52 protein-coding genes, 4 tRNA genes and 1 rRNA gene (1 of these 57 running past the window's edge) are annotated in these 57,671 nt (G+C 38.1%); 15 read left to right on the top strand and 42 right to left on the bottom strand.

Going from position 1 to position 57,671, the window contains the following annotated elements; genetic code table 11:
* Together AC1DUW_RS02410 and AC1DUW_RS02405 are read right to left on the bottom strand one after the other, a co-directional pair.
* Nucleotides 1-53 carry the start of a pyridoxal phosphate-dependent decarboxylase family protein gene (locus AC1DUW_RS02410; RefSeq protein ID WP_053348345.1) on the bottom strand. It extends 1,456 nt beyond the left edge of the window, so the window shows 53 of its 1,509 coding nt (coding positions 1-53); its start codon is at nucleotides 51-53; its stop codon lies off the left edge, out of view.
* A gap of 7 nt (nucleotides 54-60) precedes the next feature.
* Nucleotides 61-1,413 carry an aspartate aminotransferase family protein gene (locus AC1DUW_RS02405; RefSeq protein WP_053348344.1) on the bottom strand — a complete coding sequence of 451 codons (1,353 nt, stop codon included), beginning with the start codon at nucleotides 1,411-1,413 and terminating at the stop codon, nucleotides 61-63.
* Nucleotides 1,414-1,692: 279 nt separating this feature from the next.
* Here AC1DUW_RS02405 and AC1DUW_RS02400 point away from each other — a divergent pair, with 279 nt between their 5' ends.
* From AC1DUW_RS02400 to pepT, 3 genes are all read left to right on the top strand, one after another.
* Complete coding sequence (locus AC1DUW_RS02400) at nucleotides 1,693-2,109, top strand: VTC domain-containing protein (RefSeq protein ID WP_477641933.1); 417 nt, start codon at nucleotides 1,693-1,695, stop codon at nucleotides 2,107-2,109.
* A gap of 451 nt (nucleotides 2,110-2,560) precedes the next feature.
* Nucleotides 2,561-4,018, top strand: a complete 1,458-nt coding sequence (locus AC1DUW_RS02395; protein WP_053348342.1) for an alpha-amylase — start codon at nucleotides 2,561-2,563, stop codon at nucleotides 4,016-4,018.
* A 238-nt stretch (nucleotides 4,019-4,256) separates the two neighbouring features.
* Nucleotides 4,257-5,492 carry a peptidase T gene (gene pepT / locus AC1DUW_RS02390; RefSeq protein WP_053348845.1) on the top strand — a complete coding sequence of 412 codons (1,236 nt, stop codon included), beginning with the start codon at nucleotides 4,257-4,259 and terminating at the stop codon, nucleotides 5,490-5,492.
* Nucleotides 5,493-5,687: 195 nt separating this feature from the next.
* Here the strand turns inward: pepT and AC1DUW_RS02385 are convergent, their stop codons facing one another.
* The 4 genes from AC1DUW_RS02385 to AC1DUW_RS02370 all read right to left on the bottom strand — a co-directional run bounded on the left by AC1DUW_RS02385 (nucleotide 5,688) and on the right by AC1DUW_RS02370 (nucleotide 9,936).
* Nucleotides 5,688-6,296 (bottom strand): hypothetical protein, encoded by a 609-nt coding sequence (locus AC1DUW_RS02385; RefSeq protein ID WP_053348341.1) that lies wholly within the window; start codon nucleotides 6,294-6,296, stop codon nucleotides 5,688-5,690.
* Complete coding sequence (locus tag AC1DUW_RS02380; RefSeq protein ID WP_053348340.1) at nucleotides 6,293-6,934, bottom strand: hypothetical protein; 642 nt, start codon at nucleotides 6,932-6,934, stop codon at nucleotides 6,293-6,295. Before AC1DUW_RS02380 ends, AC1DUW_RS02385 begins: the two co-directional genes overlap by 4 nt.
* 283 nt (nucleotides 6,935-7,217) lie before the next feature.
* A complete protein-coding gene (locus AC1DUW_RS02375) occupies nucleotides 7,218-8,117 on the bottom strand; it encodes a LysR family transcriptional regulator (RefSeq protein WP_477641932.1) in 900 nt (299 codons plus the stop codon).
* A gap of 370 nt (nucleotides 8,118-8,487) precedes the next feature.
* The gene (locus tag AC1DUW_RS02370) at nucleotides 8,488-9,936 is read right to left on the bottom strand and encodes a DEAD/DEAH box helicase (RefSeq protein ID WP_053348338.1); all 1,449 of its coding nucleotides are present in this window, start codon (nucleotides 9,934-9,936) and stop codon (nucleotides 8,488-8,490) included.
* A 374-nt stretch (nucleotides 9,937-10,310) separates the two neighbouring features.
* Between AC1DUW_RS02370 and AC1DUW_RS02365 the strand changes: the two genes are divergently transcribed.
* Entirely contained in the window at nucleotides 10,311-10,643 is a 333-nt protein-coding gene (locus tag AC1DUW_RS02365; protein ID WP_053348337.1) for a heme oxygenase, read from the top strand.
* Between the two features lie 309 nt (nucleotides 10,644-10,952).
* Here the strand turns inward: AC1DUW_RS02365 and rlmN are convergent, their stop codons facing one another.
* The 25 genes from rlmN to AC1DUW_RS02240 all read right to left on the bottom strand — a co-directional run bounded on the left by rlmN (nucleotide 10,953) and on the right by AC1DUW_RS02240 (nucleotide 34,197).
* A complete protein-coding gene (gene rlmN, locus AC1DUW_RS02360) occupies nucleotides 10,953-12,020 on the bottom strand; it encodes a dual-specificity RNA methyltransferase RlmN (RefSeq protein ID WP_056522010.1) in 1,068 nt (355 codons plus the stop codon).
* A gap of 81 nt (nucleotides 12,021-12,101) precedes the next feature.
* Nucleotides 12,102-12,581: a 23S rRNA (pseudouridine(1915)-N(3))-methyltransferase RlmH gene (gene rlmH, locus AC1DUW_RS02355; RefSeq protein ID WP_252429944.1), complete on the bottom strand. Its 480-nt coding sequence runs from the start codon at nucleotides 12,579-12,581 to the stop codon at nucleotides 12,102-12,104.
* A gap of 744 nt (nucleotides 12,582-13,325) precedes the next feature.
* Nucleotides 13,326-13,490 (bottom strand): CxxH/CxxC protein, encoded by a 165-nt coding sequence (locus AC1DUW_RS02350; RefSeq protein ID WP_376182820.1) that lies wholly within the window; start codon nucleotides 13,488-13,490, stop codon nucleotides 13,326-13,328.
* Between the two features lie 171 nt (nucleotides 13,491-13,661).
* Nucleotides 13,662-14,885, bottom strand: coding sequence for a S1C family serine protease (locus AC1DUW_RS02345; RefSeq protein ID WP_477641931.1), 1,224 nt, complete (start codon nucleotides 14,883-14,885; stop codon nucleotides 13,662-13,664).
* Between the two features lie 267 nt (nucleotides 14,886-15,152).
* A complete protein-coding gene (locus AC1DUW_RS02340) occupies nucleotides 15,153-15,947 on the bottom strand; it encodes an MBL fold metallo-hydrolase (RefSeq protein WP_477641930.1) in 795 nt (264 codons plus the stop codon).
* Between the two features lie 6 nt (nucleotides 15,948-15,953).
* Nucleotides 15,954-16,751 carry a two-component system regulatory protein YycI gene (locus AC1DUW_RS02335; RefSeq protein WP_053348332.1) on the bottom strand — a complete coding sequence of 266 codons (798 nt, stop codon included), beginning with the start codon at nucleotides 16,749-16,751 and terminating at the stop codon, nucleotides 15,954-15,956.
* Complete coding sequence (locus AC1DUW_RS02330) at nucleotides 16,738-18,075, bottom strand: YycH family regulatory protein (protein WP_053348331.1); 1,338 nt, start codon at nucleotides 18,073-18,075, stop codon at nucleotides 16,738-16,740. The genes AC1DUW_RS02335 and AC1DUW_RS02330 overlap by 14 nt, the downstream gene beginning before the upstream one ends.
* Nucleotides 18,072-19,904 (bottom strand): cell wall metabolism sensor histidine kinase WalK, encoded by a 1,833-nt coding sequence (walK, locus tag AC1DUW_RS02325; RefSeq protein ID WP_053348330.1) that lies wholly within the window; start codon nucleotides 19,902-19,904, stop codon nucleotides 18,072-18,074. Before walK ends, AC1DUW_RS02330 begins: the two co-directional genes overlap by 4 nt.
* Before the next feature lie 5 nt (nucleotides 19,905-19,909).
* Nucleotides 19,910-20,617 (bottom strand): response regulator YycF, encoded by a 708-nt coding sequence (yycF, locus tag AC1DUW_RS02320; RefSeq protein ID WP_034316131.1) that lies wholly within the window; start codon nucleotides 20,615-20,617, stop codon nucleotides 19,910-19,912.
* Between the two features lie 284 nt (nucleotides 20,618-20,901).
* Nucleotides 20,902-22,323: a peptidoglycan DD-metalloendopeptidase family protein gene (locus tag AC1DUW_RS02315; RefSeq protein ID WP_477641929.1), complete on the bottom strand. Its 1,422-nt coding sequence runs from the start codon at nucleotides 22,321-22,323 to the stop codon at nucleotides 20,902-20,904.
* Nucleotides 22,324-22,735: 412 nt separating this feature from the next.
* Nucleotides 22,736-22,808 (bottom strand) — tRNA-Phe (locus AC1DUW_RS02310).
* A 42-nt stretch (nucleotides 22,809-22,850) separates the two neighbouring features.
* Nucleotides 22,851-22,926 (bottom strand) — tRNA-Asp (locus AC1DUW_RS02305).
* Between the two features lie 23 nt (nucleotides 22,927-22,949).
* Nucleotides 22,950-23,021 (bottom strand) — tRNA-Glu (locus AC1DUW_RS02300).
* A 7-nt stretch (nucleotides 23,022-23,028) separates the two neighbouring features.
* Nucleotides 23,029-23,104: transfer RNA gene (locus AC1DUW_RS02295), tRNA-Lys, on the bottom strand.
* Between the two features lie 403 nt (nucleotides 23,105-23,507).
* Nucleotides 23,508-24,800: an adenylosuccinate synthase gene (locus AC1DUW_RS02290; protein WP_053348328.1), complete on the bottom strand. Its 1,293-nt coding sequence runs from the start codon at nucleotides 24,798-24,800 to the stop codon at nucleotides 23,508-23,510.
* A gap of 507 nt (nucleotides 24,801-25,307) precedes the next feature.
* The gene (gene dnaB / locus AC1DUW_RS02285; RefSeq protein ID WP_053348327.1) at nucleotides 25,308-26,672 is read right to left on the bottom strand and encodes a replicative DNA helicase; all 1,365 of its coding nucleotides are present in this window, start codon (nucleotides 26,670-26,672) and stop codon (nucleotides 25,308-25,310) included.
* A gap of 150 nt (nucleotides 26,673-26,822) precedes the next feature.
* Complete coding sequence (gene rplI, locus AC1DUW_RS02280; RefSeq protein WP_053348326.1) at nucleotides 26,823-27,272, bottom strand: 50S ribosomal protein L9; 450 nt, start codon at nucleotides 27,270-27,272, stop codon at nucleotides 26,823-26,825.
* Complete coding sequence (locus AC1DUW_RS02275; protein WP_477641928.1) at nucleotides 27,269-29,239, bottom strand: DHH family phosphoesterase; 1,971 nt, start codon at nucleotides 29,237-29,239, stop codon at nucleotides 27,269-27,271. Before AC1DUW_RS02275 ends, rplI begins: the two co-directional genes overlap by 4 nt.
* Before the next feature lie 35 nt (nucleotides 29,240-29,274).
* Nucleotides 29,275-30,216, bottom strand: a complete 942-nt coding sequence (locus tag AC1DUW_RS02270; protein WP_053348324.1) for a YybS family protein — start codon at nucleotides 30,214-30,216, stop codon at nucleotides 29,275-29,277.
* A gap of 277 nt (nucleotides 30,217-30,493) precedes the next feature.
* Complete coding sequence (gene rpsR, locus AC1DUW_RS02265) at nucleotides 30,494-30,733, bottom strand: 30S ribosomal protein S18 (protein ID WP_053348323.1); 240 nt, start codon at nucleotides 30,731-30,733, stop codon at nucleotides 30,494-30,496.
* A 47-nt stretch (nucleotides 30,734-30,780) separates the two neighbouring features.
* Nucleotides 30,781-31,311: a single-stranded DNA-binding protein gene (ssb, locus tag AC1DUW_RS02260; RefSeq protein WP_053348322.1), complete on the bottom strand. Its 531-nt coding sequence runs from the start codon at nucleotides 31,309-31,311 to the stop codon at nucleotides 30,781-30,783.
* A 69-nt stretch (nucleotides 31,312-31,380) separates the two neighbouring features.
* Complete coding sequence (gene rpsF, locus AC1DUW_RS02255; protein ID WP_053348321.1) at nucleotides 31,381-31,665, bottom strand: 30S ribosomal protein S6; 285 nt, start codon at nucleotides 31,663-31,665, stop codon at nucleotides 31,381-31,383.
* 208 nt (nucleotides 31,666-31,873) lie between these two features.
* On the bottom strand, nucleotides 31,874-32,974 hold the full coding sequence (gene ychF / locus AC1DUW_RS02250; RefSeq protein WP_053348320.1) for a redox-regulated ATPase YchF: 1,101 nt from the start codon (nucleotides 32,972-32,974) through the stop codon (nucleotides 31,874-31,876).
* Between the two features lie 168 nt (nucleotides 32,975-33,142).
* Nucleotides 33,143-33,340: a DUF951 domain-containing protein gene (locus tag AC1DUW_RS02245; protein WP_053348319.1), complete on the bottom strand. Its 198-nt coding sequence runs from the start codon at nucleotides 33,338-33,340 to the stop codon at nucleotides 33,143-33,145.
* A 20-nt stretch (nucleotides 33,341-33,360) separates the two neighbouring features.
* Nucleotides 33,361-34,197, bottom strand: a complete 837-nt coding sequence (locus tag AC1DUW_RS02240; RefSeq protein ID WP_053348318.1) for a mechanosensitive ion channel family protein — start codon at nucleotides 34,195-34,197, stop codon at nucleotides 33,361-33,363.
* A gap of 394 nt (nucleotides 34,198-34,591) precedes the next feature.
* Here AC1DUW_RS02240 and yyaC point away from each other — a divergent pair, with 394 nt between their 5' ends.
* Nucleotides 34,592-35,227, top strand: a complete 636-nt coding sequence (gene yyaC, locus AC1DUW_RS02235; protein ID WP_053348317.1) for a spore protease YyaC — start codon at nucleotides 34,592-34,594, stop codon at nucleotides 35,225-35,227.
* A gap of 67 nt (nucleotides 35,228-35,294) precedes the next feature.
* Here yyaC and AC1DUW_RS02230 read toward each other — a convergent pair whose 3' ends face one another.
* The 11 genes from AC1DUW_RS02230 to rpmH form a co-directional block, all read right to left on the bottom strand.
* A complete protein-coding gene (locus tag AC1DUW_RS02230) occupies nucleotides 35,295-35,996 on the bottom strand; it encodes a DUF554 domain-containing protein (RefSeq protein ID WP_053348316.1) in 702 nt (233 codons plus the stop codon).
* A gap of 76 nt (nucleotides 35,997-36,072) precedes the next feature.
* Nucleotides 36,073-36,933 carry a ParB/RepB/Spo0J family partition protein gene (locus tag AC1DUW_RS02225; RefSeq protein WP_053348315.1) on the bottom strand — a complete coding sequence of 287 codons (861 nt, stop codon included), beginning with the start codon at nucleotides 36,931-36,933 and terminating at the stop codon, nucleotides 36,073-36,075.
* Complete coding sequence (locus AC1DUW_RS02220; protein WP_053348844.1) at nucleotides 36,926-37,687, bottom strand: ParA family protein; 762 nt, start codon at nucleotides 37,685-37,687, stop codon at nucleotides 36,926-36,928. The genes AC1DUW_RS02225 and AC1DUW_RS02220 overlap by 8 nt, the downstream gene beginning before the upstream one ends.
* Nucleotides 37,688-37,912: 225 nt before the next feature.
* The gene (gene noc, locus AC1DUW_RS02215) at nucleotides 37,913-38,773 is read right to left on the bottom strand and encodes a nucleoid occlusion protein (RefSeq protein WP_477641927.1); all 861 of its coding nucleotides are present in this window, start codon (nucleotides 38,771-38,773) and stop codon (nucleotides 37,913-37,915) included.
* Nucleotides 38,774-39,183: 410 nt separating this feature from the next.
* Entirely contained in the window at nucleotides 39,184-39,900 is a 717-nt protein-coding gene (gene rsmG / locus AC1DUW_RS02210; RefSeq protein WP_053348313.1) for a 16S rRNA (guanine(527)-N(7))-methyltransferase RsmG, read from the bottom strand.
* Nucleotides 39,901-39,930: 30 nt separating this feature from the next.
* Entirely contained in the window at nucleotides 39,931-41,817 is a 1,887-nt protein-coding gene (gene mnmG, locus AC1DUW_RS02205; RefSeq protein WP_053348312.1) for a tRNA uridine-5-carboxymethylaminomethyl(34) synthesis enzyme MnmG, read from the bottom strand.
* A gap of 20 nt (nucleotides 41,818-41,837) precedes the next feature.
* Nucleotides 41,838-43,223, bottom strand: a complete 1,386-nt coding sequence (gene mnmE / locus AC1DUW_RS02200) for a tRNA uridine-5-carboxymethylaminomethyl(34) synthesis GTPase MnmE (RefSeq protein WP_053348311.1) — start codon at nucleotides 43,221-43,223, stop codon at nucleotides 41,838-41,840.
* 345 nt (nucleotides 43,224-43,568) lie between these two features.
* Nucleotides 43,569-44,189 (bottom strand): RNA-binding cell elongation regulator Jag/EloR, encoded by a 621-nt coding sequence (gene jag, locus AC1DUW_RS02195; protein ID WP_053348310.1) that lies wholly within the window; start codon nucleotides 44,187-44,189, stop codon nucleotides 43,569-43,571.
* The gene (gene spoIIIJ, locus AC1DUW_RS02190; RefSeq protein ID WP_053348309.1) at nucleotides 44,186-44,974 is read right to left on the bottom strand and encodes a YidC family membrane integrase SpoIIIJ; all 789 of its coding nucleotides are present in this window, start codon (nucleotides 44,972-44,974) and stop codon (nucleotides 44,186-44,188) included. The genes jag and spoIIIJ overlap by 4 nt, the downstream gene beginning before the upstream one ends.
* 181 nt (nucleotides 44,975-45,155) lie before the next feature.
* The gene (rnpA, locus tag AC1DUW_RS02185; RefSeq protein ID WP_053348308.1) at nucleotides 45,156-45,512 is read right to left on the bottom strand and encodes a ribonuclease P protein component; all 357 of its coding nucleotides are present in this window, start codon (nucleotides 45,510-45,512) and stop codon (nucleotides 45,156-45,158) included.
* 80 nt (nucleotides 45,513-45,592) lie between these two features.
* Nucleotides 45,593-45,727, bottom strand: coding sequence for a 50S ribosomal protein L34 (gene rpmH / locus AC1DUW_RS02180; RefSeq protein WP_034316183.1), 135 nt, complete (start codon nucleotides 45,725-45,727; stop codon nucleotides 45,593-45,595).
* 984 nt (nucleotides 45,728-46,711) lie between these two features.
* Here rpmH and dnaA point away from each other — a divergent pair.
* The 10 genes from dnaA to AC1DUW_RS02130 form a co-directional block, all read left to right on the top strand.
* Nucleotides 46,712-48,061 (top strand): chromosomal replication initiator protein DnaA, encoded by a 1,350-nt coding sequence (gene dnaA / locus AC1DUW_RS02175; protein ID WP_053348307.1) that lies wholly within the window; start codon nucleotides 46,712-46,714, stop codon nucleotides 48,059-48,061.
* Between the two features lie 193 nt (nucleotides 48,062-48,254).
* Nucleotides 48,255-49,391: a DNA polymerase III subunit beta gene (gene dnaN / locus AC1DUW_RS02170; RefSeq protein ID WP_053348306.1), complete on the top strand. Its 1,137-nt coding sequence runs from the start codon at nucleotides 48,255-48,257 to the stop codon at nucleotides 49,389-49,391.
* A gap of 220 nt (nucleotides 49,392-49,611) precedes the next feature.
* Nucleotides 49,612-49,824 (top strand): S4 domain-containing protein YaaA, encoded by a 213-nt coding sequence (gene yaaA / locus AC1DUW_RS02165; protein WP_053348305.1) that lies wholly within the window; start codon nucleotides 49,612-49,614, stop codon nucleotides 49,822-49,824.
* A gap of 21 nt (nucleotides 49,825-49,845) precedes the next feature.
* Nucleotides 49,846-50,964 (top strand): DNA replication/repair protein RecF, encoded by a 1,119-nt coding sequence (recF, locus tag AC1DUW_RS02160; protein ID WP_053348304.1) that lies wholly within the window; start codon nucleotides 49,846-49,848, stop codon nucleotides 50,962-50,964.
* 12 nt (nucleotides 50,965-50,976) lie between these two features.
* A complete protein-coding gene (gene remB / locus AC1DUW_RS02155; protein WP_053348303.1) occupies nucleotides 50,977-51,240 on the top strand; it encodes an extracellular matrix regulator RemB in 264 nt (87 codons plus the stop codon).
* Between the two features lie 77 nt (nucleotides 51,241-51,317).
* The gene (gene gyrB, locus AC1DUW_RS02150; protein WP_053348843.1) at nucleotides 51,318-53,243 is read left to right on the top strand and encodes a DNA topoisomerase (ATP-hydrolyzing) subunit B; all 1,926 of its coding nucleotides are present in this window, start codon (nucleotides 51,318-51,320) and stop codon (nucleotides 53,241-53,243) included.
* A gap of 95 nt (nucleotides 53,244-53,338) precedes the next feature.
* Nucleotides 53,339-55,903 carry a DNA gyrase subunit A gene (gene gyrA, locus AC1DUW_RS02145; RefSeq protein ID WP_053348302.1) on the top strand — a complete coding sequence of 855 codons (2,565 nt, stop codon included), beginning with the start codon at nucleotides 53,339-53,341 and terminating at the stop codon, nucleotides 55,901-55,903.
* Nucleotides 55,904-56,151: 248 nt separating this feature from the next.
* Nucleotides 56,152-56,406 carry a hypothetical protein gene (locus AC1DUW_RS02140; protein ID WP_477641926.1) on the top strand — a complete coding sequence of 85 codons (255 nt, stop codon included), beginning with the start codon at nucleotides 56,152-56,154 and terminating at the stop codon, nucleotides 56,404-56,406.
* Nucleotides 56,407-56,471: 65 nt separating this feature from the next.
* The gene (locus AC1DUW_RS02135; RefSeq protein WP_477641925.1) at nucleotides 56,472-57,224 is read left to right on the top strand and encodes an HD-GYP domain-containing protein; all 753 of its coding nucleotides are present in this window, start codon (nucleotides 56,472-56,474) and stop codon (nucleotides 57,222-57,224) included.
* A gap of 318 nt (nucleotides 57,225-57,542) precedes the next feature.
* Nucleotides 57,543-57,671 (top strand): 16S ribosomal RNA (locus AC1DUW_RS02130); the annotation flags it as partial.

The raw sequence follows: 57,671 nt of genomic DNA, 5'->3' as shown, positions 1-57,671 counted from the left end.
TTCAAGAAAAATGGAGAATAAGCAAAATTAGTTTTATTAATCGTTTCAATCATTTATTCTTCACCCTCTTGCAACAGCTGCACGAACAGCTTCTTCAAAAATTGCAGTAGCTTCTCGAAGCTGGGATTCCGTTACGATTAATGGAGGCAAAAACCTCACGACGCTACCATGTCTGCCACCGACTTCTAAGATTAATCCTCTTTGGAAACATTCCTGTTGAATGGTGCTGGCAAGTTCAGAATTAGCCGGATAGCTTCCATTCGAGTTTTGCGGTTCTAAATGGTTAACCAGTTCAACACCGACCATCAATCCCCGGCCTCTAACATCCCCAATTTGTTGGATATCTTTTTGCAAATCTTTAAGAATATTCTTTAAGATTTCTCCCATTTTAGCTGCATGCTCCACAAGATTTGTTTCTTTCATGAACTTTAAAGTTGCTGTTCCTGCTGCCATTGCCAATTGATTTCCGCGGAACGTACCAATATGAGCACCCGGAGACCATAAATCCAGATCTTTGTTATAAATCACGACGGATAATGGAAGGCTGCCACCTATTGCTTTTGATAGTACAAGAACATCTGGAATGATTCCTGCATGTTCGAAGGCAAACATTTTACCTGTTCGGCCGATACCTGATTGAACTTCGTCGATAATTAATGGAATGCCTCTCTCTTTTGTAATTCTCCTGATCTCCTTAAGCCACGGAATTGGTGCTGGAATGGAACCTCCCTCACCCTGTACTGCCTCTAAAATCATTCCTGCAGGTGCTAATAATCCAGACTCAGGATCGTTCAACAAGTTTTCGATATACTGGCTACTAATTTTGTGACTTTCCTCTCCGCCAATTCCAAATGGGCAGCGATACTGGTATGGATATGGTAGGAAATGCACGTCTGGCATTAACCCTTGAACTTTTTCCTTTGGTTTTGTATTACCGCTAATTGACATGGTCGCATGTGTTGCTCCGTGATAAGCACCTTGGAAAGATAAAATGCTTCGGTTGCCTGTAGCTGTTTTAACTAATTTAAGTGCCGCCTCAATAGCATCTCCGCCAGTAGGACCACAGAATTGAATCTTTGCATTTTTTCTGAATTCTTCAGGCAGACATTCAAAAATTTCATCAACAAACTGCTCTTTGATTGGCGTAGTAAAGTCCAATGTATGTAAAGGTCGTTTAGCTTTTAGAACATTTTCCATTTCTTCTAGCACAGCCGGGTGATTGTGTCCGAGCGCTAATGTTCCAGCACCGGCAAGAAAATCAATATATTTTTTTCCGTCCATGTCTGTTAGGTATATTCCCTCCGCCTGATCGATGGCCATAGGTAATCTTCTAGGATAAGATCGAGCATTTGATTCCCTTGTGTTTTGTTGTTCCAGTAATTGATCATTTTTGGTAAGTGTGGTTGTTCCCATAATGAGCCTCCCTGTATATTAATTAATTGAGAATAATTATCATTATCATTATCACACAATTCATTCTAATGATAATGATAATTATTCTCAATGAGTAAATCCGCTCATTTTTCTTCTAATAAATTCCAATAATATTAAACAGAGGTTAAAAATGGTATTTAAATGGTTGTAACTAGGATATTCTGTTCATTTTATGACCTGGAAATTTTTCTTAAGGTTTAATTAAGATTATATAAATAAGCTTGACCTAGATAAAAACACAGAAAAGGAGGAACAAAAATGAATGGTTTGAAAGGCAGGCGTGAACTCAAACATGCAATTACCAAAGCGGATTGTTATCTATTAAGAAATAACCTACAGACCTTTATGAAGCTTGATCCCCATGGACATGATGGAAAGTATTTAATTCGCAGTGTCTATTTCGATAACTTTGACAATAAAATACTAAGGCAAAAACCAGAGGGCTTCTATCATAGAGATAAATTTAGAGCTAGACTTTATGATTATGATTCCGGCTTTATTAACCTAGAAAAAAAGAGTAAGCGGGATAATTTAACCTATAAACAGAAATGCAGGCTCTCTGCTGAGGAATATGAACGAATTCGTTTAGGGGATATAGAATGGATGTCTGGGGATTCAAGGGATTTACTTCGAGATTTATATATTCAAATGACCCTTTTTTATTTCATTAGTTAATACCCTCTATTTATTTCCCAACCAAATGACTCTACGTACAAAAATAATTTCTTTCCCTTTTTTTCTTTATTTCTATAAAAGTTCACGAAAAAAACCAAAAATCAACTTGGACAGACGCAAAAAAAAAAATCTAAAAAAATAAATACCTTGATTTCCTACTAATATGATTAACCACGTTCCAAGCGCCTTTTCATAACTTTTCATAACACTTTCTTGAGCTTATTCCTCCCTCTTCTTGACTTAACAAACTGCTCTCATCGATTATTTTTAAACTTATAATTACCCTTATTTGGTATAAAATAGTAAAATAGAGAGAGGATTTGAACCTCTATTCAGAGAGACTGGTTACTTGTTTATTATTTTTATATACGGGGTAAAGATTTCCATCATTAATTTTCCGATTGTCCATTACCAATCTTGTCAAAACGTGTCGGTGTCAGGGGGGGAACGAATGAAAAGAAATCATACAATGATGCAATTTTTCGAGTGGCATCTTGAAGCAGATGGCTCTCATTGGGACAGATTGAAGTATGAGGCTTCCAAGTTGAAAGATATAGGAATTGACTGTGTTTGGCTTCCGCCAGTTACAAAAGGGCAATCCGTAGGGGATAACGGCTATGGAATTTATGACGGATACGATTTGGGTGAATTCGACCAAAAAGGATCCGTTCGAACCAAATACGGAACAAAAGAGGAATTGCTTCAAGCAATAGCTACATGTCATAACTACGGTCTTTGCGTGTATATCGACCTAGTTATGAACCATAAGGCTGGAGCTGATGGAACTGAAAAATTTGAAGTCATTGAAGTCAACCCGGACAACCGGATGGAAGACATTTCAGAACCATTTGAAATTGAAGGTTGGACAACATTCGATTTTCCAGGCCGTAATAATCAATACTCTGATTTTAAATGGAACCATACTCATTTTAATGGAACGGACTATGATGCCGGAAACGACAAAATGGGTGTGTACCGGATAACAGGGGAAAATAAACATTGGAATAAGCATGTTATTGATGAATTTGGTAATTACGATTACTTAATGTTTGCGAATATCGATTACAGTCAGCCAAAAGTTCGCCAGGAGATGATTAGCTGGGGAAAATGGATGGTCGACACGTTAAAATGCGATGGTTTTCGATTGGACGCTGTAAAACATATTGATTATGATTTTATTAATGATTTTTTACAGGAACTCCTCCCTTATACAAAGGAACATTTCTTCATGGTCGGAGAATTTTGGAAGGCCGATGTGAAGGCTTGCCAAACTTACTTAGAACAAACAAATCATGACCTCAGCTTGTTCGATGTTTCTCTGCATTATAAATTTCATGAAGCCTCAAAAGCAGGCTCTAAGTTCGACCTCTCAACCATCTTTGATCATACCCTCGTTAAAACCAATCCGGCACAGGCCGTTACTTTTGTCGACAACCATGACTCCCAGCCACATGAATCACTAGAATCCTGGGTAAAAGACTGGTTTAAACCATCAGCATATGCCCTTATCTTGCTGAGACTTTGCGGTTACCCCTGTGTCTTTTACGGAGACTATTACGGAATCGGCGGACCTTCTCCAGTTCCTGGAAAAAAGGATATTTTAGACCGCCTCTTATTTGCTCGATATGAAAAAGCCTATGGAAAACAAGAAGACTATTTCGATGATCCAAACACGATAGGCTGGGTCCGACTTGGAGTCGAAGAACTAGAAGGGTCTGGATGTGCTGTTATTGTTTCCAATGGAGACCACAACAGTGAAAAAAGGATGTTCGTCGGTGAACATCGTGCTGGTGAAATCTGGATTGACCTGACCTTTCATAGAGATGATCATATCACCATTGAAGAAGATGGTTTCGCAACCTTTCCTGTTCATGGTAAAAGTGTATCTGTTTGGGCATTGAATATGTAAAAGTACATGCTCTTAGACCCATACTTTCAAAAAACAACAGCAAAGAACAGCATGTGGGTACTAACATGCTGTTCTTTGCATTTTTGTACAAAATCTATTTTAAAGTTCATATCTAAAAAAGATAGAAGGACGAATCATTCATCCACTAGAACAAAATATACATACAGGGAAAATGAAAGATGATTTTTTCATCCTAATCAAACATGGTAAGATAAGGGAAAAAGGAGCTGAGGGAAAAATGAAAAATGAAATTATTAAAAGATTTACTTCCTATGTAAAGGTGGATACGCAATCCAATGAGGAAAATCCCACATGTCCTTCTACAACCGGACAGCTAACTCTGGCAAATACATTGGTAGCGGAATTACAAGCAATCGGGATGACAGAAGTGACAATTGATAAAAATGGCTATGTTATGGCGACTTTGCCTGCCAATTCAGAAAAGAAAGTACCGACTATCGGATTTTTGGCTCATATTGATACAGCGACGGATTTTACTGGGAAAGATGTAAAACCGCAAATTGTTGAAAATTATGATGGTAGTGATCTTACTTTACATGAAAAATTGAATGTCATCCTATCACCTAATGATTTTCCTTCGCTTAACGACTATAAAGGGCATACCTTAATCACAACAGACGGAACAACCCTACTCGGCGCAGATAATAAGGCTGGCATTGCCGAAATTATGACAGCTATGGACTATTTAATTCATCATCCAGAAATCAAACATGGAAAAGTCCGCGTGGCCTTTACCCCCGATGAAGAAATCGGTAGAGGACCACATAAGTTTGATGTAGCTGCTTTCGATGCTCAATTTGCCTATACAGTAGATGGCGGTCCACTTGGTGAACTTGAATATGAAAGCTTTAATGCGGCATCAGCCAAGATCACTATCAAAGGGACGAATATACACCCTGGTACTGCCAAAGGGAAGATGATCAACTCGGCTAAGATTGCCATGGAGCTCCACAGCAAGCTCCCTCGAGAAGAAGCACCGGAATATACAGAAGGTTACGAAGGATTTTATCATCTCCTTTCATTTCACGGAGATGTTGAGGAAACCAAGCTTTCCTACATTATTCGAGATTTTGACCGCCAACAATTTAACAACCGTAAGAACTATATAGCGAAAGTCATAGAAGAATTAAGAGAAAAATATGGTCAAAATCAAATCCTTCTTGAATTGAATGATCAATACTACAACATGAAGGAAAAAATCGAGCCGGTCAAAGAAATCGTCGACATTGCCTATGAAGCAATGGAGAAACTCGGAATCAAACCAAAAATCTCACCAATCCGCGGTGGTACGGACGGTTCTCAACTATCGTATATGGGCCTACCAACACCAAATATTTTTACAGGCGGCGAGAATTTTCATGGCAAATACGAATTCATTTCCGTCGATAATATGATGAAGGCCACCAATGTGATTGTTGGAATTGTCTCTCTCTTTGAGGAAAAAGCAAATTAAAGATGTGGAGAGTTATTACAATAATAATTTCTAAATCACACTAAAAACCCAGACTCCTTAAAGTCTGGGTTTTTACATTCAAGAATTAAGAACGTGCCCAATGACGGTGCTGAGCAATCGCATCGATAAAGGCAGCAGTAGATTCACTATTTGTATCCGAAACGCTACCTTTTGGAAGATTTTCAAATTACATCATTATACATCGCCTTCAGCAAGCCAAGGGAAGAATCCATTCAGAAACCTTTCCGTTGCTGGCATAAAATAAGAGCCATAATGGTAATCAGGGTCAAGAGTCATAACTACCCAAGTACCTTTTGTACTGACCTTATCAATATAAAGAACGGCTCCACCATCCTCAGTAGAAACAAGGATATCTGAACCTTTAGGCGGCCAATATACGCCATGCTGATGCCAAGTCGAATCAGCAAGTGTTAGATAGCGGCTGAATAAATCATGGTCAGGCTTTTGGAGGACTAAACCGCTTTTGGGATCCTTTTCAAGCCACCACCAAAAATTCGTTTCCCTGAACTCCCAATTATGGCCTGGAATCCATTCATTCAGCTGTGGACCAAAGGACACAATGATCCCACCCCTATTAGCGAATTCATATATTTTATCCATGGACTTCATGAGAAGGCCCATATGTAGTTGGGAAGGAAGGAGCAGGACATCAAATTCATCAATTGACGTTTCAACTAGATCAGGAAGATAAATTAGTGTATCAATATTTTTACGATATTTCGGCTCGGTATATGTCCGATGGTGCTGTGAACTACCACCGTCAATTACTGCAATTTTCCTCATTTCACTTCACTCTTCTCTTGAAGTATTTGGTATTCATTCCGTACCCACTGCATGAGTTGGAAGCTAATACGGACTGTTGTTTTTTTCACATTCATCGAACCAAATAAATCGTTTCCTGAATGAACAAGAATTGTTCCTTTTGTGCTGTGCCTATCAATATATGTGATTGGTTCTCCACCAGGCAACGTCAACAAAACCTCAGATCTATCAGGAATTGGATGATGACCTCTTGCAAAAAAGCCTGAAACCCCTTTATTATAGGTCATATCATCCTCTTCCACCCCTTCAAAAATCGGGTGGGGTTGGTGGACTGATACAACATAGTCTTGAAAACTGTGTATCGTTTTAGGGATAAAGTTCGAGCCCCCTGGTAGCCAATCCATAAATATGTTGCCACAAAAAACGATGACTTTTTTATCATTTAAAAATTCATGAATTAACTCTTTATGTTTATATAAAAATTTCTGATCTATCAAACCCTGGATAACCAGGCATTTAAAAGGTTTTAAATCAATATCTGGTAGTTCGTAAGTATCAATAAATGTAAAATCCTCCTGATACTTAGGGTCGTTCACCCTTGCTTTTCCAAAATAGCTTCCTGTATCAAGCATCAGAAAGTCGTTTTTTTTCTCATTCATTTTTTTCCTCCTCAACAATGCATCTATCAAACTTTGCTTAAAACAGATGTTGGCGATATCTTCATAGCTTCCTTTTACATCCTTAATTATCAGAATCACCTTTGTGTAATCTCAAACTACCAAAGTTGATAATGATTATCAATATCGATTATTCTGCTTTTTTATGATAATCCTTAGTTTCATTGCCGCCATATTCCTTTTGTAATATTTATGAATGGCACTATTCATTTTCTTAATACAAAGGTTAGATATACAAATAAAAAAAATCCTCTCGATGAGGATCTTAAACGAATTGAAGGAAATGTTGCTTTAACTTATTACAAAAATCCTGTTCATAATCTGTAAGCTGAGTATTCTTACGGATTACTAATCCGTTTTTCCGCTTAATTGATAGCCCTGATACCGGCCTTGAAACTAACTCTCCTTTACTTAATTCCTCCGCAAAAGCAAAGCTGGGTAGAAAGGCAATCCCATGTCCAGCTTTTACAGCCTTTTTGATTAATTCAAAGTTGCTCATTTGTAAATACCTCACCTTAACTTGTCGACTACGTAAATGACTCTTGATATATTGCTGTAAGTAATGACTCTTTGGCAAGAGGACGGTTTGGTTATGTAAATCACGGCAGTAAAGTGTTTTTCTTGTATCCCATAAATAATCGTTTGGGAAAATCAGGGATAGTTCATCCTCGAATAAAACTGACGTGTCATAGTGGTCCATTAAATAGTAGTCTTCAGGATAGATTGGCATGATTGCAAAATTGGTCAAGTTATCTTGAAGGCTTCTTTTTAAATCATCGTAACAAAAACTATTGATTTCAATGCACTTCTTTCGTGAAATCTCCTTGTATTGATGGAGAAGATCCGCAAAGAAGTAATCCGCAATATAATTGCTGACGAATACCGAGAGTGTCTGTTCAAAGTAGTCTACTTTTTTTATCGTTACTGAAGCCTCATCCACAAGACTCAGAATCTGTTTTGCATAAGTCAAGAGAACTTCCCCTTGCTTCGTTAACTCTACTTTCCTACCAGTACGATGAAAAAGCCTTGAATCAAAGTCTTGTTCTAAGTGATTGATATGATGACTAATAGTAGGTTGTGAGCAATAAAGTCGGCGGGCAGCCTCTGTGAAAGAGCGACACTCGGCAAGTACGATAAACGTCTCCATTTTCTCCAGTGTATTCATGTGTTTTTTCCCCCTCAAGACCGTCCTTTTATGAAAATGATAATCATTATCATTTATATATTATCAGGACATGCTTATCCTGTCCATGTCAAAAATGCATCTATGCTTTCTCTTTCATATGCTGTTCCTTAAAATTCAGCTTAAAGGAATATTTCTATGTAGTTTCCTTTATACTCCTGCCGCTATGAGCCTTTGTATAATGAAAAGATGTTAAACATCCCTTAATTGAAGTTACTTTTCTAGCATGTGATTGCCCTATCTACCGCTATATAACGTAGTAAAAATTTCTCATAAATAATCAATAACAAAAATAAAGAAGCGGCAAAGACCAATCATTCATCTTTACCGCTTCTTTATTTATCATTCTCTTTTAGTTCTTAAAGGCCTCTGAAACCTTTAAAAGCTTACCTTTGACTTTCGTATTTTTCATCACTTTCAAAACTAGAGGTCCCTTTTCATTCAATATTTCCACATAGGAAACATTGTCCTGAATGGTGATAATTCCAATATCTTCGGCTTTAACACCATCAATCTTCGCAATTGTACCCACGAAATCAACGGCCCTGATTTTCTTTTTCTTACCGCCATTAAAATATAGCTTCATGATTTGCTTATTCAATTGTTCACTTTTATCTTTTTTTATTTTGGGACGAGCCTCTAGTTTCGCTTCAAAATCATTCATCTTATTCGAGACATCTTCTTCTGATGGAGGCGAGATTTTAGGGATGTCAAATCCGATATAGCTTTGAATCTCTTTAAGGAACTTATCTTCGTACGGTGTCACGAAAGTAATAGCTTTCCCTTTTTTACCGGCTCGACCTGTTCTTCCAGTTCGATGTACATAGCTTTCTTTTTCTAGTGGAAGATCATAATTAATAACATGAGTAATATTATCAATGTCAATTCCCCTTGCAGCTACATCTGTAGCAACTAAATAGCGGAATTCACCTCTTCTGTACTCGTTCATCACAGCAAGACGATCTTCTTGAAGCATACCTCCATGAATCATATCGCAAGGATAATCTAAATCCATTAACTTTTCACATACTTCGTCAACCCGATCTTTCGTCCGACAAAAAATGATGCAGCTATCAGGATTCTCAGTGATTGTAACGTCTTTAAGCAAGGAAAACTTATCATCTTCCTTCACTTCGATTAGGGCATGTTCAATCTTTTCAGTCGTTATACCCGTTGCCTTAATCTCAATATCTAAAGGATCGTTCATATATTTTTGACAAAGTTTCTTTATACTCTCTGGTAAAGTAGCAGAAAACAACATGGTAACTCGGTTTTTTGGAAGCTCTTTAATAATGGCTTCCACTTGTTCGATGAACCCCATATTTAACATTTCATCCGCTTCATCAATAACCAAATGTGTTAATCGCTCCAAAACAAACGTACCTTTTTCAATATGATCGAGTACTCGTCCTGGCGTTCCTACAACTACATGACTTTTTTGTTTAAGTTCTGCTTTTTGTAGAGCAAATGGAGATTTTCCATAAACCGCTGTTGCTTTAATTCGTTTAAATCTACCTATATTCGTAATATCCTCTTTCACCTGTACAGCAAGCTCTCGCGTAGGTGTTAAAATAAGTGCCTGCGGCTTATTCTCCTGCCAATCAACCATATCGCAGATCGGTATGCCAAATGCAGCTGTCTTACCACTCCCTGTTTGCGACTTCACGACAAGATCCTTTCTTTTCAATGCAACAGGAATCACTTCACGTTGAACTTCCGTTGGTTGCTGATAACCCAGACTCTCCAATGCCCTTACAATTTCATCACTTAATGTATAATCAGTAAAACTTAATTCAGTCATATAATAGCCTCTTTTGTTGTTTAGTATCTTACTTTATTGTTTCCACAATCGTTATTTCCTTATACTGATTTCTATTATACGCGATATGAAGTGATAAACCTCGTAATAACCAAACTACTAGATGCTTTTTTCATGTAATCTATTCTTCGATTTTTAAAAGACATGTCTTTAAAAAATAATAAAATGAAGCTCCTTTACCTATTTTTTAGTGAAAGGTTGCCTTCCGAAAAATTTATTTCTTTCAACCTTCTTAACCTTTGCTTTGATTAATCAAAATAGATTATATTCCTGCTAATATGCTAAAATATGTATGATACAAGAGAGTTAAAAAAAGGGAAAAACCATTAAATTCTATCTAAAAGGAGCGTTGATTTATGATAATCGTAACGAATAGAATTAGAGTTAAAAAAGGGATGGGTGCAGTTATGGCCCCAGGATTTACCGCACCAGGTCCACTTGATACAACAGAAGGCTTCGTAAAAGTAGAAGTATTATTAACACAAAACTTAACAGATCATGATGAACTAAACGTAAATATGTACTGGGAAAACCTTGATAACTTTACTGCTTGGAGAAATAGTGATGCGTTTAAAGCTGCACATAAACGACCTGAACCTAGTTCCGATGAAGCAAAAAAAGAATCACCTATTCTAGGCAGTGAACTTACTACTTATGAAGTTGCCTCAGTAAAAGAAATAGCTAAATAAGGAACTTCAATAAGAGTTTTGAACGAAGTTCGACCTTCACGAAGTATATTTCGACCTTCTGAGTGATTTTTCGACCGTCGCGAAGTATATTTCGACCTTCTTGGAGATTTTTCGACCTTCACGAAGTATATTTCGACCTTCTGGAAGATTTTTCGACCGTCGCGAGGTATATTTCGACCTTCTGAGTGATTTTTCGACCGTCGTTACAATTAAATCGACCTTCCAGTATTTAATAAATCAGAAAAAACAGTATGTGTTCAATAACATACTGTTTTTTCTGTTGGATTTTGGCTTTTATTCATCAAATTCTTATTGAACTTCAGCCTTTTTAATTTGTTTACTTCTTAACTGTCCGCAGGCCGCATCAATATCCGTTCCATGTTCTTGGCGGATTTTACAATTTACGCCTCTCTTTTTCAACGTATCATAAAACGAGAGAACTGACTCTTTCTCACTTCTTTGATATTGACTATGTTCATCTACAGGATTATATGGAATTAAGTTAACATAAAGCCGATGTTTTTTGTCATCAAGAAGATTGGCAAGTTGCTCGGCTTCTTCTTTATGATCATTTACATCTTTCAATAGGATATACTCAATAGTAATTCTTCTGTTTGTTTTTTCTAAATAATAATCAAGCGATTTCATTAATTTTTCTATTGGAATACCTCGGTTTATTTTCATTATCCGGGTTCTAAGTTCATTATTCGGTGCATGCAATGATATTGCCAGGTTTACCTGTAATTGAGTATCTGTGAATTCATAAATCTTGTTGGCAAGTCCACTCGTCGATACAGTGATACGCCTTGCAGCGATAGCAAGCCCTTTATGGTCCATAATTACCTTTAAAAAGTCTATCATATTTTCAAAGTTGTCAAACGGCTCGCCAATTCCCATTACAACTACATGACTAACAATGTCTTCTTGTTCCAATTTATCAAGATGCAGTTGAACGTTCATAATCTGTTCTACAATTTCCCCACTAGATAAATCACGACTTTTGGCTAATAGACCACTTGCACAGAAACTGCAACCAATATTACATCCTACCTGTGTGGTGACACAAACCGAAATCCCGTATTTATGCCTCATCATAACCGTTTCGATGAGGTTTCCATCCTGTAATTTAAACAAGAACTTAATCGTTCCATCCGCTGACTCTTGCTTAACATGCTCAGTTAACGTTTGGATGAAAAAGTTATCTTTCAGTAATTGAATGCACTCTTTATTTACATCTGTCATTTCAGAGAAATCTGTTACACGCTTCCTATAAAGCCACTCCCAGACTTGTGAAGCTCTAAACTTTTTATGACCATGTTCCAAAAGCCACGCTGTCAATTGATCGAATGTTAAACCATAAATGGACTCTTTATTCATACGTTACCCTCTTTTCATAACATTAAAATTTAATTCTACAACTCAAAAAACCTTATAAGCAATTCCTCTGAATTGGCAAATTTATTTATGATACGGTTCATTTCTATTTATTCTAAACGCTCGATATATTTGCTCCAACAGAACCAACTTCATTAGCTGATGCGGAAAGGTCATTTTAGAAAAGGAAAGTGCATAATCACTTCTTGAAATCACCTCTGAGCTAAGCCCCAGAGAACCACCAATAATAAAAGCAATTTTGCTTTTTCCATAAGTAGCTAGCTGGTCAATATGAGATGCTAGCTGCTCAGAGGTGAGCTGTTTGCCATTGATTTCAAGTGTAATAACGTAGGTGTCTTGGCTGATTTTAGCTAAGATTCGCTCACCTTCCTTTTGTTTTACAATGTCCATATCTGCTTCACTAAGGTTCTCCGGGGCTTTTTCATCTGGTACTTCAATAAGTTCTATATTAGCATAGGCACTTAAACGTTTTGTATATTCAGCAATTCCTTGCTTTAAGTATTTTTCTTTTAGCTTGCCAACAGTAATAATCGTTATTTTCATATATATCCTCTGACTTTCATTATGTTTTAGTATCATTTGTTGGATTTGCCTACCTATTATCATACCTTAGAGGGACCTATAAGCAAAACAAGCATATCCTTTCCAGTTTTGGATAAGTCCATTACATTTATAACCACTATAAATAATGATTCAACTATCATCTTTATATTAAAAAGCCGCTTCCTCCTTAAAAAAGTGGCAACGGCTTCCTTCATTCATAAGTGAATAATGTACATTTGTTTCTTTTCTAGAATAACTCAAGAGTAATGTAACCAAAAGTAGAACCAACAAAAAATGAAAATAAAAAATCACACCTATTGAACTAGAACGCCTTAATATAACAGTAATCTAGTCATCATTATTCCAATATGACTATTATTGACGCTTTATATAATTTTGTCMCTGATAAACTATGAAATTCMTTCATAATATAATCCCATTAAATTTTGATATGAATTTTATCGACAAATTTTGTATGAAACTAAGGGTACCTAGATAGGCAGAGCTGATTATTTTAATAAGAATTCGCTTCCCTAACTTTATTTTGCAGCCTTACTACTCTTTTTTTGTTCTAATGACCTTTTATCTCATATAATGCACCAACGGCTTAAATGTACGGCAATTCCATGCTCTAGTTTCTACTTTATAAAATGTTAAGAACATGTTAAGAACAGGTTACAAACATGTTATCCACAAAAGTTATCCACATATCCACATTTTCTATCCACATCTTGTATGAGAATATTAGTTCCCTACTAGATATATTGCCACGTTTCGACAATATTCACAGGTTGTTGATAACTGTTTTTCTTCAGAAATGAATGTTAAAACAGGGTAGGTTTCACACTCATATACTACTTCATCCAACGCCATATCCACGTGTTCCTGACAGCAATATAATTCCATCATACATCCTCCTCTTCTTTATTCATTTTTACTAATAATGCTGTACCTATTTATCCACACTTTGATTGGTATCTTTATCTTTTAGCAAATATCCACAAGTAATCGTATCAAAAAACAAGAAAATCGCAAGCAAAATAAAAGACAGGAAGTAGTCGCTCCCTGTCCTTTTTTTCTTTAGATTTCGCTGCTTGAAAGCGTGACTTCCGTGGTTTCTTTCTTTCCATCACGGTAATAGGTAATTTTAACCTTGTCACCGATTTTCTTATCATTGTAAAGATACTTTCTTAATTCTACTACGTCATGGATTTCTTCATTATCCATTCCAACGATGACGTCAAATTCTGCTAGACCTGCTTTATCAGCTGGAGAGTTACTTTGAACACCTGTTATTGCAACGCCCGCAGTAACTTTCTTTGGCAACTTTAATGTATTCTGCTGATGGTATTGAGAAATTTCTTCTACAGATGCTAAATTCACACCTAAGAAAGCACGTTTAACTTCACCATATTCCTCGATATCATTAATAATTGGAATAACTGAATCAATCGGAATAGAAAGCCCGATTCCTTCCACTGCATTCTCTGCAATCTTCATGGAATTGATTCCGATGACCTGCCCGGACATATTAACAAGTGCCCCTCCACTGTTCCCTGGATTAATCGCCGCATCGGTTTGAATAACCTCTGCATTCCAATCCACCTGTCCGTCTTCATTGATATCCACTTCAATTGTACGTTCCAAACCGGAAATGATCCCTTGTGTAATGGATCCAGAGAATTGAAGACCTAGCGGGTTACCAATGGCAATGACAGGCTCTCCAGGTTTCAATTTTCCAGATTTCCCGAACTCGGCAATGGTCTTAATTTTATCTCCATCTACTACAATGACGGCAAGGTCTGTCCATGGGTCGCTACCTTGTAGTTCAGCTGGTAATTTAGTTCCATCACTTAACGTGACTTCCAATTCATTTGCGCCTTCAATGACGTGATTGTTTGTAACAATATAGGCTTTACCGCCATCTTTCTTATAAACGACACCAGAACCAGTACCCGCTTCAGCAGAACTGCTCTCGTTTCTTCCCTGCTGGCCCCAGAAGGTCGTTTCCTGAATATTTGTGATGCCGACTACCGCATCGCTAGCCTTATCAACAGCATTAGTAACGGCACTTGTTACATCTACAGACAGTCTTTGCTGCGTCTGCTTCATCGATTCATTACCTGTTGAATTCTCCGTTGTATTTTCGCTGCTTTCGTTAATCAACAGTCCACTTCCCGGAAAAGCTAATAAAATAAGTAATGCCCCAATGATGGCGCCTCCTAAGCCTGAAAGAAAATAGCTCGTATGGCTCCTCTTTCTCTTTTTGTTTTGGTTCTCATCATTCTGATCATTATAACTCAAGACAGCTCCACCCTCTCATTTTAGGAATGAATTATAGCAATTACTATTGTTTGGTATCCTCCCTTAATTATACTCATTTAACCGAATTTTTCTAAAAAAATGTACGCCCTTATTTAAGGGTAAACTTAAAATTGAATAATATGTAGCAACTTTTCTATTTTCCTATACAGTTCTAACCAAACGATACCCCTTTTAATCCGGTTTGTAACTTATATATTTTATAAATAAAAAGGAATGAACAAGGTTTCCCTCATCCATTCCTTTTATTTATAAAGTAACAAGCTCTGTCGGTTTTTTCGGATCCGTATCATACAGAGAAAAATGTTCACCGACGATGATTCCTTTTGTCTTTAAAGTTTGTTCTACTGACATTCTTGCTAGGTCCTTCATATTGTTATCAAGACTCAAGTGGGCCAGGTAAATCCGCTTTGTCTTATCTCCGGCCACTTCACTCATTGCAAGAGCAGCGTCTTCATTACAAACATGTCCAACATCACTTAAAATTCTGCGTTTAATACTCCACGGATATTTTCCCATCCTCAACATAGATACATCATGATTACTTTCAAATACATAGGCATCAGCATTCGAGATAATACCTTTCATCCGATCACTTACGTATCCTGTATCAGTAATAACCACAAGCTTCTTATCTTCATGATGAAACACGTAAAACATCGGTTCTGCAGCATCATGCGATACACCAAAGGATTCTATATTAAGACTGCCGAACGTTTTGACTTGTTCCATTTCAAATGTGAATTTTTGTTCGACAGAAATTTCACCGATTGAACGCTCCATGGCACTCCATGTCTTTGCATTCGCGTATATCGGGAGTTTATGTTTTCTAGCAACCACGCCAAGACCTTTAATATGGTCGCTGTGTTCATGGGTAACAAGGATTCCGGATAGCTTCGACATATCACGGCCTATATCCTGAAACAACGCTTCTAAGGCTTTACCGCTTAAACCGGCATCGACAAGAAAAGATTGATCCTCCGTTTCCACGAAAAAGGCATTTCCTGTACTCCCGCTTGCGAGAACACTAAAATGCATAGTCATCTATACTCACTCCAGTATTTTTTCTTCTGTATTTAATTCAATGACCTCTCCATCAAAAGCATTCACAAATAGATCCGTTTCGTTATCCAAGACCACCCACCATGTTGGCACAAGTAAATGTGACACAGATGTCGTCTGCAGGGAATTATAAAAACCTAGTTGTACATTAGTCACTTTGCTTTTGGGATCAATATCACCATTATCATACAATGCTCCAATAGCATTTAAAGCAGATACCAATTCTTTAGGTTTATTGAATTTTTCAATCCCCTCTAAATACATCTGTTCATAGGAAACGATTTCACCCTTCTTGTTCAGATATAAAGTGACCTTTCCCTTACTATTATTATAAAACATCTTTTTATCTGCCACTTGATAGCAGATGATGGTCTGGTTGATTCGATCATAGCTCCAAAAGCGATACTCATTTCCATTTAATATATACTCCTTCAGGAATATCTCAACGTCTGAAGCATGAATTTCCGCTTTCATACCAACCGGTGTTTTAAATGTACCGACAAGGTTCTTATCGTCTATAATTTTCGCTTTTTGATTTTTCAGGTACTGTAAATCTTTCTTCTCGAAATTTTTACTTTTAGCAATCAAGAATTGATCCTTCACTTTTTGTTTCGGAAGTGAGACTTCTATTGAAATATCATCTTCCTCCAAGAGTTCTTCCGTTGAGGACTCCGTGAAATTTTCAATTTGGGAGTCATTAATCTTTTCCAGGAATTGATAAAGAAGAAAAATATTCAAAACGAAGAAAACCATGATGAAAATTGACTTTGTATTATTCCAATCCACTTTGATCGCCTCCCGAGTCTTCATCAAAAGGCACAATAAACCATTTATCGCCGATACGATAATACCAAGTGGGGTCAAGTGTAACAAGAGTGACAAGCTTGGAATCTAACGACTTATTCAGCTTATAACCAACCGAGATGTCCTCCACACTCTTGAAATCAATATTTTCCTTAGATTTCAACTGATTCAGTACTTCCCTGCCATTTGGCAAAGTTTTTACCGATCCTTCTGAAGGAAGGACAGAAGCAAGTGAAAAGTAGGGACGCTCATAGCTATAAATTTCTTCTTTTCCCCAAATTTGCTCGATTTCTGTCATTCCGGATTCATTGAAGGCCGGATAACCATTTACGAATAAGCGGAATACCACTCGCTGCTCATTCTCCGACATATAGGCAAAGCGGTAATTGTTATCTTCCCAGCCGGCATGATCATTGATGAAATCAATGCTTTTTTGGAGAAGGTCACTGGAACTGTCAAATAACTTGCTCTTTTGTGCCGGATTGATATAAGAAATTAGGTAATTTTCTTTATTGACCGTCATCAGTCTTGTTCCATCCGTGTATTCCTCACCGACCGAAACGGAATCCTGGCGTACATACTTCGGATAATTAAATAATGCATTTTTCAGGTTTCCAATATCCAAATTGTCGATATAATATTGAAATTTGTTGATCTTCACTGATTTTTCAGGAACGAACAACGTCCTTTTGCTGTTTATGGTTTCGGCCGTGTATACGGGGTGCTTACTGTAAGAACCCGTATAAAAATCATCCATGAAATCTCTTACTCTTTTAGATTCGACCATACCTTGATAGATTTTCTCTTGATCATAAGAAACAAAATAAACGGCAGATTCATTACCACTGATATCCTTTTGTTTAATGATAATGCGATCAAAAGAAAATCCTGGCGCGTCCTTATCCGTAATATTCAATACCGTTTTATAAAGAGCGATGGGAACATCATCGGAAAATTTGATTTCAATCGACCCATCTTCGTGGACAAAATCATCAAATTTCCTTTGCAGCCTTTTTACGGATATCTCTTTTACGCCGCTAAAACGCCATTGCGAAAATTCTTTTTCCATTTTACCTATTTCATCTGGATTGAAAGTCTGGAAATGTTGCCCATTGCCATGGAAAAGGATACTGACAGGTTTAATGACATCACTGACAATCTGGACATCGCTTTTAATCTTTATTAAATCCGACGATTGGTCAAATTGATCATATTCAGGCTCGTACGTCCAAATGCTCCATGTCAAAAAAATGCTTGTCCCAACCAAAATAATCAGTATGATACTTTTTGCACGTTCAAAATTCATGACCAATCATCCTCTTCTTCCTGTTCGTAAGGAAGTGTAAAGAACACCGTAGTTCCTTTTCCATCCACACTTTCCGCCCAAATTTTCCCACCATGCGCCACGACCATCTCTTTTGCAATCGCTAAACCAAGCCCTGTCCCACCTAAGTTCCGGGCCCTTGCTTTATCCACACGGTAGAAGCGGTCGAATATTTTATCAATGACGTTTTTCGGGATGCCCACTCCTTGATCTGTAATGCTGACAACGATAAAGCCATCCGATGCCCTGACGCGGAAGGTCACTTGACCCCCTTCAGGTGAGTACTTTAATGAGTTGGAGATTACATTATAAAGAACCTGGGTGATTTTATCTTCATCAATATCCACAAAATAAGCTTCCTTTGGCAGATCACGCTTAAACGTGATGTCATCATTTTTCGTCATTTCAAAACGATCGATGATATGGTCATAGAATTTATTGAAATTCACCCAGCCCGTTTTAAGCCTGTAATCTTTACTGTCCATTTTCGAAAGCTGTAACAGATCATTAACAAGCCTGATCATTCGCTCCGTTTCATTTTGCGTGACACTTAAAAAGGATGGAGCGATTTCCTCGTCCTTCCATGCACCTTCAGCCAATGCTTCCAGGTAGCTCCTCATCGTTGTAAGCGGTGTTCTTAGCTCATGCGACACGTTGGCAACAAACTCCCTACGCTCACCCTCAATTTTCTCCTGCTCTGTAATATCATGCAAAACAGTGATCAATCCATTAACGAATCCCGTTTCCTTTTGAATGACCGAAAAGTTCCCCCTCAAAATGAACGGCCGATCCTTTTTGCTGTAATCAAGGATTACGGACTCACGTTCTTCCAGTAAATCCTCAAATTTATATTCTTCTTCAAGGCCCAAAACCTCAATGATAGGTTGGTTCATGACGGTTTCATGTGAGACATTAAGTAATTGTGCAGCTGGTTCATTAATCAAGTTCACTCTACCGCGTCTATCAGTTGAAATAACACCGTCTGTCATATTAGCGAGGACAGATGAAAGTTTACGTCGTTCTCCCTCTGTGCTAGATTGCGACTCTTGAAGCTTTTTAGTCAAATTATTGAAAGTGACAGCAAGCTGACCAATTTCATCATCGCCATATACCCTAACCTTTCTAGAGAAATTCCCTTTCGCCATCACCAGTGCCTGTTTTCTCATATCCGACATGGGGCGGGTGATCGTTCGTGCGAGCAGAATTCCCAAGATGGCAGTAATGACCAGGGCGATGGCCGTACCCGTCATGAAGATACTATTGATTTCTTCCATCTGTTCAAAGACATTCTCCATCTCAGCTATTACATAGACGGCGCCAATGACCTCTCCATTTGCTTCAATGGGTGTCGAAAGAACCCAAAGCCGCCTGCCAGTTTTCTGATCTCGAAATACATCACTATCTTCTTTTCCATAAATCAGCGTATTTTTAATAAGGACCTCTGTTGTCTTCTTCCCTACGATTTCCTGGTTACCCGGGGCGGAGGTTCCAATTACGCGTCTGCTGCGTGTGTCAATAACACGTACTTCCGAAATATCGTTCGATGAATTATCGCGATCCTTCAGTACCGTATTAATCGCTTCTTCGAGGGTTGGGTCTTCCTCTCCCCTCTCTTTTTCCATTTCTTCACCAATACTGTAGGTAAGCAGGTTAACGTGGCCTTTGATCGATTTCGTGAAGTTCCCGACAAGATTTTCTTCCAATTCCCCAACAAAATAAACCCCGATTATTTGCATCGCTACGAAAATAAGCAACACATAAATCAGAACAAATTTAAAATGAATTGAGCGAAAAAAACCAACCTTTTTCATAAGAACTACTCCTGTTCAGGGTTACGCAGGTAATAACCGACCCCTCTTCTAGTTACAATCCAACCCGGATGGCTCGGATTATCTTCAATCTTCTCACGAAGACGTCTTACCGTTACATCGACTGTCCGTACATCTCCAAAGTAATCATATCCCCAAACGGTTTGTAATAAGTGCTCCCTTGTCATAACCTGGCCGATATGCTTTGCTAAATAATGGAGCAATTCGAATTCGCGATGAGTTAATTCAATCGTATCGCCACGCTTAGAAACCACATAGGCATCAGGATGGATAGTAAGAGTGCCTATTGTAATTTCCTTCGGTTCATTCTCTTGATCCGGAACCGGGACAGCTTGCTGGCGTCTTAAGTTCGCCTTAACACGGGCGATTATTTCCCGGGTACTAAATGGCTTTGTCACATAGTCATCTGCACCAAGTTCTAACCCTAATACTTTATCTATCTCAGAATCCTTAGCCGTTAACATGATGATTGGCGTTTCATATTTCTTTCTTACTTCTCTACAAACTTCCATCCCATCACGCTGTGGTAGCATGATATCAAGCAAGATCAAATCAGGCTGCCGTTCTTCTACCATTTTAAGAGCTTCGTTGCCATCATAAGCACAAAAAACCTCATAACCCTCTTTTTTCAAATTGAATTGTAAAATATCCGCGATTGGCTTTTCATCATCCACTACCAAAATTTTCTTATCCATGTACTTATCTCCTTTTTAATGACTAAACTAAATCTATTAAAAACCTTGTCCTTATCCGGGACCTTTTTTCATATTTTCCTACTGATTACACCGACCTATCGTCTTAGTCCAACAACGTTCACTATATATACCCTATTAAAAGGTCTAAACACCTAAATGTAAGCAAATTGTATCTATTATACTTTATCATTTTACAGGCATTAAATCACCTTTTTCCTATTATTCTCATCTATGTATGTAGCAGAAGAAGAAGTCTTCGAATATTTTTCGAAGACTTCTCTCAATTACTGACTTATATAATTTAGCGGATTTGCAAGAGACCCGTTTTTATATACTTCAAAGTGAAGGTGGACACCGGTGGAATGGCCTGTTGAGCCCATCATCCCAATTTTCATTCCTTTTCCAACCTTTTGTCCTGCTTTTACATCTATTGAATCTAAATGGGCATACAACGTTTTAAATCCATTATTATGATTGATTATTACTTTATTACCATAACCTCCGGAATCTCCCGCGAATTCGACTATTCCATGATCGGCTGCCGTGATGGTCCTTGTTGTTGGTCGGGCAATATCTATTCCTTTATGTAGTTTCCCCCAGCGCTGGCCCTGCTTACTGGAAATATAGCCCCCGTCTGCAGGCCACGAATAGGTGCCGCTTCCGTTTGAAGGAATGACCTTTGTTCCTTTTCTAGTGATCTCTGTGATCGCTTTTTCCGTAACTTCTTTTTTTACGATAGTTTCACTGATTTTTTTACCATTTGTTTCTTCAACTGTATAGTTGAATGCCTGAACGCCATCGTTACCCTCTTGTTCAATAACGAGCTCATCCTTCAGAAGATCATCATCCTTTTTTACTTTCTTTTCAAAAGGAATCCTCTCTTCTTTCAAAACTTCTCTTTCTACCATTACGTTCACATAGGGTGTAGCTTGGGTCACATAGACGCTCTCACCTGCTTTAAGCCCCTTATCCTTATTAAGGTCCGGGTTTAGCTCCAACAGCTGAGTTAGGTCCATATTATGCTTATTAGCGACCTCTTCAAGTTCCTCATCTTCCTTTACCTCATAGATAGCCTTTTCTTCTTTTCCTTCTTCTATCATGGAAAGGGTCTTGTTAACCGTCATAATCTTTTTAGGATCAACAGCGGTTTCATTAAACGTAATTGGATGCGAAAATTCGATATTTAGAATTCTGCTTCCTGGTTCTTTTAACGTTTCAACCGTATCCGATTCACTTTCTCTCTTGCTGGATTCATATTCAGCGTATTCTTCCTCATCTACATATAATAAGGTGATTTTTCTTACAACTTCCTCAGCATCTTCCTTAGAAGGAACATAAGCGACCACCTGATTATCAATGTTAATCTCATACGCGTCTGCCTTCACATCCAACTGATCGTCAATTTCCTTTAAGACTTGGTCCTCTTTTACTTCTTCACTAAATACTTCCTCGCCCACAAATGCTAACTGCGTCTCACTATCAAATGTATAGTCAGGATAATCAGCCTCTGCTTCTGCAACTTTATCCGCTACAATCTTTTCTATTTCCGCTTCATCCGTTACACTTCCCACGAATTCATTGTTGAGATAAACATGCTGAATGGTTTTAATTTCCGATACACCTGCTGCTGTAGCTCGATTTCCTGCAATCAATAACATTACGGATATCATAAACAGAAAGATTCCTTTATTTTTTGAGATAAACATATATTGTCCTCCTTAAACGGCCCAGTCACCAATTAAGAAACTAATCAAATTTATATGAGATATATTAGTTCAATTTCAATATTTCAATATTCACGCGTACATGACTAATTTCTATAACCATTTTTCCACTCATAACTCTATCATAATAATAAAAAAATCAAGAAATAGACTTCATAATGTAATAGAACTGTATAAATGGTGACAACAAGTACCAATAAATATGTTTTTAGAAAAGGTATCTTTCGAAATAAAAAGGGAGGTAGACGTAAGCCTGATAAGGAATAGCGAACCATTTATATAAATGGTTAAAATTGGATTGTTACAAATCGATAACAATCTATTAACAGGATTTAACCCGTTTGTAAATTAATATATAACAAAAAAAGCGCCCAAAAGGCGCTTTTCAAAAGGATGGCTCAGGACGGAATCGAACCGCCGACACAAGGATTTTCAGTCCTTTGCTCTACCGACTGAGCTACTGAGCCAAATATTCTATTTTAAATGAAAAAATCATGTAAAAAATAAAATGGCGGTCCCGACGGGAATCGAACCCGCGATCTCCTGCGTGACAGGCAGGCATGTTAACCGCTACACCACGGGACCAGCATATAAATTATATAAAGAAGTGACCCATACGGGATTCGAACCCGTGTTACCGCCGTGAAAGGGCGGTGTCTTAACCGCTTGACCAATGGGCCGGAAAAATGGTGAGCCATGAAGGATTCGAACCTTCGACCCTCTGATTAAAAGTCAGATGCTCTACCAACTGAGCTAATGGCTCGTTCTAATAAATTTTCGCCACATAATTTCCGGATTTTCTGTTTACCTTCTGCAAGATGTAAACTCCGCTACTCGCGCTACTCGTGGAAGCTTTGCTTGTTGCTCTACCGTGTTATTAGCTTGTTCTATTGTGACGACGCTTTTGATAATATCATAGTTTTTATTGTTTATGCAATAGTTTTTTAAAATAAAATTTATTTTATTTTATATTTTTTCCTTTTCACTACTGTTTTAAATAAAATTCACCCTTTAAAAACATCATTTCGTTGTTAGTATCTCAGTACATATTGTTTAATCATAATTGTACAAACTGACATACTAGCCAATTGCAAACCTCACATCACCAAGGAGTTAGTTTTAAATAAAAAAGGAGCTGGCAAAAAACCAGCTCCTTTTTTCATGAATTACGCTAGACGCCAAGGGCTTCTTACGATGTTTGTTTGGTTACGGTCAGGACCGACAGAGAAAGTAGTCAAAGGAATGCCCACTAATTGAGATACGCGCTCTACATAATGACGAGCGTTCTCTGGTAGTTCATCCAATGATTTGCATCCCGTGATGTCTTCTGGCCAGCCTGGCAGCTCTTCATAGACTGGTGTACATTCGCCAATCGCTTTCAAAGTCGCTGGAACCTCATGAATGATTTCGCCTTTGTATTCATAAGCCACACAAATTTTGACCGTATCAAGACCTGATAACACGTCAATGGAGTTTAAAGATAAATCGGTAATCCCGCTAACACGGCGTGCATGGCGAACAACAACAGCGTCAAACCAGCCGACACGGCGCGGTCTGCCTGTAGTAGTACCATATTCACGGCCTACTTCACGGATTTGATGACCGATTTCATCATGTAATTCTGTAGGGAAAGGACCATCACCCACACGGCTTGTATATGCTTTACATACTCCAACCACATGGTTAATTTTCGTAGGTCCAACACCTGAACCAATCGTTACGCCGCCTGCAACTGGGTTAGATGAAGTAACAAATGGGTATGTTCCTTGATCGATATCAAGCATAACCCCTTGAGCCCCTTCAAATAATACGCGTTTTCCTTCATCAAGTGCGTCATTCAATACAACGGATGTATCGCAAACATATTTCTGCACTTGTTGTCCGTACTCATAGTATTCTTCTAAGATATCTTCGATTTTAAAACCTTCTGTTTCATAAAAACGTTCAAACATGCGGTTTTTTTCGACAAGATTTTGGGACAATTTTTCTTCAAAAATTTCACGGTCCAAAAGATCTGCCATACGGATGCCGTTACGAGCAGCTTTGTCCATATAAGCAGGGCCGATTCCTTTTTTCGTCGTACCAATTTTATTAGCACCTTTACGATCTTCTTCAACTTCATCCAATTTAATATGGTAAGGAAGAATGACATGTGCACGGTTAGAGATACGAAGATTATCCGTGCTCACTCCGTGACTATGTAAATATGCAAGCTCTTCTACAAGCGCTTTTGGATCAACTACCATTCCATTTCCAATAACACAAATTTTATCACTATAAAAAATCCCTGACGGAATTAAATGCAGTTTATAAGTAACACCGTTAAATTTAATCGTATGTCCTGCATTATTCCCACCTTGATAACGAGCAATGGCTTCCGCATTCTGGGATAGAAAATCTGTTATTTTACCTTTACCTTCGTCTCCCCATTGTGTACCGACTACTACAACTGATGACATCTGAATAAAGCACCTCCAAAGGATCACGTAATACCGGTTATTAACCGGTTCTTATCAAACAAACCTATTTTATCAATAATTCAAAGAGGAAGTCAATACAAAATCCGAACATTATATAAATTAATAAATAATTCGTTCGTAAATATGCATTTTACCTACTTTCTTACAGTGTAAATATAAGGTATTAGCCTTCTGTAGTGTTTTTTCATACTGATAATTCTGAAAAATAAAAAGATTATCACTTGGTAATAATTAGGTTGCATTCTTATCTTTTTACTGATGGGGAATGAAGCAACTAAGATGAAAATAGTGTTTTTAAGGTATTTATAGCGGCTTTTTTTCTCATTTCGATTTAGATTATTCTCTTCAATATTTCAATATCATTTATTTTACCCATGGAAATCCTGTATTATTTACGGTGGCTTTTCTTTTTTATCATTTTCTCTATAAAAACAGCCCGCACTTCAAAAGTGGCGGGCCGTTTTCTATGAATAACATTAAATCTATTTAAGCCCCGGGAGACATCGAGTCATCATCGAAGCGCCGTTCCAGGTTAACGAATTTATTGTATTCTTTAACGAATGCAAGCGAAACCGTCCCAACAGGGCCATTACGCTGTTTGGCAATAATGATTTCGATTATATTTTTATTCTCAGATTCTTTATCATAATAATCATCACGATATAAGAATGCCACGATATCAGCATCTTGCTCAATACTCCCTGATTCCCGGATATCTGACATCATGGGGCGCTTGTCTTGGCGCTGCTCCACTCCACGGGAGAGCTGGGAAAGGGCGATAACAGGTACTTGTAGTTCACGAGCAAGCGCTTTGAGTGAACGAGAAATTTCCGATACTTCTTGCTGACGATTGTCGCCTGAACGGCCATCTCCTTGAATCAATTGAAGGTAATCAATCAATATCATGCCAAGTCCATGTTCCTGCTTCAAACGACGGCATTTTGAACGAATTTCACCAATTCGGACTCCTGGCGTATCATCAATATAAATACCGGCATTCGACAAGCTTCCCATCGCCATTGTTAGCTTGCGCCAGTCCTCATCTGTTAAGGAGCCTGTCCGCAAATTTTGAGCGTTAATGTTTCCTTCCGCACAAAGCATACGCATAACAAGCTGCTCGGCACCCATCTCAAGACTAAAAATCGCAACGTTCTCTTCTGTTTTCGTTGCAACATTTTGAGCGATGTTCAAAGCAAAAGCGGTCTTACCGACAGAGGGACGAGCACCCACGATAATAAGGTCATTACGTTGAAAACCTGCTGTCATTCGGTCCAGTTCAGCAAATCCGGTTGGAATTCCTGTGACATCACCTTTACGGGTGGTCAATACCTCGATATTATCGTAAGTCCGTACTAATACATCCTTAATATTTTGAAAGGACCCGGAATTTTTCCGCTGGGCTACTTCCATGATCGTTTTTTCTGCTTCCCCGAGCAGCTCCTCGACCTCATCCTCGCGGCTATATCCTTCCTGAGCAATATTCGTTGCTGTCCTGATCAATCGGCGTAGTAACGACTTCTCTTCTACGATGCGGGCATAATATTCAATATTGGCTGCGGTAGGTACCGACCCGGCCAATTCACTTAAATATGAAACCCCACCCACTTCTTCAAGGTTCTTTGCAGCGGCTAGTTCTTCAGTCACCGTAATCAAATCGACAGCTTTTCCTTCGTCATTCAACTTAATCATCACATTAAAGATTTTTTGATGCGAGCTTCTGTAGAAATCCTCTGGAATCAAAACTTCCGATGTAACAGTTAGTGAAGAAGGCTCTAGAAAAATGGCCCCTAGCACAGCTTGTTCTGCTTCTATATTTTGAGGGGGAACTCTATCTTGAAATTGTTCTATCAAATCTTAAAACCTCCCATTCTAAGAGGATACTTTTTGCTTATTTATATGTTTCTAGTTAAAAAGAAAAAAGTGAAAGGACAACATGCCCAATCACATTTTTTTCGTCTATCTCTATTTTATCAATTTTTCACAGATATGAAACCACTAAAATTAGTTAATTTCTTTCACTTGCACAGTGAGTGTTGCTGTAACCTCAGGATGCAGCTTTACAGGAAGCTTCGTATGTCCTAAAGAACGAATTCCGTCAGCAAGCTCCATTTTACGTTTATCAATCTTGATGCCATGTTTTTTCTGAAGCTCTGAGGCAATTTGTTTCGTCGTGATAGAACCGAATAAACGCCCGCCTTCTCCAGCTTTAGCAGATAATTCAACAGTTAGCTTCTCCAATTGTACTTTCAATTCTTCTGCATGTTGTAGTTCTTCGGCAGCAAGAGACTCTTCTTTATTCTTCTGCGCTTCCAAAGTTTTTACATTTGTATTATTTGCTTCTACAGCTAATCCTTGTTTAAGCAGGAAATTATGTGCATAACCATCTGCAACATTTTTGACTTCCCCTTTTTTTCCTTTACCTTTAACATCTTTTAGAAATATAACTCTCATTCTTTTTGTCCCCCTTCTAAATAATCATCAATTGCTGCTTTTAATCGACTTTCGGCTTCTTCAATGGAACACGCCTGTTGAGTAGCGGCATTTGTTAAATGTCCGCCTCCATTCAACATTTCCATTATCACCTGGACATTGATATCACCGAGAGAACGTGCACTTATGCCAACTGTATCATCAGATCTCTTAGCCATTACAAAGGAAGCGACAACGCCGTCCATAGTCAAAAGCGTGTCGGCTGCCTGAGCAATGAGCACCTGATTATGGACCTGATCAGTTTTTGCCGAAGCAATTGCAATACCCTTTTTATAGAAGACAACCTCTTCAATCAGCTTCGACCGTTTAATATAGGTGTCTACGTCTTCCTTTAAGAATTTCTGAACAAGTACCGTATCTGCTCCATGAGCCCTTAAATAAGAGGCTGCATCGAATGTTCGTGAACCAGTTCTTAAAGTAAAACTTTTCGTATCGACAATAATCCCGGCAAGCAGTGCCGTAGACTCAAGCATATCAATTTTGCTGCGTTTTGGCTGATATTCAAGCAGTTCAGTCACAAGTTCAGCCGTTGAGGATGCATATGGCTCCATATAAACGAGCAATGAGTTTTTGATAAACTCCTCACCTCGGCGATGGTGGTCAATGACAACTACCTTATCAATCCTATTTAATAATCGCTCTTCAATCACCATTGAAGGTTTATGCGTATCAACTACAACGAGCAACGTTTCATCCGTAATCATTTCAAATGCTTCTTCGGGAGTTATAAACCGTGCATACAAATCCTTTTTATGTTTAATTTCTTCCATTAAACGAAGGACACTGCTATCAAGTTGCTGTGTGTTTATGACAATATATCCTTCACGTTCATTCATTTGAGCCACTTTTAAAATACCGATGGCTGAACCTATTGCATCCATATCCGGATTTTTATGGCCCATGACAATGACTTTATCGCTATCCAAGACTATATCCTTTAATGCATGCGAAATGACGCGTGCGCGGACCCTCGTGCGTTTTTCCATTGGATTGGTTTTACCACCATAAAATTTCACTTTTCCGTTTGCCTGCTTAATAGCAACTTGATCTCCGCCCCGCCCCAAAGCTAGATCTAGGCTAGACTGGGCAAGTGATCCCAGTTCCGGTAGGGAAGATACAGCCGAGCCAACCCCAATGCTCAAGGTAAGTGGTACATTTTGCTTGGCTGTCGTTTCCCTAATTTCATCTAAAATAGTGAATTTACCCTTTTCAAGTTGATGAAGGATATGTTCATTAAAAACAGCGATAAACCGTTCCGAGGAAACCCGTTTAAAGAAAACGCCATTATCCCTTGCCCATTTATCAAGCAGTGAGGTAACCAAACTGTTTATACTACTTTTACGCTGATCATCCATTCCCTGCGTCAAATCATCATAATTATCAAGCAGAATAATGGCGATTGCTGTCCGCTCATCTTCATATAATTTTTCAATTTCAACTTGCTCTGTTACATCAAAAAAGTAAAGAAGTCGTTCCTCACGCTTATGGACCACTTTAAATTTCCGGTCATGGAGTGTAAGCGTCTCTGTCTCAATCTCTTGCTTAATTAACGGTACAATAGAATCAGCGACATCGTAGAGAGATCTTCCTGCCAATGAATCTTCACTAAAACATGAAGCCAGAAATGGATTGGTCCATTCAATGTAAAAATCGTCATTAAAGAGCATAATCCCAATTGGCATTTCCAGTAACGCTTCTTCCCCCACCTTCTTTAGACGGTAGGATAACGTTGTTATATATTCTTCTGTCTTACGCTGTTTTTTTTCTTCCACTTTTAATGTTAAATAAAATAAACCAGTAAGAATCAATAATCCAACAAGTGCAACAACCCAATTATAATAAGCCAGTACGCCCAAAAGTAACAAGCCTGCAGCCAGCACCCCATATAATGGGGACTTAATCGAGTACTCTTTCAAATAAGATGGCATAGTTTCAGCTCCTAAAAGCATCTGTTTTACAAGGACTATTCCTTTTTCTTGATTGTCTCCCTAAAAGGAAATCCTAAATCTATTATACCTAAAAATCGAATGATGGTTATGAAAATCGGATGTAAAAGCGAAGCAACCACGATTAAAATAGGTATAGCTTTAGTCCAAGACTTCACACGACTGATATAAAATACCAGCGAATATCCTTGTATCAAAATGAAAAACTGCAGGATAAAAAATAGGTTTGTTATGGCCATATATACATAACTATTCTTGTCCGTATTCACAAAAAGAGCCAGAAGCATCGTAATTAAATAATACCATAAAAGGCTTTTCGGGAGTCGCAGATCTCGAAAATGGGGCCACTTTAAAGTTTTATCGCTGAATCTCTTCAAAATAGGATGGGCCGCAAAGAAAATCAGTAAAACCATGATGACAGAAGTCACAACGAACAAACTTGGCATAAGCGTGTTCAGCAAATCTATTGTTTCATACATTCTCTTTTTGATTTGCTCTGTCGATGCCTGATCAAAGGATTCCATAATCCCAACAGAAGAATCAATGGACTCCTCAACCATGACCATCGATTTTTCTATGTAGTTTACATCGAATACTAATACAGATGCCGCATATATTAATAATGTACCCCCTAGGAATACAAGGACAGCGCTTATAAACATAGGTGCCATTGGTTTATCTTTTTTCAAAAAATAACCAATGGTAATACCCGTTGCCCCCATAAGCAAGGTCATCGGCACGGATAATATCGTCGCAATAAGTATCGACAATAACGAAGCAACAAATAAATACCCCAGAGCCCATGATATCTTTTGTTTATTTGTCACCAGAATGAAAGGAACTGGTAAAAAGAAAAGAGTGAAGATACCCACTATTGGAATATGAACTGTGATGAACAATAAAATGCAATATAGTGCCAAAAGGGCCCCGCCCTCAGCAATTCGTCTCCCGCTATTCATTTATTTTCACCCCCGTTTTTATAAAACTAAAAATAATGTCTCCAGTCTCCATCTTTATATTGTATCCGTTAAGCATAGGATATTTCAAACATCACAATCTTTTTTCATGATATAGAATTTTTTCTTTGGAAAGAGACTATTTTCGTTTATAAAAATTCCTTCAAAAAACAAAAAAAACCGCATTTTAGCGGATTTTTAATAAAAGGGCTATTTTTATACGTCACTCCTATTGCATAAAAAAAGCACATTAAGGACTGCTCCTCAATGTGCCTATTAATTATTCACCAGATACGTATGGTAGTAATGCCATAGTACGTGAGCGTTTAATAGCAATCGTTAATTTACGTTGATATTTAGCGCTTGTGCCAGTTACACGACGTGGTAAAATTTTACCGCGTTCTGAGACGAATTTTTTAAGAAGATCTGTATCTTTGTAATCAATTTTAGTGATTCCGTTAGATGTGAAATAACAAACCTTTTTACGCTTACCGCGTCCTTTACGTCCACCCATTGCCATAATAAATTTCCCTCCCTGCTTGTTGAATTTTCATTTTAAACGGCTGTTTAAAACGGAAGATCATCATCTGAAATGTCGATTGTTTTACCGTCATTTGCAAATGGATCATCATCTACACGAGTGTAGTTGTTGTTGCTCCGTTGATTCTGATTAGGATTTTGTCCATACGAATTGTTGTCATTTCCGTTATTATTGTTGTTATAACTTCTTTGACCTCCACCGTAAGAACCGCCTTCATTTCTTTCACCCGCTGAACTGCTTCGTGGTTCAAGGAATTGAACGCTCTCAGCCAGAATCTCCGTCACATATACTCGTTTGCCGTCTTGTCCTTCATAATTACGTGTTTGGACACGTCCATCCACGCCAGCTAAACTGCCTTTTTTCAAGAAGTTAGCTACATTTTCTGCCGGTTTACGCCAAACTACACAGTTAATGAAATCTGCTTCACGTTCACCCGACTGATTCGTAAAACTACGGTTCACAGCCAAAGTAAAGGTAGCCACAGGAACTCCATTAGGTGTATATCGTAATTCAGGATCTTTAGTTAAGCGTCCTACCAAAACTACGCGATTCATCATCAGAATCAACCCCTAGGTTTCAAACTTGTTTCACGTGAAACAAGATTAGAATTTATATTAAATATCGGATTATTCTTCTTCTCTAGTAGCCATGTGGCGAATAATGTCTTCACTGATTTTAGCAAGACGATCGAATTCTTGAATCGCAGCACTTTCAGCGTTAACTTTAAGAAGCATGTAGTAACCATCACGGAAATCATTGATTTCGTATGCAAGACGGCGTTTACCCCATTCTTTTGCTTCTACTTCCGCACCATTATCAGAAAGGATTGTGTTGAAACGTTCAACTAAAGCTTTTTTAGCTTCTTCCTCAATGTTTGGACGGATGATATACATAATTTCGTATTTTCTCATCACTGTCACCTCCTTTTGGTCTAAGCGGCCCAATTGGGCAAGGAGCAATTATTTATAATTACTCACAAGAAGAAATTATAGCATAGTTAAAGGGGCTTTGCAACGAACGGTTAGACTTATTACAATTTATTGAAATCAAATGTTTTAGACTTAAACTATACCGAAAAAAAAGACTCTACAGATTGGGTCTGTAAAGTCTCTCTATGCCTTATACGTTAAAACGGAAATGGATTACGTCGCCGTCGTTAACGATATATTCTTTACCTTCTAATCGTACTTTGCCCGCGTCCTTTGCAGCGCTATGGCTTCCTGCTTCAAGTAGGTCATTATACGAAACGATTTCGGCACGGATGAAACCGCGTTCGAAGTCTGTGTGAATGACACCTGCACATTGAGGTGCTTTCATACCTTTACGGAACGTCCAAGCACGTACTTCCTGAACTCCAGCAGTAAAGTATGTTGCCAAACCTAGCAGGTTGTATGAAGCACGGATCAATTGATCAAGACCGGATTCCTCGATGCCGAGTTCAGATAGGAACATTTCCTTTTCTTCACCTTCAAGCTCCGCAATTTCTTCTTCAATTTTTGCGCAAATTACGATAACTTCTGCGTTTTCTTTCGCAGCATATTCACGAACTTGTTGAACATATTCATTATCAGCAGCATTAGCCACTTCATCCTCACTTACATTCGCTACATAAAGAGTCGGCTTCGCTGTAAGCAAGTGCATGCCCTTCACGATTTTTTGCTGTTCTTCAGTAAATTCAACTGAACGAGCTGGTTTTTCTTCTTCCAATGCTTCTTTCAAAGCGACAAGGATTTCATGCTCAGCCACTGCGCCTTTATCTTTCTGCTTGGCCATTTTTCCAACGCGGTCGATTCGTTTATCAACAGATTCCAAATCAGCAAGAATCAATTCAAGATTGATGACTTCAATATCATCTATTGGATTTACTTTTCCAGAAACGTGAGTAATGTTATCGTCAGAGAAGCAACGAACGACTTGACAAATTGCATCAACTTGACGAATATGAGAAAGGAATTTATTCCCAAGACCTTCCCCTTTACTAGCTCCTTTTACAATCCCAGCAATATCCGTGAATTCAAACGCCGTTGGCACTGTCTTTTTCGGCTTCACCAATTCAGTCAATTTTTGCAAACGATGATCAGGCACTTCTACAATCCCGACGTTTGGATCAATTGTACAAAAAGGATAGTTGGCAGATTCCGCACCTGCCTGAGTTATTGCATTAAATAAAGTGGATTTACCTACGTTAGGCAAACCAACTATACCAGCTGTTAAAGCCATTTATATTTCACTCCTTCAAGATAATTCGTACATATGGAAAAAGATAAATCTTCTATAAAAACAAAATCTAATTACCTAAACCTTTCCCAATTATAGATTTCACTTCTTAAAAAGACAAGTAAATCATTGAGATAGTAAGACCGCTCTCTCTCCATGAAAAAAGCATGATCAATCCTCATGCTTTTGTAGAACTTTTTTCATTTTCTTTGCAAATTCACGTCGAGGCAACATCACGCTATGACCGCAGCCTTCGCATTTTATCCGGATATCCATACCCAGCCGGATAATTTTCCACTTATTGACCCCACATGGATGTGGTTTTTTCATTTCGACAATATCCTTCAGTGCAAATTCTTTTTCATCCATAACCATGAGCCCCCTAGTTCCTACGACTCGCTGCCGCTATATGTAGATTTAATTCCACTTAAATCAAGAGCAGCACTTATTTCTTTTCTTAACATTCTACTAATTTCGACATGATACATCGGCTTTGTTTCAGCTGTAACTCGAAGGACGATTTCATCAGGACCTACTGTTTCAATTCCCAAAAATTCAGGGGCATTAATTAAGGCTTCGTATTTACCTTCCATACTACTTAAAAGATCGATCAGCACTTTTTCAGCAAGCTCGACTGATCCATCATTAGGTATGGTCACATCAACAACAGCCATACTGTTTAAGATAGAATAATTTGTAACTTGGATAATACTACCGTTAGGTATGAAGTGCAATTCCCCTGAGCTACTTTTAATTTTTGTTGTACGAAGCCCAATTTCGAGAACTTCACCCTCAAATGTATTAATTTTAATATAGTCCCCAACCGAGAAGTGATCTTCAAAAATCACAAAGAACCCTGTGATAATATCTTTGACCAAACTTTGAGCACCAAACCCAATGGCCAAACCGAGTACACCAGCACCAGCAAGTAACGGCATTACCTCAATTCCAAAAATATCCAGAATCATTATCAAGGCAATGAAATTGATGACATAGGTAATGATATTTTCCAGCAATTTAATGAGTGTCGCTTCCCTGCGCTCCGATACCCGAATGGGACTTCTTAAACGTGCTTTGAAAAATTTATTCAGAATAGTCTTTCCTATTCTAATAATAATACGCGATAACAACAGAACAAGGAAGATTTTAATAATTCCCTCACCCATCAGTAGCCATACTTTTTCATCCAATATTTCTTTTATAATGTTATTATAAATGCTATCCATCTTTTCCTCCTGCCTATTGCAAAATCCTGCAAAACTTTTAGATTCCCTATGACCTTCCTATTTTGGACGTATTCCTTCTACCCCTCAAGCCGAAAGATAACCCTAAATAAGAAAAGTTTTCTCTATTTTATCAATAAATATGGGTTTCTGTACAAAAAAAATATGGATATATAGGTAAGATAATTAGAAGTTTTTTCTATTTCCATGAATGATTTTTTGCTAGAGAGTATACATAACGACAATTGGTAGAGGAAGAAGCATCTTACTATTTCCCCTTCCCCCGTTTGCGTGTTCTTATCAAATAAATCCCCCACCGATTTTACATTAAATACCGTATATTTTTCCTTTTTTATCCGTATACTGTAATACCAAACGAAGTAAAGGAGTTGAGCCGATGAATCTGAATTCTAGTCTATTTAATAATAATAAAAATAGATTGAGCCGCATCCTACATGAAGATACGGATGCATCTAAACAAATTTCTCAAGAATTAATCAACCTTCTTCCAACTGGAAAGCTTCAACCTATCGTAATTGTCTGTATTGGCACAGACCGTTCTACTGGCGATTCCCTCGGTCCACTTGTCGGCACTCTGCTTAATGAAAAAACAGAAGACGGTGCCTCTTCTTTCCATGTTTATGGAACTCTCGATAATCCTATACATGCTATGAATTTACAGGAAAAATTAAATGAAATTAACAAAATCCATACCAATCCCTTTATCGTCGGAATCGATGCTTGCTTAGGAAAATTGAAAAGTGTCGGCATTGTTCAAATTGGCCAAGGTCCGGTGAAACCTGGCGCTGGAGTCAATAAAGATCTACCTTCTGTTGGTAATGCCCATATTACTGGAATCGTGAATGTCAGTGGATTCATGGAGTTTATGGTCCTACAAAATACTCGTCTTAATCTAGTCTTAAAAATGGCCAAAACCATTGCAGAGGGTATTTATGAAGCACAAAATCATTATCCAGTAAAACCAACTTTCACTCCATTCTCCTGGTCATTCAAGCAGGAAAAAACTCTTTGATTCTAATGTTCCTGAAAAGTTTGGCCGAGTATAAAAATAAAGGAAGGGGTTCACCCCTTCCTTATTTTTATAAATAATACATGATTGTAACTAGAATTGCTGTAATCATTATTCCTGGAAGCAGGTTAGCCACCCTGATTTTGGTGACACCGATAATATTCAAGCCAATCGCTAAAATCATGACTCCTCCAGTTGCTGTCATTTCAAGAATGAATGAATCCATTAACGCAGTTGGGATCAAAGTATTAATTTGCCTTGAAAAAATGGCAATGAATCCTTCATAAAGAATGATAGGGAATGCTGAAAAAAGTACACCAATGCCAAGAGTACTGGACAGAACTAGCGCTGTAAACCCATCAATAATCGATTTTGTTATTAAAACATCATGATCATTACGGATCCCACTATCCAAGGCACCGATAATGGCCATCGCTCCAATGCAAAATATGAGCGTGGCTGTTACGAATCCCTGTGATATCGAAGTTCCTTTTTTCGCTTTCATCCGACGTTCAATCCAATTGCCTAAAGAATTAAGCCTGGCTTCAAGATTCATCCATTCTCCAAGCACAGCGCCTCCCACAATACTTATAATGACCATGATAAAATTATCACTTTTAAAACCCATCTGCAATCCTAAGACTATAACGGTCAAACCGATACCACTCATAACCGTTTCTTTTATCTTCTCAGGTATATGCTGTAAAAACATTCCCAAAATCGACCCGATTAAAATACAAGCCCCATTCACAAAAGTCCCCAATAAAACCAACTTATTCACCTAATTCTCTACAGTAAAGATCCCCTGTCGTATATCTTCATTAAAAAATCGTCTCTCAAAGAAGGGACTAAGAGGAAAGGTTTTCTTGATCAATCAAGTCTAATATTCTCTCTAAATCTTCTTTGGAAAAGAATTCGATTTCTATTTTCCCTTTTTTCTTGCTTTGTTTAATAGTCACGCTTGTTCCTAGTCTTTCACGTAGACTTGACTCCCGCTGCTTTATAAATATGTCTTTTTTCACTTGTTTCGCAGGTTTAGTTTCACGTGAAACCGTATCATTTAATTGATGAATATATTGCTCTAGCTTTCGGACATTCATTCCTTCTTTGAGAATTTTGTCTATAACTGGCTGAAGCAACTCTTTTTTCTTTAATCCTAGTAATGCACGACCATGCCCCATAGAAATTTCACCTTCAGAGATATAACTCCTTATCTTTTCAGGCAAAGATAGTAATCGAACATAGTTAGCAATATGCGGCCGACTTTTCCCCAAGCGAATAGCCAACTGTTCTTGAGTGATTTCTAATTTTTCAAGCAGGGTTTGATAAGCAGCCGCTTCCTCGATTGGGTTTAAATCTTCCCGTTGAAGGTTTTCCAAAATGGCCAGTTCCATCATCTGTTGTTCATTCAGTTCCCTCACAACAACCGGTACTGTCTTTAAACCAGCTTCTTTTGCGGCACGATAACGTCTCTCCCCAGCCACAATTTCATAGCCTTTAATACTTTTCCGGGCAATAATCGGCTGTAATATCCCATGCTCTATGATTGATTGCTTAAGTTCTTCTATCGCTTCAGGTCGAAAACTTTTCCGGGGCTGATAAGGATTTGGTCTTAATTCCCTCAATTTAATTTCCCGCACGATTTCATCTTTACTGATTTCCCCATTGTTGAATAGTGCGTTTAGACCTTTGCCAAGTCCCTTAGCCATTTGACACCACTTCCTTTGCCAGTTCTAGATAGACCTCCGCTCCTCGTGACTTTGGATCATAAATAATTATCGGTTCTCCATGGCTCGGCGCTTCACTCAATCGGACATTACGTGGAATGATGGTTTGATAAACTTTATCCTGAAAGTATTTTTTGACTTCCTCAATAACTTGAAGACCCAAATTTGTTCTAGCGTCCAGCATCGTCAATAGCACACCTTCGATTTTCAAATCATGGTTTAAATGCTTTTGCACGAGACGGACCGTATTTAAGAGCTGACTTAAGCCCTCCAATGCATAATATTCGCATTGTACAGGAATTAAAACAGCATCAGCAGCTGTTAATGCATTTAGGGTAAGCAGTCCTAATGATGGTGGACAATCGATTACAATGTAATCATACTGACTCTGCACCTCTTCTAACGCCCTTTTTAAACGGACTTCCCTAGAGATGGTTGGAACAAGTTCTATTTCAGCACCTGCAAGTTGAATTGTCGCAGGTATAACATATAAGTTTTCAACCTTTGTTTCCAAGATAACGGTACTGGCTTCGACATCATCAACCAATACATCATAAATACATTGTTCTACATCTGCTTTATCAATACCTGCACCGCTTGTCGCATTTCCCTGCGGATCGATATCGACCAATAAGACTTTCTGTCCTATGTATGCAAGACAAGCACTAAGGCTGACAGAAGTTGTCGTTTTTCCAACACCGCCTTTTTGATTGGCAATGGCGAGAATCTTACCCACGAATTCACCTGCTTTCAACTATCTTTATACTCTATATCTAAATGCATTTACCGTAATTTTCTTTCTTTCTATTTTATCATGAATAATCCTGGAAGAAATCGTTTTCTGAAATTCCTCTTAAAATTTGGAATTTCCCTAAAAATGACCAAAAGATGCTGTTGAAAAGAGAGAATAAAAAAAGCTTGGTAATCGAAGACTACCAAGCGGGGGCTAAGGAAAAGGGGATCAAGTTTTCTTCTTAGGAATTTTAATCGTAAATTGATAATATTCCTCGAATTCCTCTTCCTCTGCATCCAAATTTATTCCATTGTCTGTTACCATATTCAACGATTGACGGATGGTATTTACCGCAATCCTCATGTCTTTACTAAACGCCTTTCGTTTTGGCTTCGGCTTAAGTACCGTTCCGGTGAGTAGCTTGACGACCCGCTCTTCTGTCTGCTTAACGTTATAGCCTTTTTCGATGATTTCCAAAAGTAGTTTGATCTGCTTTTCCGGACTTTTTAAAGGAATTAACGAGCGGGCATGACGTTCCGTAATTTGCTTTTGAAGAAGTGCATCTTGGACCTCCTTCGGCAGCTTAAGCAGCCGAAGCTTATTTGCCACGGTAGATTGGCCAATTCCGAGTCTTTGTGCCAGAGCTTCTTGAGTTAAACTATGAAGCTCTAATAGTTTCCCATAAGCTAATGCTTCTTCAATCGGTGTCAGCTCTTCACGCTGAAGGTTTTCTATCAGCGCAACTGAAGCCGTTTCTGTATCCGTAAAATCCTTAACAATAGCAGGTGCCAATTCCCAACCAAGCTTTTGCATAGCACGAAAACGACGCTCGCCTGCAATGATTTCGTATTTCCCCTGACCATGTGCCCTTACTACAATCGGTTGAATGATCCCGTGTGTATGAATCGTTTGAGCCAATTCTGCAATTTTATCGTCATTAAAAACGGTCCTTGGTTGAAATCGATTAGGCACAATATCAGAAATGGAAATTTTTCTTATTTCTTCGTTATTATTGCTAGGTGTCTCCATCTCTAGTTGCTGTTCTTCTTTTTCGCCAAACCCAAAGAACCGCGAAAAAGGATGCTTCATCTTCCTACACCACCTTTTAAAACTCCCAAATAACATATTCTCTATTGAAAGGACAAGTCCTGCATACATTTCCCGACATGGTTATACATATGGTCCATCGTTGTAAAAAACATGTCGACTATCGTCATTAAAGCAATAATGAGGCATAGACGCCCAGATATTATAGATATCTGCCGGCATGCCCGAGATTATTTCCCTGATTTTTCAAAAAGATAAAACTCCGACTTTCTCGCTCTGTAGGTAAACGAGGCATATGGTTGTAAAGAACACTTTGTCGGATATTCTCCTTCAGGTTTACTTATACATTTTTAAATGGATAAAAAAATCCTACATTTATAGTAAAAGAAAATTAGAACAAGTGCTAGCCAAAATCTATCTATCAGCCACAATGAATAGCCATAGTAAAAGGATTATTCAATGGGCTGTTTATTTGGTGTACCAGGTTTTCTAGGGTATTTTTTAGGAGTCTTCTTTACTTTTTTTACCGTAATGATGTTTCTTTCACTATTCTCTTCGGGCAATGTGAAGGGATAAATTTCTTCAATTTTTCCTCCTAATGTAAAAATCGCCTTCTTACCTGTATCCATTTCATCTTGTGCACTTGCCGCTTTCATGGCAATGAACGTCCCATCCGGTTTGACAAGCGGCAAACAAAGCTCACTTAAGACAGACATCCTCGCTACCGCTCTTGCCATAACAATATCATAGGATTCACGATGCTCTGGTTTTTGAGCGAAGGTTTCCGCCCGGTCATGGTAAAAGGAAACGCCCTTTAATTGTAACTCATCAGCAAGATGATTTAAAAAGGAGATCCGCTTATTCAAAGAATCCACGATAGATACGTGGATATTTGGGAAACAAATTTTCAAAGGAATGCTCGGAAATCCAGCTCCAGCTCCAACATCGCAAATCTTATAAGGCTTGTTAAAATCGAAATAGAAAGCTGCACTAATTGAATCATAAAAATGCTTTAAATAAACTTCTTCTTTATTCGTGATGGCGGTTAGGTTCATCTTTTCGTTCCATTCCACCAATAATCGATAATAGGTGTCAAACTGTTCAAGCTGACGAGGAGAAAGCTCGATACCCTTCTCCTGTAGTGCTTGTTGAAATTGTTCAATGTTCATGAATTCTTCAATCCTTTTCGGGTATTTCCGTTACTGAGAAACTCTGGCAATCTTACCTTGTTCCAAATAAACAAGCAAAATGGAGACATCAGCAGGATTTACACCGGAAATTCGTGAAGCCTGAGCTACTGATAGCGGGTGGACCTGTTTTAATTTTTGACGTGCTTCCGTTGCAAGACCGGAGATGGCATCATAGTCGATGTTCTCTGGAATTTTTTTATTCTCCATTTTTTTCAGACGATCGACCTGTTGCAGAGATTTCTCAATATATCCCTCATATTTAATCTGGATTTCGACTTGTTCCGTCACTTCGTCGCTTAGTTCGACATCACTTGGAGCCAGCTTCTGAATATGAGAATAATCCATTTCAGGACGTTTCAATAAATCGGACGCACGAATTCCATCCTTCAACTCACTGCCACCACTTGTGATAATAACGTCTTGCACTTCTTGCGTTGGTTTAATGAAGGTTGATTTCAGTCGTTCTTTTTCTACTTCAACTGCTTCCTTTTTCAAAAGAAAACGTTTGTAGCGGTCTTCTTTGATCATTCCAATATTGAAACCAATTTCCGTTAAACGTAAATCCGCATTGTCATGACGCAACAATAAACGATATTCTGCACGTGAAGTCAGCAAGCGATATGGTTCATTCGTACCTTTCGTAACAAGATCATCAATTAAAACTCCAATATAGGCATCCGAACGGCTTAAGATCAGTTCTTCTTTACCTATCGCATTCAATCCTGCATTAATACCAGCCATCAACCCCTGGCCCGCTGCTTCTTCGTAGCCGGACGTTCCGTTAATTTGGCCTGCTGTATACAAGTTTTTAACTTTTTTCGTTTCTAGTGTAGGCCAAAGCTGTGTAGGAACGATTGCATCATATTCAATTGCATATCCCGCACGCATCATTTCCGCCTTCTCGAGCCCTGGAACCGTTTGAAGGATTTTCACTTGTACATCTTCAGGTAGACTTGTTGACAGCCCTTGCACATAAACTTCCTTTGTATTGCGCCCTTCAGGTTCAAGGAAAATTTGATGGCGCGGTTTATCATTAAAACGTACAACCTTATCTTCTATTGATGGGCAATAGCGTGGTCCAGTTCCCTTAATCATCCCAGAATACATCGGTGAACGGTGTAAATTCTCATCGATGAGCTGGTGTGTTCCCTCATTCGTGTATGTTAACCAGCATGGCAATTGATCAGTGATGAATTTCGTTGTTTCATAAGAAAAAGCACGTGGAACTTCATCACCAGGCTGTATTTCTGTTTTGCTGTAATCAATGGATGAACTATTGACGCGAGGAGGCGTTCCAGTTTTAAAACGAACTAAATCAAATCCTAATTGCTCCAAATGTTCAGAAAGTCTGATGGAAGGCTGCTGATTGTTAGGACCGCTTGAATATTTTAGTTCCCCTAAAATAATTTCTCCACGTAAATATGTTCCTGTCGTGATTACGACAGTTTTCGCACGATACACTGCACCTGTTTTAGTAATGACACCCGTACAAACATCATTTTCAACAATTAATTCCTCAACCATTCCTTGAATTAATGTCAAATTTTCTTGATCTTCTATCGTCTTTTTCATTTCTTGCTGATAAAGATATTTATCAGCCTGTGCCCTCAACGCACGTACTGCCGGACCTTTAGCTGTATTCAACATCCTCATTTGAATATGGGTTTTATCAATATTTTTTCCCATTTCACCGCCTAAAGCGTCAATTTCTCTGACAACTATCCCTTTTGCCGGTCCGCCAATAGACGGATTGCATGGCATAAAGGCGACCATATCTAAATTAATGGTAACCATCAAAGTTTTAGCTCCAACTCTTGCAGCTGCAAGGCCTGCTTCACTACCAGCATGTCCAGCTCCAATAACAATAACATCATAGCTTCCTGCTTCGTATTGCATGTTTTCTCCTCCTTTTACTGTTATTTTCCTAAACAAAATTGCGAGAACAATTGGTTGATCAAATTATCCTGAACACTTTCACCAATGATTTCGCCGAGAAGCTCCCAGGCCTTTGTGAAATCAATTTGAACTAAGTCAATCGGCGTCCCCATGTCAATCGCTTCAATTGCATCCTCAATTGACTGTAATGCTTGACCAAGTAAGGCTATATGACGAGCATTCGAAACATAGGTTAAGTCTCCTGATTCTAAAGAACCCTCAAAGAATAAAGAAGCAATCGCATCTTCCAACTCATTGACTCCTTGATCCTCAAGTAAAGACGTAGAAACAATTTTATGCGATGCTGCCTTTTCCTTAACCTGATCCAAATTGATTTTTTGCGGAAGATCAGTTTTATTGATAATAACGATAACATCCATTCCTTTAACGGCTTGGAATAGTTTTTCATCTTCAGGTGTAAAGTCATCGGAATAGTTTAAGACAAGTAATATTAAATCTGCCTCTTTTAATACCGCACGAGAGCGTTCAACACCAATTCGTTCAACAATGTCCTCTGTTTCCCGAATCCCTGCTGTATCGACAAGTTTAAGCGGTACTCCGCGAACATTGACATATTCCTCAATTACATCACGTGTTGTGCCGGGAATATCAGTAACAATGGCCTTATTTTCATGAACTAAGCTGTTAAGCAAAGAAGATTTTCCGACATTTGGGCGTCCGATGATAACCGTCGCCAGCCCATCTCGCAGAATTTTCCCTTGCTGTGCAGTATGCAGGAGTTTCTCTATCTCCGTCTTCACATAGCTGCCTTTTTCCAAAAATAAACGATGTGTCATTTCTTCGACATCATCATATTCCGGGTAATCTATGTTTACCTCGACTTGTGCGAGGGTCTGTAAAATTTCCTGACGTAACTTTTGAATTAATTTCGAAAGCCGCCCTTCCATTTGCCCTAAGGCTACATTCATCGCTTTATCTGTTTTTGCCCGAATTAAATCCATAACAGCTTCTGCTTGGGAAAGATCAATCCTTCCATTCAAAAAAGCTCGTTTCGTAAATTCACCAGGTTCTGCTAAACGTGCTCCCTGTGAGAGGATAAGCTGTAATACCCGATTGACCGAAACGATCCCGCCATGACAATTTATTTCGACTACATCTTCTCTTGTAAATGTCTTTGGACCTTTCATAACAGAAACCATAACTTCTTCTATGATTTCACCTGTTTTCGGTTGAGTTAAGTGTCCGTAATGAATCGTATGTGATTTCACTTCGAGCAAACTTTTCCCGCCTGGTCCTTTAAAGATTCTATCGGCTATTTCTATGGCCTCATCACCGCTGATTCTTACGATGGCAATTGCCCCTTCCCCTAAGGGAGTAGAGATAGCGGTGATTGTATCGAATTCCATGCTTTCACCTCTTATATATTGATGTTTCTATATTTTTCCCATAATAAAATCGTCGAATTCCCTAAATAACTACAATACCACAGTATATTCATGAAAAAAAGTAGATACTCCTTCCTTTCAAGAGTTATCCACATGCATTAAAACCCATATTCTGTATCACTTATTTTAACTTATCCACATGTGAATAACAAATATAGCCCGCTTTCCCTCTTGCTCTTTTCTTAAATCCTTACTAATTACGAATGGTCAAAACAGAAACATGTCGAATATTGTTGAATTTTTCTTTTATTTTTAAAGAATTCAACAGACAACCAAAAAAAGAACCTCCGCTTAATAGCAGAAGGTTCATCTGATTGGAGTAATGACCAAATGGCGATATGGCTCTGTACCATTGGAATTTGTTTTGATTTTTGGGTAATGCAGTAGAGCATTATGAATGACCTTCCGTTCAAAGGATGGCATCGGCTCCAGTGAAACAGATTTACCAGTTTTTATTGCTTTATTTGCCATTCTTTCAGCCAATTGGATTAAAGTATCATTGCGGCGATTTCGATAATCTTCTGCATCTACAGTTACATTCAAAAACTGCTTCGAATAGCGATTTGCAACCAGCTGCGTTAAATACTGAAGGGAATTTAATGTTTGCCCCCGTTTTCCAATTAATAAAGCAATCTTTTCACCTGATAAATGAAACGTTACATTCTTACCTTGACGACGGACATCAATTTCTGCATTAACTCCCATGTTTTCACTGACATTCTTCAAAAATTTCAGTGACTCTTCAATAGGATCGGCTGGCAAAGTCACATGGACGATTGCCTTCCTTGCACCAAATAAACCAAAAAAACCTTTTTTGCCTTCATCTTCAATTTCAATCTCCACGCGATCCCTAGTGCTGTTCAGTTGAGCTAAAGCTAAATTTACTGCTTCTTCGACAGATTGTCCTGCAGCAGTTACTTTTTTCACTTTTTCTTTGCTCCTCCCGCGTTTTCCGCAGCTGCTTTTCTAAGATCTGGACCTTTAATGAAATACGTTTGAACGATACCGAAAATGTTACCTACTACCCAGTAAAGTGAAAGAGCAGCGGGAAATTTAATTGCAAAAACAACAATCATAATTGGCATGATGTAAAGCATCATTGTCATTTGTGCTGCCATTTGTGGATTAGAGTTCATTCCAACCATGGATAATTTTTGCTGAATAAAAGTCGTAATACCTGCAACAACCGGTAAAATATAATATGGATCCGGGGAACCTAAATCAAACCAAAGAAAGCTATGAAGAGCAATTTCTTCCGTACGGCTGATAGCATGGTAAAAACCGATCAAAATCGGCATTTGCACCAATATTGGTAAACATCCCGCCAATGGATTCACATTATATTTTGAAAATAAAGCCATCGTTTCTTGCTGTAGTTTTTGTTGTGTGGCAGCATCTTTTGAGCTGTATTTTGCTTGAAGTTCTTTCATCTCAGGCTGAATGGCCTGCATTGCTTTCGAGCTTTTCACCTGTTTGATCATAAGTGGAAGTAATGCTAAGCGAATGATTAGGGTAACACCGATAATCCCAAGACCATAGTTTTCCCCGAATGCTTCAGAGAGCCAAATAATCAGAGCTGATAATGGATAGACAATGTATTGATTCCAGAACCCTTCACTTTCTGCAGTTATAGGTTCTTTAATTTCCGTACACCCTGCTAACAACATCATTATAGAAGCTAGTCCAATAATGAGTAATATTCGTTTTTTCAACCGTAATTTCCTCCTAACTGCAATCAATCTTTTTTGAAACAATTTTGAACTATTTACAAGCAGACTTCAAGGAAAAGTCATCCACTTTTTGTACAGTCCAATAAGGAATTTTCTATGATATTTTTCTCAATGTTTACGACATTATCTGAGGAGTACTTAGTTTTCGATATAAAGGAGAACTTTATTGTTTTTTCATTATAAAGTTTAGTGATTTAGAACGTTTTAGGACATGGATCAAGCTGCTTTTCACTTGGGAAAAGTCCATTTCCGCCGCTGGCTTTCGAGCAATCACAATATAATCCTTACCATCTTCTATATCATCTTTCAATTCCAAAAACGCTTGCCGTATGTATCTTTTAATCTGATTCCGAACAACGGCATTCCCGATTTTTTTACTGACAGAAAGGCCTATCCGGAAATAATCCTGTTCGGGCTTTTCAAGGACATAGACAACGAATTGCCGATTAGCAGAGGATTCGCCCTTTTTAAACACAAGCTGAAACTCGTCCTCTTTCTTAATCCTTAACTTTTTTTTCATCTTTACACCTTCATTAAATGAATTGAGTCTCAGTAAATCCCTTATTTTGCGAAAAAAGACCACTGAGACTTTTCAGTGGTCTATGCAGATAATACTTTTCTGCCCTTACGGCGACGTGCAGCAATTACTCTACGTCCGTTTTTCGTGCTCATACGTGCACGGAAACCGTGAACTTTACTATGCTTACGATTATTCGGTTGATAAGTTCTTTTCATTATATGACACCTCCCTGAGGAATAACAGTTAAAGACAGTCTTTACAATTATATAGATGATGGTTTCTACTTGTCAACCTCATCCAAAAAAATATTTCTTTTTATGCTCAATGTCCAGTAGGTCTTTTTTTACTACCTAGCCTATTGTAAATGATTTTGCCTCGAACTGATATAGAAATTTTTGGTGAGAGGGAAATTTCCATGAATTTTTCCCTTAAACACATTTAAGCAGATCTCTTAGTTTACACGCTCCACTCTGAAAAGGAATCAGCAAAAATATAGGGAAGGCCTGGTTGTTTTTAAATGAACCATTGGGTTTGTCAGGATAGGTTTTAATATTTACGTTTTTGATAGCTATAACAACATGTTTTTCTGTCCTATTCGTTTTAAAGAAGCAGAGAAATAAATTTATATAATTCGTGCCAAAACTTCAGTCTGTGGATAAAATTCGACATGATTTTTCCTATCCACAACCTGTTTTATAGACTTTTGCACATAACAATAGCCTGTGGAAAAGTTTTTCCCACAGGCTCGGTAAGTTGTGGATAAAGTTTTCTAACCCATTGCAAGACGCCTGAATTTCTGATATTATATTTGTGTTTTCACTCTGAATAACTTTATCAACAGGTAAGGTTTATCCACAGACTGTGCATAACATGTGGATAGCTTATTCGACCTGTGTATATTAATCTGTCCACAAACGGTGGATATTGTCGAAAACCCTTTTTTCTTCTTTATTATATATTTCTCCAAATACCTGTTGATGAATAATCATCCAAACCTACATCACCTTACAAGATGTAGTCTGTACAAAGGTTGTACAGCGCAAGATATAGTAATAGGGACATCACATTATAGAACACTCCCTTATACAGCTCACCGAACCTTTGCTGTCAAAATTTATATTAAGACGGCAATCGATGAGTTTATTTGTGCCTATACATTTTAGATATTATTAAAAATATTTTGCAAAGGAGGGATAAGTTTGGATAACATCGATAGCCTCTGGAACCAGGCGCTCGGAAAAATTGAAAAAAAGATCAGTAAACCAAGCTTTGAAACTTGGCTTAAATCAACCAAGGCTTATTTACTACAAGGTGATACATTAACAGTCACCGCTCCCAATGAATTTGCCAGGGACTGGCTTGAAGAACGCTATTCACATCTTATTTCTGATGTATTGTTTGAACTTACCGGTGAGGAATTGGAAGCAAAATTCATCATTCCTCCCAATCAAGAAGATGGTGATTTTACTGTTCCTGTTCAGCCTAAAAAGATTAAAAAACAGGATAAAGAACATAATGCATTTCCTCAGCATATGTTAAACGCGAAAAATACCTTTGATACGTTTGTCATCGGCTCCGGCAATCGTTTTGCCCATGCCGCGTCTCTCGCTGTCGCAGAAGCTCCTGCTAAGGCCTATAACCCATTATTTATTTATGGAGGCGTAGGACTAGGTAAAACCCATTTAATGCATGCAATTGGGCATTATGTACTTGAGCATAATCCGAAGGCAAAGGTCGTTTATTTATCTTCTGAAAAATTCACGAACGAATTTATCAATTCAATCCGAGATAATAAAGCAGGCGAATTCCGTGATAGATACCGAAGTGTAGATGTTTTACTAATTGATGATATTCAATTTCTAGCAGGAAAAGAACAAACTCAAGAAGAGTTTTTCCATACATTTAATGCACTACATGAAGAAAGCAAACAGATTGTCATCTCGAGTGACCGTCCTCCAAAAGAGATCCCAACACTCGAAGATCGCCTCCGTTCCCGCTTTGAATGGGGTTTAATTACGGATATCACACCGCCTGATTTAGAAACGCGAATTGCTATTTTACGTAAGAAGGCAAAAGCAGAAGGTCTTGATATCCCAAATGAAGTTATGCTTTATATTGCCAATCAAATTGACTCGAATATTCGTGAACTTGAAGGGGCACTTATACGTGTTGTTGCTTATTCTTCGTTAATTAATAAGGATATTAATGCTGATTTAGCAGCCGAAGCATTAAAAGACATTATTCCAAGCTCGAAACCTAAAATAATCACCATCTTAGAAATCCAAAAAACAGTTGGTGAGCATTATAGTGTGAAATTGGAGGATTTCAAAGCGAAAAAACGGACTAAATCTGTAGCCTTTCCAAGGCAGATCGCCATGTATCTTTCCAGGGAGTTAACGGATTCATCTCTGCCAAAGATAGGGGATGAATTTGGTGGTCGCGATCATACGACCGTTATTCATGCGCATGAAAAAATTTCTAAACTCATGCAAACAGATACCCAGCTTCAACGTCAGGTCAAAGAAATACAGGATCAGTTGAAGGTATAGATGATTCTGGATAATGTGTATAACTGATGACTACTTACACACAGTCTGTCCACATGTGGATAGACTGTTTTTCCTTAGGTTGAGTCGACTTATCCACATATCAACAGGCCCTACTACTATTACTACTATCTTTTTTAATAAAAATTATTAATAAATATGCCTATTCGGCAATTAAAAATTTGGAGGATGAAACATGAGATTTATAATTCAAAGAGATCGATTAGTTCATAGTGTCCAAGAAGTAATGAAAGCAGTCACATCAAGGACAACGATTCCTATTTTAACGGGGATAAAAATAAGTGTTACAACTGAAGGTGTTACTTTGACAGGAAGTGATTCCGATATTTCCATTCAATCATTTATTCCAGCTGAAGTAGACGGTGATGAAATTGTTGAAGTGAAAAATAGCGGCGGAATTGTCCTAAATGCTCGTTTTTTCAGTGAAATTGTCAAAAAATTACCGATGGATACTGTAGAAATTGAAGTCGAAAACAACTTTCAAACAATTATTCGCTCAGGTAAAGCTGAATTTAACTTAAATGGACTGGATCCTGAAGAATACCCTCATCTTCCAATCATTGAGGAAGAAAATATTTTCAAGCTTCCAACAGACCTATTAAAAACTCTTATTCGTCAAACTGGCTTTGCAGTGTCCACCTCAGAAACACGCCCTATCTTAACAGGTGTAAACTTAAAGGTTCAAGATGACGAATTGACCTGTATTGCAACAGATAGTCACAGGCTGGCAATGCGCACAGCAAAAATTGAAAATAAAATTACTGGGACCTATAGCGTTGTGATTCCAGGCAAAAGTCTAAATGAATTAAGTAAAATCCTTGATGATACAAACGAACTCATAGAAATCGTCATTACCGAAAATCAAGTCTTATTCAAAGCAGAAAATTTATTATTCTTCTCCCGCCTACTTGAGGGGAATTATCCAGATACGTCCCGCTTGATTCCTTCGGATAGCAAAACGGATGTAACTGTTCACACAAAAGATTTTCTGCAAGCAATCGACCGAGCATCTTTATTGGCCAGAGAAGGCAGAAATAATGTGGTCAAACTGACAACTTTAGAAGGCCGCATTATCGAAGTCTCTTCTAATACACCTGAAATTGGTAAAGTAATTGAGGAAGTTCAAGCAGAAGCCATTGAAGGTGAGGATTTGAAAATCTCCTTCAGTGCTAAATTTGTTATGGATGCCTTAAAAGTTTTAGAAGGATCGGATATTAAAATCAACTTTACAGGTGCGATGCGTCCATTTGTAATTCGTCCGCTTCATGATGATTCTATGCTTCAATTAATTCTGCCTGTAAGAACTTATTAAGCTAAAATAATATTTCAAAAAAATTAAAGGCTTGTTTAGCAAGCCTTTAATTTTTTTATACTTAAATATAGGCCCCATAAGGTTTTTTACAGCGTTTTTAATTCTGAATAAAACCTAGAACTATAAAAAATAAGAGCGAAAAAAGCTATACTTTGTCTTAATGGGATTTATTTAGTAAAATGAAGTATTAAAGACTACTTAGAAATGAGTGAGGCATGAAATGGACTCCATAAAAATCAGCACAGAATATATTACGCTTGGACAATTCTTAAAATTAGCCGATTTGATTCAAAGCGGCGGAATGTCGAAATGGTTCTTAAGTGAATACGAGGTTTTCATTAATGGCGAATTAGACGTGAGAAGAGGCAGAAAATTAAGATCAGGTGATAAAATAGAGATTCCTGGATTTGGCGTCTTCACAATTACAAGCTAAAACATAAGGGAAGAGCGGAATATGTATATTGAAAATATAAGTTTGAGAAATTACCGCAACTATACCGAATTGAACCTGACTTTTGAGAATAAGGTCAATGTAATCCTCGGCGAAAATGCTCAAGGAAAAACAAATGTCATGGAATCTATTTTTGTTTTAGCAATGGCAAAATCTCACCGGACTTCAAATGATAAAGAACTTATTCGCTGGGATGAAGAGTATGCTAAAATAGAAGGAAGAGTTAGAAAGAGAAATACCTCAATACCACTTGAGCTGACCATTTCAAAAAAAGGGAAAAAGGCGAAGTGCAACCATATTGAACAAAGAAAATTAAGTCAATATGTTGGAAATATGAATGTGGTCATGTTTGCGCCTGAGGATCTTAACCTTGTAAAGGGAAGTCCTCTAGTCAGACGCCGTTTTATAGATATGGAAATTGGCCAGGTTTCTCCCGTATACCTTCATGATATGAGCCAATATCATAAAATACTTCAACAAAGAAATCATTACTTAAAGCTTCTGCAGACCCGGAAACAAACGGATACGACGATGCTTGACGTGCTAACTGATCAATTTATTCAGTATGCAGCGAAAATTGTCGAAAGAAGATACGAGTTTCTTTTAAAGCTCCAGCAGTGGGCAGAGCCAATTCACTCGGGGATCTCCAGAAATCTAGAAGTATTGAAAATCCAATATAAACCGTCGCTTGATGTATCAGAATCTATGGATTTGACGAAAATGATAGAAGTATACACAGAAAAATTTGATAAAATAAAAACAAGGGAAATTGAACGGGGTGTAACACTGGTAGGTCCTCATCGTGACGACCTGGTTTTTTTTGTGAATGACCGTGATGTCCAGACATATGGTTCACAAGGACAACAACGCACAACTGCCCTGTCATTGAAACTTGCCGAAATTGAGCTGATTCATGAAGAAATCGGCGAGTATCCCATTTTATTATTGGATGATGTGTTATCGGAACTTGACGATTTCCGTCAATCTCATTTACTGAATACGATACAAGGGAAAGTGCAAACATTCGTGACGACACCCTCTGTTGATGGAATCGATCATCAAACCCTAAGAGAAGCGTCCACCTTTTATGTTAGTCAAGGAAGTATAAAAAAGGTTAAATGATGAGGTGAATGTATGTATCTCCATATTGGTGAAGACATTCTTGTGAAAACGGACGATGTCATAGCCATTTTAGATAAGAAGCTGCTCCAGGCCTCACCAATCATGAGTGAGTTTTTGGAGAAAAAGTCTGATGTAACTTACCATTTAGCAAAAAACTCGGTTAAATCGATTGTAGTGACGGATAAACAGGTCTATTATTCACCGCTTGCGTCGTCCACTTTGAAAAAGCGTTCACTGCAGCCATCGTTATTAATCGATGATATAGATTCTCTTTAAATTTAAGCGATAACGTAATAATTACTCCTGAAAAATTGATAAATGCCAAAAGAAAAGTGTAGGTGATACGTATGACAATGGAACAAAAAGAAGTACAAGCTCAGGCATACGATGAGAATCAGATACAGGTTTTAGAAGGCTTAGAAGCAGTTCGTAAACGTCCGGGGATGTATATCGGTACTACCTCTGCAAAAGGACTTCACCATCTTGTTTGGGAAATTGTCGATAATAGTATTGATGAGGCACTAGCAGGTTTCTGTACTGAAATCAAAGTGACAATCGAAGAAGACAATAGCATAACAGTAGTCGATAATGGTCGGGGAATTCCAGTAGGTATCCATGAAAAAATGGGACGGCCAGCAGTAGAAGTAATCATGACGGTCCTTCATGCTGGCGGTAAATTTGGAGGCGGGGGTTATAAGGTCTCCGGTGGTCTGCATGGTGTAGGAGCTTCAGTAGTTAATGCCCTATCCACGGTATTGGAAGTGTATGTTCATCGTGAAGGCAAAATTCATTATCAGCAGTTTAACCGAGGGGTCCCTAGAGAAGATTTGAAAATTATCGGGGAAACCGATCATACAGGGACAACAGTACACTTTATTCCGGATCCTGAAATTTTCAAGGAATCCGTGGAATATGATTTCGATACATTAGCCACACGTATCCGTGAGCTTGCATTCTTGAATAAAGGCTTGAAGCTCATCATTGAAGATAAACGTGAAGAAGAAGATAAAATCAAGGAATACCACTACGAGGGCGGTATCAAATCTTATGTTGAGCATTTGAATCGTTCAAAAGAAGTCCTTCATGAGGAACCGATTTTCATGGAAGGCGAGAAAGAAGGTATATCTGTCGAATTAGCTTTGCAATATAATGACAGCTATATCAGTAACGTTTTTTCCTTTGCCAATAATATTCATACGTATGAAGGCGGTACACATGAATCAGGATTCAAGACTGCATTGACACGGGTTATCAATGATTATGCACGGAAAAACGGGCTCTTAAAAGAGGCCGACACCAATTTCTCTGGTGAAGATGTTCGTGAAGGGTTAACGGCAATTATTTCTATTAAGCATCCTGAACCGCAATTTGAGGGGCAAACCAAAACCAAACTTGGAAACTCAGAAGTAAGAACGGTTACTGATTCCATTCTTTCGGAAAGGTTGGATTCCTTCTTATACGAAAATCCTTCAGTTGCTAGAAAAATTGTTGATAAAGGGCAAATGGCGGCAAGAGCTCGTTTGGCAGCCAAGAAAGCACGTGAGTTAACTCGAAGAAAAAGTGCCTTGGAAGTCTCCAGTCTACCTGGTAAACTGGCAGATTGTTCGTCGAAGGATCCGTCTATCAGCGAATTGTACATTGTAGAAGGAAACTCGGCTGGTGGCTCAGCTAAACAGGGACGTGACCGCCATTTCCAAGCTATTCTGCCGCTAAGGGGTAAAATCCTAAATGTGGAAAAGGCGCGATTGGATAGAATCCTTCATAATATAGAAATTGGTACAATTATTACTGCACTCGGAACAGGTATTGGCGATGAATTCAATATTGAAAAAGCTAGATACCATAAAATTGTTATCATGACCGATGCGGATGTAGACGGTGCCCACATTAGAACTTTAATGTTGACATTCTTCTATCGCTATATGCGGAAAATTATAGAGTATGGTTATATTTATATTGCCCAACCACCTCTTTTCAAAATTCAGCAGGGTAAACGAGTGGAATATGCCTATAATGACCGCCAGCTAGAACAAATCATGACAAGTCTACCAAGCACTCCTAAGCCTAACTTACAGCGCTATAAAGGGTTGGGTGAAATGAACCCAGAGCAACTATGGGAAACAACAATGAACCCTGATACGAGAACGCTACTTCAAGTTAGTTTGAAAGATGCCATTGAGGCAGATGAAACTTTCGAAATGTTGATGGGAGATAAAGTAGAGCCGCGTCGTAACTTTATTGAGGAAAATGCGATTTATGTGAAAAACCTCGATATCTGATTTTTTTGACAGGATGAATTTACATCCTGTTCTTTACATAATGAAAGATCAGTTAAAAAAATGAGAGTAAAAGCTTTATAAAGGAGGTTGGCTCCATGTCAGAAAATGAAAGATCAGGTGTAAAAGAAATAAATATAAGTACCGAGATGCGTACATCTTTTTTGGATTACGCGATGAGCGTTATCGTATCCCGGGCGTTGCCTGATGTAAGGGACGGCTTGAAACCGGTACACAGAAGAATTCTTTATGCGATGAATGATCTTGGTATGACGTCGGATAAACCATTTAAAAAATCAGCCCGTATTGTCGGAGAAGTAATCGGTAAATATCACCCGCATGGTGACTCTGCTGTTTATGAAACGATGGTCAGGATGGCTCAGCCATTTAACTATCGTTATATGCTCGTTGATGGACACGGGAATTTCGGTTCGGTCGATGGTGACCAAGCGGCCGCCATGAGGTATACAGAAGCGAGAATGTCAAAGATTTCGATGGAATTGCTTCGTGATTTGAATAAGGATACGGTTAACTATCAGGATAACTATGATGGTTCAGAACGAGAACCAGCTGTTATGCCAGCCCGTTTCCCAAACTTATTAGTGAATGGTTCGTCAGGGATAGCAGTCGGAATGGCTACCAATATTCCGCCCCATCAATTAGGTGAGGTAATTGACGGTGTATTGGCTTTAAGTAAGAATCCTGATATAACGATTCCAGAATTGATGGAATTTATCCCTGGTCCAGATTTTCCAACTGCGGGTTTAATTTTAGGGCGCAGTGGAATTAGAAAAGCCTATGAAACTGGAAAAGGGTCAATCATTCAGAGGGCGAGAGTCGAAATTGAAGAGAAGTCCAATGGAAAACAGGTTATTCTAGTTAAAGAAATCCCTTATCAAGTGAACAAAGCAAGATTAATTGAAAAAATTGCAGAACTTGCTCGTGATAAGAAAATTGAAGGTATTACCGATTTACGGGATGAATCAGATCGTAACGGTATGCGTATTGTTATGGAACTACGAAAGGACGTAAATGCAAATGTCCTTTTAAACAACTTGTATAAGCACACTGCAATGCAAACAACCTTCGGAATCAACTTGCTTGCACTGGTGGATGGACAGCCTAAAGTATTGAACTTAAAGCAATGTCTGCACTATTACTTAGAGCATCAACAGGTAGTTATACGTCGTAGAACTGAATTTGAACTACGTAAAGCGGAAGCGCGTGCTCATATTTTAGAAGGTTTGCGAATTGCCCTTGATAATTTGGATGCGGTCATTACATTAATCCGTGGTTCCCAAACTACAGACATTGCCCGAGAAGGGTTAATGACACAATTTTCACTTTCTGAAAAACAGGCGCAAGCCATTTTAGATATGCGTTTACAACGCTTGACCGGTTTGGAACGGGAAAAAATTGAAGATGAATATCAAGCGTTAATGGCATTAATTGCAGAATATAAAGCTATCCTTGCTGATGAGGAAAAGGTTCTTGAAATTATCCGTGAAGAGCTTCTTGAAATTAAAGAACGCTTTAATGATAAAAGAAGAACTGAAATTACATTAGTCGGTTTTGAGAGCTTAGAAGATGAAGATTTGATTCCAGAGGAAAATATAATCGTGACATTGACTCATAACGGTTATATTAAACGTTTGCCTGCAACCACGTACCGCAGCCAAAAACGCGGAGGGCGAGGTATACAGGGAATGGGTACGAATGCAGATGACTTTGTTGGTCACTTGTTAACAACTTCGACTCATGACACACTATTATTCTTTACTAATAAAGGTAAAGTTTATCGTTCTAAAGGATACGAAATTCCTGAATATGGTCGGACGGCAAAAGGACTGCCACTTATTAATTTGCTAGAAGTTGATAAAGGTGAGTGGGTCAATGCAATCATACCGGTGAAGGAATTTGTCGATGATTGGTATTTATTCTTCACAACCAGACACGGTATATCAAAGCGTACACCACTGTCATCCTTTGCAAATATCCGCAATAACGGTTTAATTGCTTTAGGGCTACGAGAAGATGATGAGTTGATCTCTGTACGTCTTACGAATGGAGAGAAACAGATTATTATCGGAACAAAAGACGGAATGATGATTCGTTTCCCTGAAACGGATGTACGCACAATGGGACGTACTGCAGCTGGAGTAAAAGGGATTTCCTTAAGGGCAGATGACGAAGTAGTCGGCATGGAAATTCTTGAAGAAAATGAAGAAGTCTTGATTGTTACGAAAAATGGTTATGGAAAACGGACATCTGCTGAGGAATACCGTATTCAAAGCCGTGGTGGTAAAGGGATAAAAACATGTAATGTCACAGAGAAAAATGGTGAACTTATTGCCGTGAAAACAGTGACAGGAGAAGAAGAGGACTTGATGCTGATTACAGCAGCTGGTGTGTTAATCCGAATGGAAGTCGAAGGTATTTCTAAAACGGGTCGTAATACACAGGGTGTTAAGCTCATTCGTCTCGAATCTGCAGACAATGAATATGTTTCAACGGTGGCCATCGTTGGAAGAGAAGAAGAAGAAAAAGAAGAATTCGTTGAACAAGAAGAAGGAATAGAGCAGAATTCAACGAGTATTGATTTAGATTCTGATTCTAACGAAGTAGTCGAAAACGAAGAACCTGAAAAAGATACGGAAGAATAATCGTTTAATAATAGAGACCCAGCCATTATGCTGGGTCTTTTTTATGAAGTAATTGAGGGCTTTCAGGCGAATTCTCTCTAAAAGATAAAGTAAATGATGGGTATATAGTCATGTTTTTTGAGGGAAAATAAAGGTTTTATACTAATAAAAAGCTTTTTTTAGGTATTTAATCATGAAAAATATAGTTTGTTCCATGTTTTTCTAGTAAAATGATATTCATTAAATAACTGTTACAGAGGTGAACAGTTTTGCTAGTAAAAACTCACTATTTAGCTGAAGGATGTATTCTTTCAAAAGATATTAAAGGTCTTACGGACCGCCCTATCATGTATGAAAAAACAATATTGACTAAGGAATTAATAAAGACTTTGCAAGCCTTTTTAATAACAGAGGTTAGCGTTGAAAAAACATTAATTGATGGAAAAAAATTTTTACCGAAAGAAGTTATAGATAATGAACTGGTTGAAATAGAAGAGTTTTCAAATTTTATTAATTTAATCTGAAATCGGTTCAAACGTATAAGAGTTTATTTAAAAATTGGCAGGCTGGGAGCAAGGTAGAGGTAGCCATGATTCGTTCAATTCTTATTCCTTTAGTTGATAAAGTCTTGGAGAAACCAGGAAACATTCTGATACTACACCATTATTGCAATAAAGAAGATTACATGTATCATCATGCTATTTCAACTGGATTAATAGGGGGATATATTGCCTTTAAAATTCAATGCGATTTAGCGGATGTCTATCAAGTAGCTATTGGAGGCTGTTTGGCTGACTGTGGTATGGCTAAGCTGTCATCAAGGATTTTCAATAAAACGACGAGTTTAACTGTCGAAGAAAATGAGGAAATCCACAATCATCCCATTTTTAGCTATAAAATGATAAAAGATAGTTCTATCATTAAGGATAGTGTGAAGTTAGCTATTTTAGAGCATCATGGAAGGTTAGATGGAACTGGCTATCCCCAAACAATAAAAACTAAATCCATGCACGTATTTTCAAAAATCATTGCAGTTGCAGACGTTTTCCATGCCATGACTTCGGAAAGATTATATAGGAAAAAACAGTCACCATTTAAAGTAATGGAAATGATTTTACATGATGACTTTGGTAAATTTGATTTAGCGGTCGTTAAGACACTCTTATCAGGATTAGCTAATTTTTCTATTGGAAGTAAGGTCAAGTTGAACAATGGATCTATTGCTGAAATTGTTTTTATTGATCCAAGTGCTCAAACCAGGCCACTAGTTAAGGTAGTAGATAATGAACAAATAATTAATTTAGGGATAAATCGGGAGTTATATATAGAGGAAATCTTATAATGATAGAAAAAGCTTACTAATTTAATCAGGTAAGCTTGTTCTATTTTAAGTAGACAACCAAAGAATTGGGCGAAGTATTTTATTTATTTTAAAATAGCTCTTGCAATTACTTGTGATACTAGATATAATAACTAAGTCGACAGCGAGAGAAAAAAAGTTGTTGACAAAAAATAATATTATTGATATATTATTAAAGTCGCTTACGAGATAAACGACACTGAAATTGCTCTTTGAAAACTGAACAAAACAAAGCGCCAACGTTAATTTTTTAAAGTGAGCACACACTATCGAAAAAGCAAAATGAGCAAGTCAAACATTTCTTCGGAGAGTTTGATCCTGGCTCAGGACGAACGCTGGCGGCGTGCCTAATACATGCAAGTCGAGCGAATCGATGGGAGCTTGCTCCCTGAGATTAGCGGCGGACGGGTGAGTAACACGTGGGCAACC

Source organism: Peribacillus sp. P4_C12, from assembly GCF_056402095.1.
Note: the sequence above shows the minus strand (reverse complement) of the source record. Positions and strands in the feature narration are given on the sequence as shown.

Excerpts from the sequence above, each read along its gene's own strand:
- AC1DUW_RS02405 (WP_053348344.1), bottom strand. The coding sequence starts at position 1,413 with ATGGGAACAACCACACTTACCAAAAATGATCAATTACTGGAACAACAA.
- AC1DUW_RS02400 (WP_477641933.1), top strand. The coding sequence starts at position 1,693 with ATGAATGGTTTGAAAGGCAGGCGTGAACTCAAACATGCAATTACCAAA.
- AC1DUW_RS02395 (WP_053348342.1), top strand. The coding sequence starts at position 2,561 with ATGAAAAGAAATCATACAATGATGCAATTTTTCGAGTGGCATCTTGAA.
- pepT (WP_053348845.1), top strand. The coding sequence starts at position 4,257 with ATGAAAAATGAAATTATTAAAAGATTTACTTCCTATGTAAAGGTGGAT.
- AC1DUW_RS02385 (WP_053348341.1), bottom strand. The coding sequence starts at position 6,296 with ATGAGGAAAATTGCAGTAATTGACGGTGGTAGTTCACAGCACCATCGG.
- AC1DUW_RS02380 (WP_053348340.1), bottom strand. The coding sequence starts at position 6,934 with ATGAATGAGAAAAAAAACGACTTTCTGATGCTTGATACAGGAAGCTAT.
- AC1DUW_RS02375 (WP_477641932.1), bottom strand. The coding sequence starts at position 8,117 with ATGAATACACTGGAGAAAATGGAGACGTTTATCGTACTTGCCGAGTGT.
- AC1DUW_RS02370 (WP_053348338.1), bottom strand. The coding sequence starts at position 9,936 with ATGACTGAATTAAGTTTTACTGATTATACATTAAGTGATGAAATTGTA.
- AC1DUW_RS02365 (WP_053348337.1), top strand. The coding sequence starts at position 10,311 with ATGATAATCGTAACGAATAGAATTAGAGTTAAAAAAGGGATGGGTGCA.
- rlmN (WP_056522010.1), bottom strand. The coding sequence starts at position 12,020 with ATGAATAAAGAGTCCATTTATGGTTTAACATTCGATCAATTGACAGCG.
- rlmH (WP_252429944.1), bottom strand. The coding sequence starts at position 12,581 with ATGAAAATAACGATTATTACTGTTGGCAAGCTAAAAGAAAAATACTTA.
- AC1DUW_RS02350 (WP_376182820.1), bottom strand. The coding sequence starts at position 13,490 with ATGATGGAATTATATTGCTGTCAGGAACACGTGGATATGGCGTTGGAT.
- AC1DUW_RS02340 (WP_477641930.1), bottom strand. The coding sequence starts at position 15,947 with ATGACTATGCATTTTAGTGTTCTCGCAAGCGGGAGTACAGGAAATGCC.
- AC1DUW_RS02330 (WP_053348331.1), bottom strand. The coding sequence starts at position 18,075 with ATGAATTTTGAACGTGCAAAAAGTATCATACTGATTATTTTGGTTGGG.
- walK (WP_053348330.1), bottom strand. The coding sequence starts at position 19,904 with ATGAAAAAGGTTGGTTTTTTTCGCTCAATTCATTTTAAATTTGTTCTG.
- yycF (WP_034316131.1), bottom strand. The coding sequence starts at position 20,617 with ATGGATAAGAAAATTTTGGTAGTGGATGATGAAAAGCCAATCGCGGAT.
- AC1DUW_RS02315 (WP_477641929.1), bottom strand. The coding sequence starts at position 22,323 with ATGTTTATCTCAAAAAATAAAGGAATCTTTCTGTTTATGATATCCGTA.
- AC1DUW_RS02290 (WP_053348328.1), bottom strand. The coding sequence starts at position 24,800 with ATGTCATCAGTTGTAGTAGTCGGTACACAATGGGGAGACGAAGGTAAA.
- rplI (WP_053348326.1), bottom strand. The coding sequence starts at position 27,272 with ATGAGAGTTATATTTCTAAAAGATGTTAAAGGTAAAGGAAAAAAAGGG.
- AC1DUW_RS02275 (WP_477641928.1), bottom strand. The coding sequence starts at position 29,239 with ATGCCATCTTATTTGAAAGAGTACTCGATTAAGTCCCCATTATATGGG.
- AC1DUW_RS02270 (WP_053348324.1), bottom strand. The coding sequence starts at position 30,216 with ATGAATAGCGGGAGACGAATTGCTGAGGGCGGGGCCCTTTTGGCACTA.
- rpsR (WP_053348323.1), bottom strand. The coding sequence starts at position 30,733 with ATGGCAATGGGTGGACGTAAAGGACGCGGTAAGCGTAAAAAGGTTTGT.
- ssb (WP_053348322.1), bottom strand. The coding sequence starts at position 31,311 with ATGATGAATCGCGTAGTTTTGGTAGGACGCTTAACTAAAGATCCTGAA.
- rpsF (WP_053348321.1), bottom strand. The coding sequence starts at position 31,665 with ATGAGAAAATACGAAATTATGTATATCATCCGTCCAAACATTGAGGAA.
- ychF (WP_053348320.1), bottom strand. The coding sequence starts at position 32,974 with ATGGCTTTAACAGCTGGTATAGTTGGTTTGCCTAACGTAGGTAAATCC.
- AC1DUW_RS02245 (WP_053348319.1), bottom strand. The coding sequence starts at position 33,340 with ATGGATGAAAAAGAATTTGCACTGAAGGATATTGTCGAAATGAAAAAA.
- AC1DUW_RS02240 (WP_053348318.1), bottom strand. The coding sequence starts at position 34,197 with ATGGATAGCATTTATAATAACATTATAAAAGAAATATTGGATGAAAAA.
- yyaC (WP_053348317.1), top strand. The coding sequence starts at position 34,592 with ATGAATCTGAATTCTAGTCTATTTAATAATAATAAAAATAGATTGAGC.
- AC1DUW_RS02225 (WP_053348315.1), bottom strand. The coding sequence starts at position 36,933 with ATGGCTAAGGGACTTGGCAAAGGTCTAAACGCACTATTCAACAATGGG.
- noc (WP_477641927.1), bottom strand. The coding sequence starts at position 38,773 with ATGAAGCATCCTTTTTCGCGGTTCTTTGGGTTTGGCGAAAAAGAAGAA.
- rsmG (WP_053348313.1), bottom strand. The coding sequence starts at position 39,900 with ATGAACATTGAACAATTTCAACAAGCACTACAGGAGAAGGGTATCGAG.
- mnmG (WP_053348312.1), bottom strand. The coding sequence starts at position 41,817 with ATGCAATACGAAGCAGGAAGCTATGATGTTATTGTTATTGGAGCTGGA.
- mnmE (WP_053348311.1), bottom strand. The coding sequence starts at position 43,223 with ATGGAATTCGATACAATCACCGCTATCTCTACTCCCTTAGGGGAAGGG.
- rnpA (WP_053348308.1), bottom strand. The coding sequence starts at position 45,512 with ATGAAAAAAAAGTTAAGGATTAAGAAAGAGGACGAGTTTCAGCTTGTG.
- rpmH (WP_034316183.1), bottom strand. The coding sequence starts at position 45,727 with ATGAAAAGAACTTATCAACCGAATAATCGTAAGCATAGTAAAGTTCAC.
- dnaN (WP_053348306.1), top strand. The coding sequence starts at position 48,255 with ATGAGATTTATAATTCAAAGAGATCGATTAGTTCATAGTGTCCAAGAA.
- yaaA (WP_053348305.1), top strand. The coding sequence starts at position 49,612 with ATGGACTCCATAAAAATCAGCACAGAATATATTACGCTTGGACAATTC.
- recF (WP_053348304.1), top strand. The coding sequence starts at position 49,846 with ATGTATATTGAAAATATAAGTTTGAGAAATTACCGCAACTATACCGAA.
- remB (WP_053348303.1), top strand. The coding sequence starts at position 50,977 with ATGTATCTCCATATTGGTGAAGACATTCTTGTGAAAACGGACGATGTC.
- gyrB (WP_053348843.1), top strand. The coding sequence starts at position 51,318 with ATGGAACAAAAAGAAGTACAAGCTCAGGCATACGATGAGAATCAGATA.
- gyrA (WP_053348302.1), top strand. The coding sequence starts at position 53,339 with ATGTCAGAAAATGAAAGATCAGGTGTAAAAGAAATAAATATAAGTACC.
- AC1DUW_RS02135 (WP_477641925.1), top strand. The coding sequence starts at position 56,472 with ATGATTCGTTCAATTCTTATTCCTTTAGTTGATAAAGTCTTGGAGAAA.